At 61.0% G+C, this 41750-nt stretch carries 41 protein-coding genes; 25 read left to right on the forward strand and 16 right to left on the reverse strand.

Annotated features, from left to right (window positions below; genetic code table 11):
- Positions 1 to 1338, forward strand: a 1338-nt coding sequence (locus JNL55_RS04910) for an OPT family oligopeptide transporter (protein ID WP_293850124.1), incomplete at its 5' end; no start/stop codon positions are given.
- On the opposite strand, the gene JNL55_RS04915 is transcribed toward JNL55_RS04910, so the two are convergent.
- Positions 1339 to 1713 carry a phage holin family protein gene (locus JNL55_RS04915; protein WP_293850127.1) on the reverse strand — a complete coding sequence of 125 codons (375 nt, stop codon included), beginning with the start codon at positions 1711 to 1713 and terminating at the stop codon, positions 1339 to 1341. It abuts the gene before it with no gap.
- Positions 1714 to 1819: 106 nt separating this feature from the next.
- On the opposite strand from JNL55_RS04915, the gene JNL55_RS04920 reads away from it, so the two are divergent.
- Positions 1820 to 2218, forward strand: a complete 399-nt coding sequence (locus JNL55_RS04920) for an MAPEG family protein (protein ID WP_293850130.1) — start codon at positions 1820 to 1822, stop codon at positions 2216 to 2218.
- Between the two features lie 4 nt (positions 2219 to 2222).
- Here JNL55_RS04920 and JNL55_RS04925 read toward each other — a convergent pair whose 3' ends face one another.
- From JNL55_RS04925 to JNL55_RS04940, 4 genes are all read right to left on the reverse strand, one after another.
- Positions 2223 to 3254, reverse strand: coding sequence for a GGDEF domain-containing protein (locus tag JNL55_RS04925; RefSeq protein WP_293850133.1), 1032 nt, complete (start codon positions 3252 to 3254; stop codon positions 2223 to 2225).
- A gap of 6 nt (positions 3255 to 3260) precedes the next feature.
- Positions 3261 to 4544, reverse strand: coding sequence for a S41 family peptidase (locus tag JNL55_RS04930; RefSeq protein ID WP_293850136.1), 1284 nt, complete (start codon positions 4542 to 4544; stop codon positions 3261 to 3263).
- Between the two features lie 227 nt (positions 4545 to 4771).
- Positions 4772 to 7027 carry an EAL domain-containing protein gene (locus JNL55_RS04935; RefSeq protein WP_293850139.1) on the reverse strand — a complete coding sequence of 752 codons (2256 nt, stop codon included), beginning with the start codon at positions 7025 to 7027 and terminating at the stop codon, positions 4772 to 4774.
- Positions 7028 to 7199: 172 nt separating this feature from the next.
- Positions 7200 to 8315: a murein hydrolase activator EnvC family protein gene (locus JNL55_RS04940; RefSeq protein ID WP_293850142.1), complete on the reverse strand. Its 1116-nt coding sequence runs from the start codon at positions 8313 to 8315 to the stop codon at positions 7200 to 7202.
- A gap of 139 nt (positions 8316 to 8454) precedes the next feature.
- Here JNL55_RS04940 and JNL55_RS04945 point away from each other — a divergent pair, with 139 nt between their 5' ends.
- Genes JNL55_RS04945 through JNL55_RS04960 form a run of 4 tightly spaced genes read left to right on the forward strand, consistent with a single transcriptional unit; the run spans position 8455 to position 10750 of the window.
- Positions 8455 to 8901, forward strand: coding sequence for a rhodanese-like domain-containing protein (locus tag JNL55_RS04945; RefSeq protein WP_293850144.1), 447 nt, complete (start codon positions 8455 to 8457; stop codon positions 8899 to 8901).
- Positions 8901 to 9197 carry a glutaredoxin 3 gene (gene grxC, locus JNL55_RS04950; protein WP_293850146.1) on the forward strand — a complete coding sequence of 99 codons (297 nt, stop codon included), beginning with the start codon at positions 8901 to 8903 and terminating at the stop codon, positions 9195 to 9197. Before JNL55_RS04945 ends, grxC begins: the two co-directional genes overlap by 1 nt.
- A gap of 16 nt (positions 9198 to 9213) precedes the next feature.
- Entirely contained in the window at positions 9214 to 9714 is a 501-nt protein-coding gene (gene secB, locus JNL55_RS04955; RefSeq protein ID WP_293850148.1) for a protein-export chaperone SecB, read from the forward strand.
- A gap of 7 nt (positions 9715 to 9721) precedes the next feature.
- On the forward strand, positions 9722 to 10750 hold the full coding sequence (locus JNL55_RS04960; protein ID WP_293850150.1) for an NAD(P)H-dependent glycerol-3-phosphate dehydrogenase: 1029 nt from the start codon (positions 9722 to 9724) through the stop codon (positions 10748 to 10750).
- Here JNL55_RS04960 and JNL55_RS04965 read toward each other — a convergent pair.
- The 5 genes from JNL55_RS04965 to glnA all read right to left on the reverse strand — a co-directional run bounded on the left by JNL55_RS04965 (position 10737) and on the right by glnA (position 16083).
- On the reverse strand, positions 10737 to 11201 hold the full coding sequence (locus tag JNL55_RS04965) for a tRNA (cytidine(34)-2'-O)-methyltransferase (protein WP_293850153.1): 465 nt from the start codon (positions 11199 to 11201) through the stop codon (positions 10737 to 10739). The two genes, JNL55_RS04960 and JNL55_RS04965, sit on opposite strands and share 14 nt — an antisense overlap.
- Before the next feature lie 47 nt (positions 11202 to 11248).
- The gene (ntrC, locus tag JNL55_RS04970; RefSeq protein ID WP_293850155.1) at positions 11249 to 12646 is read right to left on the reverse strand and encodes a nitrogen regulation protein NR(I); all 1398 of its coding nucleotides are present in this window, start codon (positions 12644 to 12646) and stop codon (positions 11249 to 11251) included.
- Entirely contained in the window at positions 12633 to 13730 is a 1098-nt protein-coding gene (gene glnL / locus JNL55_RS04975; RefSeq protein WP_293850158.1) for a nitrogen regulation protein NR(II), read from the reverse strand. Before glnL ends, ntrC begins: the two co-directional genes overlap by 14 nt.
- 122 nt (positions 13731 to 13852) lie before the next feature.
- Positions 13853 to 14542 (reverse strand): DUF4124 domain-containing protein, encoded by a 690-nt coding sequence (locus tag JNL55_RS04980; protein ID WP_293850161.1) that lies wholly within the window; start codon positions 14540 to 14542, stop codon positions 13853 to 13855.
- A gap of 128 nt (positions 14543 to 14670) precedes the next feature.
- Positions 14671 to 16083, reverse strand: coding sequence for a glutamate--ammonia ligase (gene glnA, locus JNL55_RS04985; protein WP_293850163.1), 1413 nt, complete (start codon positions 16081 to 16083; stop codon positions 14671 to 14673).
- 409 nt (positions 16084 to 16492) lie between these two features.
- Between glnA and glyQ the strand changes: the two genes are divergently transcribed.
- From glyQ to JNL55_RS05000, 3 genes are read left to right on the forward strand one after another with little or no spacing between them, the layout of a single operon-like run.
- Positions 16493 to 17419, forward strand: a complete 927-nt coding sequence (glyQ, locus tag JNL55_RS04990; RefSeq protein ID WP_293850165.1) for a glycine--tRNA ligase subunit alpha — start codon at positions 16493 to 16495, stop codon at positions 17417 to 17419.
- Between the two features lie 4 nt (positions 17420 to 17423).
- Positions 17424 to 19505: a glycine--tRNA ligase subunit beta gene (glyS, locus tag JNL55_RS04995; RefSeq protein WP_293850168.1), complete on the forward strand. Its 2082-nt coding sequence runs from the start codon at positions 17424 to 17426 to the stop codon at positions 19503 to 19505.
- A gap of 15 nt (positions 19506 to 19520) precedes the next feature.
- A complete protein-coding gene (locus tag JNL55_RS05000) occupies positions 19521 to 20276 on the forward strand; it encodes a lysophospholipid acyltransferase family protein (RefSeq protein WP_293850170.1) in 756 nt (251 codons plus the stop codon).
- A gap of 67 nt (positions 20277 to 20343) precedes the next feature.
- Here JNL55_RS05000 and gyrB read toward each other — a convergent pair whose 3' ends face one another.
- The 4 genes from gyrB to dnaA all read right to left on the reverse strand — a co-directional run bounded on the left by gyrB (position 20344) and on the right by dnaA (position 26551).
- Positions 20344 to 22758 carry a DNA topoisomerase (ATP-hydrolyzing) subunit B gene (gyrB, locus tag JNL55_RS05005; RefSeq protein ID WP_293850173.1) on the reverse strand — a complete coding sequence of 805 codons (2415 nt, stop codon included), beginning with the start codon at positions 22756 to 22758 and terminating at the stop codon, positions 20344 to 20346.
- A gap of 28 nt (positions 22759 to 22786) precedes the next feature.
- Positions 22787 to 23851, reverse strand: a complete 1065-nt coding sequence (recF, locus tag JNL55_RS05010) for a DNA replication/repair protein RecF (RefSeq protein ID WP_293850176.1) — start codon at positions 23849 to 23851, stop codon at positions 22787 to 22789.
- 20 nt (positions 23852 to 23871) lie between these two features.
- Positions 23872 to 24969 (reverse strand): DNA polymerase III subunit beta, encoded by a 1098-nt coding sequence (dnaN, locus tag JNL55_RS05015; RefSeq protein ID WP_293850179.1) that lies wholly within the window; start codon positions 24967 to 24969, stop codon positions 23872 to 23874.
- A gap of 220 nt (positions 24970 to 25189) precedes the next feature.
- Complete coding sequence (gene dnaA / locus JNL55_RS05020; RefSeq protein ID WP_293850182.1) at positions 25190 to 26551, reverse strand: chromosomal replication initiator protein DnaA; 1362 nt, start codon at positions 26549 to 26551, stop codon at positions 25190 to 25192.
- Between the two features lie 259 nt (positions 26552 to 26810).
- On the opposite strand from dnaA, the gene rpmH reads away from it, so the two are divergent.
- Genes rpmH through JNL55_RS05055 form a run of 7 tightly spaced genes read left to right on the forward strand, consistent with a single transcriptional unit; the run spans position 26811 to position 32163 of the window.
- On the forward strand, positions 26811 to 26945 hold the full coding sequence (rpmH, locus tag JNL55_RS05025) for a 50S ribosomal protein L34 (protein WP_161810250.1): 135 nt from the start codon (positions 26811 to 26813) through the stop codon (positions 26943 to 26945).
- Positions 26946 to 26986: 41 nt separating this feature from the next.
- The gene (rnpA, locus tag JNL55_RS05030) at positions 26987 to 27352 is read left to right on the forward strand and encodes a ribonuclease P protein component (RefSeq protein WP_293850189.1); all 366 of its coding nucleotides are present in this window, start codon (positions 26987 to 26989) and stop codon (positions 27350 to 27352) included.
- Positions 27337 to 27579 carry a membrane protein insertion efficiency factor YidD gene (gene yidD / locus JNL55_RS05035; RefSeq protein ID WP_293850192.1) on the forward strand — a complete coding sequence of 81 codons (243 nt, stop codon included), beginning with the start codon at positions 27337 to 27339 and terminating at the stop codon, positions 27577 to 27579. The genes rnpA and yidD overlap by 16 nt, the downstream gene beginning before the upstream one ends.
- Complete coding sequence (gene yidC / locus JNL55_RS05040; RefSeq protein ID WP_293850195.1) at positions 27572 to 29266, forward strand: membrane protein insertase YidC; 1695 nt, start codon at positions 27572 to 27574, stop codon at positions 29264 to 29266. Before yidD ends, yidC begins: the two co-directional genes overlap by 8 nt.
- 7 nt (positions 29267 to 29273) lie before the next feature.
- Positions 29274 to 30635: a tRNA uridine-5-carboxymethylaminomethyl(34) synthesis GTPase MnmE gene (gene mnmE, locus JNL55_RS05045; RefSeq protein ID WP_293850196.1), complete on the forward strand. Its 1362-nt coding sequence runs from the start codon at positions 29274 to 29276 to the stop codon at positions 30633 to 30635.
- A gap of 17 nt (positions 30636 to 30652) precedes the next feature.
- Positions 30653 to 31033 carry an eCIS core domain-containing protein gene (locus JNL55_RS05050; protein ID WP_293850199.1) on the forward strand — a complete coding sequence of 127 codons (381 nt, stop codon included), beginning with the start codon at positions 30653 to 30655 and terminating at the stop codon, positions 31031 to 31033.
- A gap of 56 nt (positions 31034 to 31089) precedes the next feature.
- Positions 31090 to 32163 carry a hypothetical protein gene (locus JNL55_RS05055; protein ID WP_293850201.1) on the forward strand — a complete coding sequence of 358 codons (1074 nt, stop codon included), beginning with the start codon at positions 31090 to 31092 and terminating at the stop codon, positions 32161 to 32163.
- 10 nt (positions 32164 to 32173) lie between these two features.
- On the opposite strand, the gene JNL55_RS05060 is transcribed toward JNL55_RS05055, so the two are convergent.
- On the reverse strand, positions 32174 to 33076 hold the full coding sequence (locus JNL55_RS05060; RefSeq protein ID WP_293850203.1) for a c-type cytochrome: 903 nt from the start codon (positions 33074 to 33076) through the stop codon (positions 32174 to 32176).
- 206 nt (positions 33077 to 33282) lie between these two features.
- Here JNL55_RS05060 and ada point away from each other — a divergent pair, with 206 nt between their 5' ends.
- Positions 33283 to 34359: a bifunctional DNA-binding transcriptional regulator/O6-methylguanine-DNA methyltransferase Ada gene (gene ada, locus JNL55_RS05065; RefSeq protein WP_293850205.1), complete on the forward strand. Its 1077-nt coding sequence runs from the start codon at positions 33283 to 33285 to the stop codon at positions 34357 to 34359.
- A gap of 84 nt (positions 34360 to 34443) precedes the next feature.
- The gene (locus JNL55_RS05070) at positions 34444 to 35295 is read left to right on the forward strand and encodes a dienelactone hydrolase family protein (RefSeq protein WP_293850207.1); all 852 of its coding nucleotides are present in this window, start codon (positions 34444 to 34446) and stop codon (positions 35293 to 35295) included.
- A gap of 58 nt (positions 35296 to 35353) precedes the next feature.
- On the opposite strand, the gene JNL55_RS05075 is transcribed toward JNL55_RS05070, so the two are convergent.
- The gene (locus JNL55_RS05075; protein ID WP_293850210.1) at positions 35354 to 36643 is read right to left on the reverse strand and encodes a metal-dependent hydrolase family protein; all 1290 of its coding nucleotides are present in this window, start codon (positions 36641 to 36643) and stop codon (positions 35354 to 35356) included.
- Positions 36644 to 36798: 155 nt separating this feature from the next.
- On the opposite strand from JNL55_RS05075, the gene JNL55_RS05080 reads away from it, so the two are divergent.
- The 7 genes from JNL55_RS05080 to JNL55_RS05110 all read left to right on the forward strand — a co-directional run.
- Positions 36799 to 37065 (forward strand): Flp family type IVb pilin, encoded by a 267-nt coding sequence (locus tag JNL55_RS05080; protein ID WP_293850213.1) that lies wholly within the window; start codon positions 36799 to 36801, stop codon positions 37063 to 37065.
- Positions 37052 to 38260: a pilus assembly protein TadG-related protein gene (locus JNL55_RS05085; RefSeq protein ID WP_293850216.1), complete on the forward strand. Its 1209-nt coding sequence runs from the start codon at positions 37052 to 37054 to the stop codon at positions 38258 to 38260. Before JNL55_RS05080 ends, JNL55_RS05085 begins: the two co-directional genes overlap by 14 nt.
- Positions 38261 to 38268: 8 nt before the next feature.
- Entirely contained in the window at positions 38269 to 39081 is an 813-nt protein-coding gene (locus tag JNL55_RS05090) for a hypothetical protein (protein ID WP_293850219.1), read from the forward strand.
- 3 nt (positions 39082 to 39084) lie between these two features.
- Positions 39085 to 39795 carry a hypothetical protein gene (locus JNL55_RS05095; protein ID WP_293850221.1) on the forward strand — a complete coding sequence of 237 codons (711 nt, stop codon included), beginning with the start codon at positions 39085 to 39087 and terminating at the stop codon, positions 39793 to 39795.
- Complete coding sequence (locus JNL55_RS05100) at positions 39792 to 39938, forward strand: hypothetical protein (protein WP_293850223.1); 147 nt, start codon at positions 39792 to 39794, stop codon at positions 39936 to 39938. Before JNL55_RS05095 ends, JNL55_RS05100 begins: the two co-directional genes overlap by 4 nt.
- A gap of 23 nt (positions 39939 to 39961) precedes the next feature.
- Positions 39962 to 40759 carry a Flp pilus assembly protein CpaB gene (gene cpaB / locus JNL55_RS05105; protein ID WP_293850225.1) on the forward strand — a complete coding sequence of 266 codons (798 nt, stop codon included), beginning with the start codon at positions 39962 to 39964 and terminating at the stop codon, positions 40757 to 40759.
- A 3-nt stretch (positions 40760 to 40762) separates the two neighbouring features.
- The coding region (locus tag JNL55_RS05110; protein ID WP_293850227.1) for a type II and III secretion system protein family protein at positions 40763 to 41750 on the forward strand (988 nt) is incomplete at its 3' end.

Here is a 41750-nt window from a genome sequence, read left to right on the forward strand (position 1 = left end):
CTGCTCGGCGTCGGTTACATCGTCGGGCTCAACATCGGCATCGTGGTCATGGTCGGCGGCATCTTGTCGTGGAACATTGCCATTCCGACTTACAGCGCGTTCTTTCTCGACGGCAATCCCGCGCTCGCCGCGAAGATAGCCGGCCTCAGCGCCGAAGACGCGGCCGGCGCGATCTGGAGTTCGCAGATTCGTTATCTCGGCGTCGGCGCGATGTTGGTGGGCGGCATCTGGACGCTGATCTCGCTGCGTAAGTCGTTGCTCTCCGGCGTTCGCAGCGGCTTGGAAGCAGCGCGTGCCGGCGCCTCGAAAGTGGTCGCCGAGACCGAGCGCGATTTGCCAATGAAGGCCGTGCTGGTCGGCTTGGTCGCCTTCACGTTGCCACTCGCCGGTCTGTATTACGCCATCGTGCAGGACCTGAGCGTGTCCATCACGATGACCATCATCATGATCGTCGCCGGCTTCTTGTTCAGCTCGGTGTCGGCCTACATGGCCGGCTTGGTGGGCTCCTCCAACAATCCGGTGTCGGGCATCACTATTGGCACGATTTTGTTTGCCTCGCTGGTGTTGGCTGGGCTCATGGGCAGCAACGCACCGCTCGGTCCGGTCGCTGCCATCGTCATCGGCGCGGTCGTCTGTTGTGCGGCGGCCGTCGCCGGCGACAACCTGCAAGATTTGAAATGCGGCTACATGATCGGCGCTACGCCGTGGCGACAGCAGTTGATGTTGGCCATCGGTGCGGCATCGTGTGCGCTCGTCATGGCGCCCGTGTTGAATTTGCTAGCCAAGGCTTATGGCATTGGCGTGCCCACGGCGGATCATCCCAATCCGCTGCTGGCACCGCAGGCCACCTTGATGGCCTCGGTGGCGAAAGGTTTGTTCGGCGGCGAACTGCCTTGGGATTTGATCTGGATCGGCGTCGGCATCGGTGCCGCCATCATTGTTTGTGACGAGCTGCTGAAAAAGAGCGGCTCGAATTTCCGCACACCGGTGCTGGCCGCGGCGGTGGGCATTTATTTGCCGTTGGATCTGACTGTGCCGATCTTCATCGGCGGCCTGCTGGCGCACTTGGTTGAGCGCGCCGCCGGAGTTCATAACGATCCCGACGCGGCCGAACGCGTGCATCGCAAAGGTGTGTTGTTCTCGGCCGGCTTGATCACCGGCGAGGCGCTAATGGGCATCCTGATCGCCGTGCCGATCGTTTCCACCGGACGCTCGGATGTGCTGGCACTGCCCGGGATGTTGCAGTTCGGCGAGCTGGTCGGCCTGGCGATCTTCGCGCTGATCGGCTGGATCCTGTATCGCGTCGCCAAGCGCGGCGCGCGGGAGCCGGCCAGCTGATTACTTTTTCATCGTGATCACTTGCACGCGGCCGTTGTTGGCGATCATGCCGGAAGCCAGCCACGAGGTCAGGCTGACGATCAACGAGCCGCCGAGCGCGGTCCAGAAGCTGCTGATGTGGAAGCCGCTCAGCAGCAGCGCCACCAGGCTGAGCATGCCGGCGTTGATGACCAGCAGGAACAGGCCCAGCGACAGCAAGGTCAGCGGCAGGGTGAGGATCACGGCAATGGGCCGGACGATGGCGTTGACGATGCCGAGCAGCAGCGCGGCGGCCAGCAACGTCCCGGGACTGTCGAACACCAGCCCATCGAAAATTTGAGTGGCCAGCCACAAGCCCAGGGCGACAATGGCGGCTCGCAAGAAAAATCCGGTCATGATGGGATCCTTTGATGGGCAGGATGCTCGAATGCAGCAGGGGCATGGATGTGCAGGAGCTGCACGACAATACGACCCCATATAGGGTCAACCAGGAGGGAGCGCAATGCCTTTCGTCGCCTTAGTCACCGTCGTGGCTCTGCTGCAGTTCTTATACCTCGGCCTGCAAGTAGCCCGCGCCCGTGGGCGCTACGGAGTGGCGGCGCCGGCCACCACCGGTCACGAGGTGTTCGAGCGCCATTTCCGGGTGCAAATGAACACTCTGGAACAGCTGGTGATGTTCCTGCCGGCGCTGTGGATCTTCGCCGCTTACATCAGTCCGTTGTGGGCCGCTGCGCTGGGCGTGGTGTTCATCCTGGGCCGATCAATCTATGCGATGTCCTACGTGCGCGATCCCAGGACTCGTTCGCTGGGCTTCGGGCTCACCGCCTTTCCAACGCTGGCGCTGTTGATGGGCATCGTGATCTGGGCGATCCGAGCGATTCTGCTCGGCGCCGCCTGGTAGATAGCTACTGGGGCTGACGCCGCAGGGCGCGATCCTGCTGCATGTTCTGATCGGCCAGGATCATCAGCTCCTTGGGATACAGATGATCCTCGGGGAAGTTGGCCGTGCCCACATTGACGTTGGCACGGACCATTCGATTCGCCACCGACACCGTGCCGGCATAAACATTGTTACGAATGCGCGTGGCGATGGCGCCGCCCATGGCTGAATCGGCTTCGGTCAACAACACCACGAATTCATCGCCGCCCAGCCGGGCCGCGACATCCGAATTACGAATCGAACGAGTGATGGCTGCAGCCACTGCGCCCAACACCTGACTGCCGGCGTCATGCCCCATGGTCTCGTTGATGTTGGCCAGGTTGTCGACGTCGACCACCACCACGGTGTAAGGCCGGCCGAAGCGCTCGGCTTTGCGATGTTCCTGTTGCAGGATTTCTTCGAAGGAGCGCAGGTTCAGCAAGCCGGTGAGCGCGTCGGTCGAGGCCAGGTCGCTGATCCGTTGCACGGCGCTGTGCATCTGTTCGATCAACGCCGCGATGATCAAAGCAACCGCGGCGCCCGGCGCCAACACGCTCAACAACTGCACACCGAATTCCGGACCGGCGACATCGACCTGCGGCGTCAGCGCGCCCAGCAAGAAACCCACCGCGGCAATCACCGTCGCCAGGATCAGCACCACCCACCAGCGCCCGAACGCCAATGCTGCGCCGACCAGCGGAATCAAATACAGCGGCACGATGAAGCTGTGTGCCGAACCGGTCGCCACAGCAAACAAAGTGATACACACAACCAGTGCCGCGAGATCGACGCAGTGCTGACGCGCGATCGGCCGTTGCAAGGCCGGCACGGTGCGCGCGAACAGAATGCTGACGGTCAGTAGACCCAGAGCGGCGGCGGCCAAGATGGGCCGCTCCACCGAATAGGGAACGAATGCGAATTGCAGCGCGCCGATGGCCAGCGTCAGCAGCTCCAGACACAACAGCGCCCTAGTCGCAAATCCCTGCGTTTGGGCCGCTGCTGGCTGAGCCGAGCGCATGCAACGTTACGGCGCGCGACTCTGGCGGATGGCGCCCGACGACTTCTGTTGCAAGGTGCTGAGCGCCAACTGCAACTCGTAGTCGTCTTTCAGCACGCCGTAGGACTCGGTCACGTCCGCGCCTTCCTTGGGCTTCGGCAAGTCCTTCTCATTCACGACCACGTCGGGCTTGATGCCCTTCTCATGAATGGACGCGCCCGAGGGGGTGAAATATTTGGAGGTGGTGAGCTTGATCGCATGCCCGTCGGACAGCGGCACCACCGTCTGCACCGAACCCTTGCCATAGGTCTGACGGCCGACCAGCGTGGCACGGTGATGATCCTGCAAGGCGCCCGCGACGATTTCCGACGCCGAGGCCGAGCCGCCGTTCACCAGCACCACCATGGGAGCGCCATCGAGCGCATCGCCAGGCCGTGCATCCATTTCGAAGCGAGCATCGGCGGCACGACCGTTGGCAGTCACGATCACACCGTCGTCCAGAAACACGTCCGAGACGCCGACCGCCGCTTCCAGCACGCCGCCGGGATTGTTACGCAGGTCGAGCACCAGGCCGTTCAAGCTGCCGCCGTGTTTCTTCTTCAAATTGTTGATGGAGCGTTCCAGGTCCGGCGTGGTGGTCTCGCTGAAGTGCGAGATGCGCACATAACCGATGCCGTCGTCGAACAACTGTTCACGCACGCTGTGAACTTGCACGGCGGCGCGCGACAAGGTGAATTCCAGCGGATCTTTCTGATTGGCGCGAGCGATGCTGATCTTGACCGCGGTGCCGGCCTTGCCACGCATGCGATCGATAGTGTCGTTGAGGTTCTCGACGCTGACCGGCACATCGTCGACGGCGAGGATGGTGTCGCCAGCCATGACTCCGGCCTTCTGCGCCGGCGTGCCCTCGATCGGGTTCACGACTTTGACCACGCCGTTGTCGAGCGCGACCTCGATGCCGACGCCGGAATATTCACCGGTGGTGCTGATACGGATCTCATCGAACTCCTGCGGGTCCAGGAACGCCGAGTGCGCATCCAGGTCCGCGATCATGCCGCGGATGGCGGCTTCGATCAGTTCCTCGTCGGAGATCTTTTCGACATATTCCTTACGGACGTGCTCGAGCACTTCGGCCAGCAGCCGCGCGTCCTGCCAAGGCACGGAGCGTTCGCTGTCGCCCTTGGCAGCCGTCACCGGCGGCTCGATGTCCCGCTGGGCCTGCACCGGGCGCCCCACCGACAGGCCAAAGCCCATGACCACGCCGATCCCTAAGATCAGCGCGAAGCGAACCGGCATAACTACTCGTGACATGACCTTGCGGGAATGAGACTTCAAGTGCGGCGGCCTTTAAACATAGTACACGTCCAGGTGCCGCGACAATGCGGCTCGCGCCGCCATCAATCCTGGACGCGGTTCAAGAAATGTTCATTGAATACTAGGACCGCTCGAGCCCGTTCATCGAACTGTGACCGGCGTCAAAGCACGCCGTTGCAGACTGTCAGTCCGATACCCGCAGCGACAATGAGATGGCTGCTGAATCAGCTGACCAAACGGTTCGGACGCGCTGTGGCCGGCTGGCGCACCACGCCCGCCGAACCACGCAGCAAATCCTGCAGAACCTGTTCGACCGGTCGCGGCCGCCCGATGGCAAAGCCTTGGCCGAAGTCCACGCCGAGCTGTCCGACCGCGGCCAGGATGGCCTCGCTCTCGATACATTCGGCAGTGGTCTTTAGGTTCATGGCGCGCGCCAGCTGAACGATGGCGGTCACCATGGACTGCGCCGGTTGCTTGCCGACCAGCTCGCGTATCAAGCCGCCGTCGATTTTCAAATGCGACACCGGCAATGATTTCAGATACGTGAGCGACGACAAACCGCGCCCGAAATCGTCCAGGGCGATAGCGTAGCCCAGATCGCGTACGCGACGAATCAACTGTTCGGCTTGCACGATGTTGGCCACCGCCGCGGTCTCGGCGATTTCGAACGACAACAACTGTGGCGGCAACGCAAATTCACGCAGGCGCTGCTCCAGGAAGCGGCTGAACTCCGGGTCACCCAGCGACTGGCCGGCAATGTTGATGGAGAAGTGGGCATCCAGCCGCAACAGCGCTGGCGACGCGGAAGAAAGCACTTCCAACGCGTAGTTCACAACCCACCGATCGATATCGGTGGCCAGCTGGTAGCGCTCCGCTGCGGACAGAAATTTATCCGGTGTGATGCGTTCGCCGGAACTGTCGATCATCCGCAACAACAGCTCGAAACGATGCGGCTGAGCGCCGCTGTCGTGCAGCCGAACGATGGGTTGAGCATCCATCCGAAATCGATCGTTGACGATGGCTTCGCGCAAACTGCCGAGCAGCGCCGCGTCTTCCGCCGGACGCGAAACGTTGCGGTCAGCCTCGCGATACGCCTCGACCCGGCCTCGGCCGCGATCTTTCGCCGCCTTGCAGGCCACTTCGGCGGCGGCCAGGGCATGCGACAACGGATAGCGAACGTTGGGCACGGCCGCGACCCCGAAGCTGATCGACAGCGGGATGACTTGCTGTTCCCGGCGGAATTCCGTGCAGCGCACGGCGTCGCGTAACTTCTCGGCCAGCGGCAACACCGTGTCGCTGTGCTCGTTGGGAAAGAACAGGGCGAAGCGGTCGCCGGCGAGCCGGGACGCGCTGACATTCGCCGGCAGATTGTCGCGAATAGTCTCGGCGACGCGCACGATGACTTCGTCGCCTACATGCATGCCGTGGTTTTCGTTGACCAGGTGCAGGCGATCCACGTCGGCATAGACCACGCAGTGTTGGTCATTCGCTTCGGCGCCGGCCAACGACGCCAGCACTCGCTGTTCGAAGGCGGTACGAGTCAGCAACCCGGTCGCCGGGTCGTAAACGCTTTGTACGACGTGCGCGATGCGCCGGCTGAGCAACTCGACGATGCGCACTTGGCGCGCGTCGAACTCGGCCTGACCGACCCGTTTGAATAGAATGAGTACGCCGGCAACTTGCTCCACGCCATGCCGGATCGGACAAGCCAGGATCTTGTACGGTAACGAACCGAGCGGACTGTTCGGCGGCGTCTTGTTCAACACCAGCGCCCGGCGCTGAACCTGCACCCACGCCAGCAAATGTTTCTTGGTTTTTTCCAAGACCTCGGCGTCGGCGCTACGCACCGTGCCATCAGCGGCACAGCACAGTGCAATCTTGCGATCAGGAATCAACAGTGCGCCGACCGCGCAGTCCAGATTGCTCACACATTGCTTGAGCAGTCGTTCCAGATCGTCGTCATCGCGTTCCTGAGCCGCACCGCTGGCTTCCAGCAACAACGCGAGATCGCCGTCGCGCGATGAAAGATTCCGGCGCAGATCGCCAACGCTCTGTTGATGAGCCAGCTCACGCGCCAACACTTGCAGCGCAGGTCGTAACAAACCGTGCACGAACGCTGAGCTGCGCGCACCGTTGCTACCGTCCTGACAGGAGACCGCGAGACCGCCGAGCAGATTGGCGCCATCGCGCAGAATGAAAACGTACGCAGTGTCGCCGTCCCAGCTGCGTGAGAAGCCATGCCGATGTGCTTCGTCTTTACTCGCGCCTTCCTGGCGAGCAGCGCTCAACGACTCCTCGACCAGATGTAACAAGTCAGTGCCATCGTAGCCGTCGGACAGCCACAGCGGCGTGCTCAAACGATCGAAAATGGCGATGTACGAGGCCCGCGGCATCAACACGCGAACCAACTGGCCGTAGGGATCGAGGCTGGTCGAAAATGCGGTCGTTTCTACGGTTTCGTCATCGGCGCTGCTGCTCATGGCGACGATGATCCGGGCAGCACCGCGGCGCTTCTTTGAAGTCCGCCGCATTTTTTCCGTGCTGTGACGCCCTTAGGCTCGATTCAGGCGTTCCTGAGTGACAAGCGTCAAACGGCTCGACAGGCCGCGGACGGGCGACAGTGAGCCACGTCACAACGGCTAAGTACTAGCACTAGCGTTTGACCAGCCAACCGCCCGGATCGAGTGCTTCGCGACCTTTGCGAATTTCAAAGTACAGGCCCGGTTTGCCCAGGCCGGCCGCATCGCCGACCGCGGCCAATGGATCGCCCGGCGCGACCCGGTCGCCAACGCGGCGATACACCTGCTCATTATGACCATACAAACTCATATAGCCGCCGCCGTGATCCAGCACCACCAGCAGGCCCATGCCGGGCAGCCAATCGGCATACACCACACGACCATGGAATGGCGCTCGCACTTGAGTGCCCCGCTCGGCGCCGATCACCATCCCTTGCCATTTCAACGGACCGCCGGCGCGCAATTGCCCGAAGCGAGCCAACGTCGCGCCCTTCACCGGCCAAGGCAATTTGCCTTTCACGCGTTGGAACGGCTGATCCGACAGTTCGGGAAATTCTTCGATGGCTCGACGCAACTGTTCGACCAGTTTTTCCAGCGCCTGCGCTTCGCGCTGTAATTTGGCGAGTTCGTCGTTACGATTTTTTATTTTCGACTGCACTTGAGCCAGCGTGCGTGCGCGTTGATCGCGAGCGCCGGCCAGCGTTTTCACATCGCGCGACTGATCGTCCTCGAGCGCGCGCAGTTGTTCCGTTTCAGTGGCGATGCTTTCCGAAAGCAATTCCAGATGCGCCAGGTGCTCGCTGATTGCAGTGATGCGCTCGGCGCGTGCGCGACCGAAATATCCGTAGTAGGCCACCATGCGCCCGAGCTGCGCCGGGTCCTGCTGATTGAGCAGCAGCTTGAGCTGCTCCTGATGACCGTTCATGTACGCGACCCGCACTTCGGCGCCGAGCGCGCCGCGCTCTTCGTCGATGCGCTGATTGGTGGCCTGCTGTTCGGCTTTCAGATCGGCCAGCCGGTTCTCAGAGGCGATGCGCCGGGCGCGCACGTCGGACAGGCGCTCACGGGCGGTCTGAATCTTCAGCTCGGCTTCTTTGACCTGCCCGGCCAGGCTGTCGCGCCGCTCGGCGTCGGCCTGAATGCTCCGGCGGATGGAGTCGATCCGATTACGCACCTGCTTGAGTTCGGCTTCCTTGGCGGCAGGCGTGGCCGCGCCGGCGGCCTGGGCTTGAAAAGCCCCGGTCCCCAACCCAACTGTGCACAGCAAGGCCGCCACGGCGGCCAGTAGGACCGAGCGCGGCTGACTAGGAACTTGGCGAGCCGGCCCGACTGCTATACTTCGCGCCCTTTTGCCAGCCCCGTCCCGGGTTACTGCCCGACCTGCTGCAATGAATCGATTCTTCGAATACACCACCAACCATCCGTTCCTGGTCACCGCAGCGGCGATTCTCGCTGTTATTGCGATTGTGATCGAGCTGCGTCAACGAGCTCGTGGCAGTAATAGCATCGGCACCGCCGATGCCGTACGGCTGCAAAACACCGGCGCGCTGCTGGTGGACGTTCGTGAAGGCAAGGATTACGAGGCTGGCCACATCATCGAGGCGCGCCACATTCCTGCGGCTGAAATTGCCAGCCGCGCGGAATCCTTGAAGAAATTCAAGGAGAAGCCTGTCATCGTCTACTGCGATGGCGGCTTTACCTCAGCCGCCGCCGCACGTCAGTTGCGTGCCGCCGGCTTCAATAAGGTGGTGACCTTGAGCGGCGGCTTGAACAGCTGGCGGCAGGAAAATCTGCCGTTGGTGAAGGGCGCCGCCAAGAAGGACGGTAAGGGTTGATGAGCGCAACCGATAAAACAGCTGACGAAATCGTTATGTATTCCACTGCGTGGTGCGGCTACTGTCAGCGCGCGCGCAATCTGTTCGAGCGCAAAGGCGCGGCTTTTCGTGAGATCAAGGTCGACGAAGTGCCCGGCGAGCGCGAAGTGATGCTGCAGAAGAGCGGCGGCCGTCGTACCGTGCCGCAGATCTTCATCGGCGAACGCCACGTCGGCGGCTACGACGATCTCGCGGCTCTCGATAGAGCCGGGGAATTAGATAAACTGCTCGCCCAATTGCCCCAAGTAAGCAAGTAAACAAGGTTTCGACATCATGGTTGACGAAGTACCCGCGGCCAACGGCCAGTCCACAGATCCCAATGCGCCGCAGTTCGCGCCGCAGGCCGTGTATCTGAAGGACGTGTCTTTCGAGGCGCCGGTCGGCCCGCGCGTCAATCCGAGCACCAATCCCACCATCAACCTGAACCTCAACACCGCGGTCAATGACATCGGTGGCGACATGAAGGAAGTGGTGTTGACGGTGCGCGTCGAAGCGCAGGCCGGCGACAAGACTCTGTGGCTGGTCGAGCTGCAGCAGGCGGGCGCATTCGGCATTCGCAACGTGCCGGCCGAAGACATGCAGCGGCTGTTGGGCATCTTCTGCCCGAACTACTTGCTGCCGTATGCGCGTCAGGTGATTTCGGATCTGTTGATGAAGGGCGGCTTCCCGCCGTTCCTGTTGCCGCCGGTCAACTTCGACGCGCTGTTCGCGCAGGCTGCGGCCCGTGCTCAGGGACAGCAGCCGGACGCTCCGGGCGCCAACTCGGTCAACTGATCTAGCCATGTCTGTGCCAGAGGCTGCCAACGCGGCACCCGACGGCTCGACATGCGTGGTGCTGGGCGCCGGCTCTTGGGGCACGGCGCTCGCGATCCAATTGGCTCGCGTCGCGTTACCTACTTTGCTGTGGGGTCGCGACGCGACGCATCTCGCCGAATTGGCTCGTGATCGGCGTAACGCTCGTTACTTGCCCGATGCTCCGTTTCCCGAGCAGCTGCGCATCGAGCCCGAGCTGAAGTCGGCACTCCAGGTCAGCCGCGATGTCATCGTGGCTGTGCCTAGTCATGCCTTGCGCGGAATGCTTCAGGAGATTGCTCCTCATCTGCGTGCCGAAGCTCGCGTTGCTTGGGCGACCAAGGGATTCGAGCTGTCTACTGGCTTGCTGCCACACCAAGTCGCACGCGAAGTGCTCGGTGAAAGCGTTCCAACCGCAGTGATTTCCGGGCCGACGTTTGCCAAGGAAGTGGGCGCGGGCTTACCGACTGCGATGACCATCGCTGCGTCGGATCCAGAATACGCCGCCGAGCTGGCACAGCGTTTTTCTGGCCAGAACTTCCGCGCTTACACCTCGACCGATATCACTGGCGTCGAAGTCGGTGGCGCGATTAAAAACGTCATGGCCATCGGCGCAGGTATTTCCGATGGGCTGGGCTTTGGCGCCAACACCCGAATCGCTTTGATTGCGCGCGGCTTGGTCGAGATGACTCGACTCGGCGTGGCGCTCGGTGCGAGAAAAGAAACATTTATGGGATTAGCTGGGCTTGGCGATTTGGTGCTGACGTGCACCGACAATCAATCGCGCAATCGGCGGTTCGGTTTGGCGCTGGCCTCAGGCGAAAATGTCGCTGCCGCGCAAAAGACGATCGGGCAGGTCGTTGAAGGTGTGTTGGCTGCCAATGCGGTTCGCAGCGTCGCGCAACGCGCCGGTGTCGAGATGCCGATTTGCGAGCAGGTTTATCGCGTGGTGCACGAGGGCGTCGCGCCCAAAGACGCCGTGAAAGAATTGATGAGCCGCGCGCTCAAGCCGGAATAACGAAATCCAACTGGCGCCAGGCTTCGTAAACGATCACGGCGGCGGCGTTCGATAGATTCAAACTGCGGTTGCCGGGGCGCATGGGGATGGTCAGGCGCTGTTCGGCCGGGCAGGTTTCCAATAGCTCCTGCGGTAGACCGCGCGTTTCCGGGCCGAATAGGAATGCGTCGCCGGGCGCGTATTTCACCTGGTCGTAACGCGACTTGCCGCGCGTCGAGATGGCGAACCATCGGTTCGGCTGGATGGCGCTGAAACATTCCTCGAGCGAATCCCAGGCTCGAACATTCGCCATATCGGCGTAGTCCATGCCAGCGCGACGCACGGCTTTTTCGCTGATGTCGAAGCCCAGCGGCCGGATCAAATGCAGCGCTGAGCCGGAGTTGGCACACAGCCGAATGATGTTGCCCGTGTTCGGAGGAATCTCGGGCTGGAAAAGAACGACGTGGAACACTGCGAAACTCTGCCACCGGTGGCGGCGGCAGAGTAGCAGAGCGAAGCTTATTCGTCGTCCATCGCCAACTCTTTGAGCTTGCGGGTCAGCGTGTTGCGGCCCCAGCCGAGCAGCTTGGCGGCTTCCTGGCGCCCGCCTTCGGCTTTGCGAAGCGCGGCGCGAATCAGCGTGCGCTCGAATTCAGGCATGGCGTCGTCGAGCAGCGGCGTTTCGCCGGCAGCCAGACGCTTCTCGGCCCAGTTGGTGAGCTGACGAGTCCACTCATCCTGCAACTTGGCCGGCCCCGGCACGCCGCCCAGATCGCTCGGAATATCTTCCGCCTTGATCTCGCGACCCGGCGCAGTCACCGTCAATCGACGGCAGGCATTGACCACCTGACGCACATTGCCCGGCCAATCGAAATTGGACAGCGCCGCCGCCGCTTCCGGCGTGAGCACCTTGGGCTCGACGCCGAGCTCCACCGCAGCCTCGGTCAAATAGTGCATCAGCAACTCAGGAATATCTTCGCGACGCTGCCGCACCGGCGGCACTTCGATACGAATCACATTCAAGCGATGTAACAAGTCTTCGCGGAACAGGTTCTGTTTCACGCGACCTTCCAGATCCTGGTGAGTCGCAGCGATCACGCGCACATCGACACGCACCGGCACCTGACCACCGACGCGATAGAACTCGCCTTCCGCCAACACACGCAACAGTCGCGTCTGCAGCTGCGGCGACATATCGCCGATTTCGTCGAGGAACAACGTGCCACCGTCGGCTTGCTCGAACCGACCGCGACGCTGCGCGTCGGCACCGGTGAACGAACCTTTCTCGTGACCGAACAACTCGGACTCGAGCAAGTCGGCCGTGAACGCCGAGGTGTTCAACGCGATGAACGCCTTATTGGCGCGCGGGCTATGACGATGCAGAGCACGAGCGACCAGCTCCTTGCCGGTACCGGACTCGCCCGTGATCAACACCGTCATGCTCGAACGCGACAACCGACCGATGGCGCGAAACACTTCCTGCATGGCCGGCGCCTGGCCCAGCATTTCAGGAATGCGCCGCGCTTCGGTCGATGTTTCTTCGACACGGGTTTTCTGTTGAGCCGCACGCCGCACCAGATCGACTGCTTGATCGATATCGAACGGTTTGGGCAAATATTCGAACGCGCCGCCTTGATAAGCAGCGACCGCGCTATCGAGATCCGAGTGAGCGGTCATGACGATGACCGGCAAGTCGGGCTGATTGTCCCGAATCTCGGTGAGCAGCTCGAGGCCGCTGCGCCCGGGCATCCGAATGTCCGTGATCAACACATCGGGGCGATCCCGACGCAGCGCTGCGAGCGCCGTGTCCGCGTGATCGAAGGCCGTGGGTGCCATGCCGCCTTGGCGAAGAGCACGCTCCAAGACCCAGCGGATGGAGGCATCGTCATCGACGAGCCAGACGTTAAGAGGCTTCACCGGTGTGGTCTGTAACATGGAATGGCAACAAAATAGTAAAAGTGGTTAGACCCGGCCTGCTCTCGAATTCGATCAGGCCGTCATGACGACTCACCAGGTCTTGCGCCACTGCCAGACCCAATCCAGTACCGTCGGCTCGCCCCGTCACGAGTGGATAAAACAAAGTGTCCCGTAAATGTTCGGGGACGCCGGGGCCGTTGTCCTCGAACTGCACGCTGGCAACCAGTCGATGACGACGGGCGCCGATGTTTACATTGGTGAGCGCGCGCGTGCGCAACACCAAGCGGCCACCGCGACCGCCGTTTGAAGCAATGTTTTGAGCAATGGCCTGCATGGCGTTCTTGCCCAGATTCAACATCGCCTGAATGATCAGATTACGATCCAGATGCAGCGGCGGCAGGCTCGGATCGTAGTCGCGATCGACCACGACGCCGGCGGGCGCATCGGCCGCGAGCAAATGGCCCACGTGTTGTAACAACTCGTGAATGTTGATCGATTCCTTGCGCGGCAAATGTCCTGGACCGAGCAACGTATCGACCAAGGTCACCAAGCGATCCGCTTCGCTGATGATGACGGTCGTGTATTCACGCATCGATGCGTCATCGAGCTGACGCGCGAGCAGCTGAGCCGCGCCACGCAAACCACCGAGCGGGTTTTTAATTTCGTGCGCCAGCTGACGAATCATCAATCGACTGCCGCCGATCTGGGTCAGCAGCGCGGTTTCGCGTGTGATGCGTTGATGCTGAGTGGCGTCGACGATTTCGATCAGCACCGCACCGGGGGCCCCGCTCTCTTCATAAGGAGCGACGGTGCAATCGACGATGAGCTCGCCGTCGCCATTGCTAGGAGTCAGCGCCAACTCACGTCGTGAAAACGGTCGCGAGGTGCTGGCCGCTCGATCAATTACTGCATCGAGTACCGCCGAATCTTCCAACAACTCAGCGAGCGGCCGGCCGCGCACTTGATTGCGACTCACGCCGAACAACGTTTCGGCGGACACATTCAAATACAACAACGAACGATCGCGATCGACGATCAACACGCTGGTGCTGAGACTATCGAGAATGCGGCCCGAGTCAGCCATGACGCTTGCCATTAAGTACGAGGGCTGTGCAGCCATTGGCGTCCTTCACCGCGCCAGTGGTGGACACAGAGGAAAGGACGACGGCGCCGCTCCTCGGAGCAGCGGACTAACGCGAGCGGTTGTTAGTTTTTCGGGCCGACGGCCGCGGGCTTGGTGACGACCGGCCGATTGGTGGTCGGGTCGATGACGGCCTTGCTGCCGTTCAATGCCGAGTAACTGGGCTGAGAAGTGCGCAGCTTGTTGCCAGCCGAACGCTTCGGCTGATTGTTGCGCATGGCCGGGCCGACCGGCGGTTTGGCCGCGGATTCCTGCCGCACGTGGAACGTGACTTCGGGGGTTTCTTGAATCACACGACCCCGACTGGTGCTCACCGTTGCTTTCACGGTGTGCGTGCCACGAGTCATGTTGGTGAGTTCGTGACTCAGCGAGGTCGAATTGAAGTCTGCTACCGGCGCGCCATCCAGAAATAGCGCGACCATGTGTTCGGCATCGATCGCCGGCGAAGCTGCCAGCTGCACGCGAACCACGCCAGCGGTATTGATGAAAGCTTGATCCTGCTGCGGACTCTCGACCACGAAGCGCGAATACGCCGGGCCCTTGGAAGTCGGCTGCTGCGGTGGTGGCGCGGGAGGCGTCGGAGCCGGGGCCGGGTTGGCGGAGCGGTTCGAACTGCTCAACTCCACCTTTTTCGCACCGGGCACGGGCTGATCCGACCAGTGAGTGACGCCTTTGTCGTCCTTCCACGTGTAAACGGTCTGGCCGGCCAGGGCCGGCGCCGCCAGTACGAGGAGAACATAAAGCGCCGTACGCATATGTAATGAGCATAGCCGCTCCGCCCCGACCTGACAAAAGCGGCGACGGCGCATTTGTGATGGCCGTCACCATTAGGAAAAACTCGTCAGCGGCGTGCATCCGAAATGCAGCCGCTGACGGCGCGGAGTTACACGCTGTAATACAGCTCGAACTCCAGCGGGTGCGTGGACATACGCACCTTGGTCACTTCCTGCATCTTCAAGGCGATGTAGGCATCGATCACGTCGTCAGTGAACACCCCACCGGCCTTCAAGAAGGTGCGGTCGGCATCCAGAGCCTGCAGCGCCTGTTCCAGCGAGTAGCAGACTTCCGGAATGTTCTTGGCTTCTTCCGGCGGCAGGTCGTACAGATCCTTGTCCGCGGCTTCGCCCGGGTGGATCTTGTTCAGAATGCCGTCGAGGCCGGCCATCATCATGGCCGCGAACGCCAGGTACGGATTGGCGGTCGAGTCCGGGAAGCGCACTTCGATGCGACGACCCTTCGGGTTGGCAACCCAGGGAATACGAATGGACGCAGAGCGATTACGCGCCGAGTACGCCAGCATCACCGGCGCTTCGAAGTGCGGCACCAGGCGCTTGTAGCTGTTGGTGCTGGCATTCGTGAACGCGTTAATGGCCTTGGCGTGCTTGATGATGCCGCCGATGTAGTACAGCGCCATGTCCGACAGACCCGCGTACTTGTCGCCCGCGAAAGCCGGCTTGCCGTCTTTCTGGATCGACTGGTGCACGTGCATGCCGCTGCCGTTGTCGCCGACGATGGGTTTCGGCATGAAGGTGACGGTCTTGCCGTAAGCGTGCGCGACGTTGTGAATCGCGTACTTCAGCAACTGCACTTCGTCAGCCTTTTTCACCAGCGTATTGGCATTCACGCCGATTTCGCACTGGCCGGCGGTCGCCACTTCGTGGTGGTGCACTTCGACCTTCATGCCCAGCTCTTCCAGCGCATTACACATGGCCGAGCGGATGTCCTGGAACGAGTCGACCGGCGGCACGGGGAAGTAGCCGCCCTTGACGCCCGGACGGTGCGCCATGTTGCCGCCTTCGAACGCCTTGCCCGAGGACCAGGCGGCTTCGACCGAATTGATCTCGAAGAACGACCCCTGCATGGTGGTGCCGTACTTCACGTCGTCGAAAATGAAGAATTCGTTTTCCGGGCCGAACAGGGCCGAGTCACCGACGCCGGTGGACTTCAGGTAGGCCTCGGCGCGCTTGGCGATCGAGCGCGGATCACGCTCGTAACCCTGCATGGTCGCGGGCTCGAGCACGTCGCAGCGGATGATCAGCGTGGTCTCTTCGAAGAACGGATCGAGCACGGCGGTGCTGGGATCCGGCATGAGCACCATGTCGGACTCGTTGATGCCCTTCCAGCCGGCGATCGAGGAGCCGTCGAACATCTTGCCGTCGTCGAAGAAGCTTTGATCGACGGTGTGCGCCGGGACGGTCACGTGCTGCTCTTTGCCGCGGGTGTCCGTGAAGCGCAGATCAACGTATCTGACCTCCTTCTCTTTCAGGATGCTGAGGACTTCAGCGGGGGTCGTCATGAGTTCTCCTCCGGTAGACAGCGAGATTGAGAAGTCCCGGGTCGCTCGCCGCTACGACGCCAGGAGGTTCTAGTGGGGTTGTGGGCCATGGCTAAAGTTTTCTTCGAGCTCGGGTCCACAAATCGCAGTGGAAAATTGCAGGAACCATGCCAGCGCACCGTCATGGCGCAAACGCTTGGATTTGATGGCGCGGAGCAGAAAACCTTACAAAAGCCCGCCCTGGATTGGAGCATAGACCGCGCCGCCCGCACCATAGGGGTGCATATCCAGGCCCCAACCTGTGGCAGCCAGGCCAGCAAGGCTGTCGCCGGCCGGCCGCAACGAGACCTGTGCCGCATCGGGCCCAGTTTTGGATCAAACCCCTCACGGTATACTCGCGCGCTTTTCTCCCACGAACCGGATCTCCCAGATGGCCGCATCGAAAGCCGTGGTCCCGCCGCGGACCTTTCAGGAATTGATCTTCGCCCTGCAGTCGTACTGGTCGAAGCAGGGTTGCGTCATCCTGCAGCCCTACGACATGGAAATGGGCGCCGGCACCTTCCATACCGGCACCCTGCTCCGGGCCGTTGGCCCGGAACCGTGGAGCGCAGCCTATGTTCAGCCCTCGCGCCGTCCCACGGACGGCCGCTATGGCGAGAACCCGTTCCGCCTGCAGCACTACTACCAATTTCAAGTAGTGCTGAAGCCGTCGCCGCCGAACATCGTCGATCTGTATCTGGGCTCGCTGGCCTCCCTGGGCTTCGACCCGCTGACCCATGACATCCGCCTGGTCGAAGACAACTGGGAATCGCCGACCCTCGGTGCCTGGGGCCTGGGTTGGGAAATCTGGCTGAACGGCATGGAAGTCACCCAGTTCACTTACTTCCAGCAAGTGGGCGGCCTGGACTGCAAACCGGTGATGGGCGAGATCACTTACGGTCTGGAACGCCTCGCCATGTATCTGCAGGGCGTGCAGAGCGTTTATGACTTGTTGTGGGCCGACGGCCCGCTCGGCCGCGTGACCTACGGCGACGTTTATCACCAAAACGAAGTAGAGCAGTCGAAGTACAACTTCGAGCACGCCGATACTGCGGTGCTGTTCCGTCACTTCGACGATCACGAAGCGGCCTGCAAAAAGCTGCTCGAAAGCGGCCTGGCGCTGCCGGCCTATGAGCAAATGCTCAAGACCTCGCACACTTTCAATTTGCTCGATGCGCGCAAGGCCATCTCGGTAACTGAACGTCAGCGCTTCATCCTGCGCGTACGCGCACTCGCCAAGGAAGTCGCCGAAACTTATTACAAGAGTCGCGAGGCGTTGGGCTTCCCAATGCTGAACCGCGCGCCTGTGGAAGCTTGAGCTCATGAGCAAACGTGACTTTCTGGTCGAGATCGGCACCGAAGAATTGCCGCCGGCATCGTTGTTTACTCTGGCCGCTGCCTTCGCCGACGGTGTCATCAAAGGCATCGACACCGCCGCCATCAAACATGGCGAGGTGAAATGGTTTGCCACGCCGCGCCGGTTGGCCGTGTTCGTGGCGGGCGTCGGCGATCAACAGCCGGATCAGCAACTCAAACGTCAGGGCCCGGCCGTTGCCAATGCCTTCGGTCCCGATGGTCAGCCGACCAAGGCCGCGCTCGGTTTCGCGGCTTCGTGCGGCGTCACTGTCGATCAGCTGCTGCAGGTCGATGGACCCAAGGGCAAGGTGCTGCAATTCGAAGGCTCCAAGAAAGGTGAGGCCACTACCTCACTGTTGCCGGGCATCGTGACTGCCGCGCTCGATTCGCTGCCGATCGCACGACGCATGCGTTGGGGTGCCGGCTCGCAGGAATTCGTTCGCCCGGTTCATTGGGTGGTGATGTTATTTGGCTCGAGCGTGGTCGAGGCCGAGATCCTCGGCATTCGCGCCGGCAAGCACACGCAAGGTCATCGGTTCCACGGGCCGAAGTTGTTGGCCATCAGCAATCCAGCCAAGTACGCGGAACTGCTGTTAGAGAAAGCTCACGTCGTCGCCGATGTCGGCTCCCGTCGTGAACGCATTCGTGCCGAAGTGAATGCCATCGCTGACACCCTCGGCGGACAGGCCGTCATCGAAGACGCGTTGCTCGACGAAGTCACTGCGCTGGTGGAATGGCCGGTGCCGTTGTCCGGTCGGTTCGATGAAGCCTTCCTGCGCCTGCCGCAGGAAGTGCCCATCGCCACCATGCAAGATCATCAACGTTACTTTCCGGTGCGCTCGGCCGACGGCAAGCTGATGAACTATTTCATCACCGTGGCCAACATCGCCAGCCGCGAGCCGGAGCGGGTGCGCGACGGTAATGAACGCGTCATTCGCCCTCGCCTGGCCGACGCCGCATTCTTTTGGGATACGGATCGTAAGGAACGACTCGATGCGCGCTTTGCCGCGCTCAAGAGCGTCACCTTCCAAGCCAAGCTGGGTTCGCTGGCCGATAAGAGCAATCGCGTGGCCTCGCTGGCTCAGCGCATTGCCGAGAGCATCGGCGGCAATGCTGAACTGGCCGGTCGCGCCGCCAAGCTCAGCAAATGTGACTTGTTGTCGGCCATGGTCGGCGAGTTCCCCGAGCTGCAAGGCTTGATGGGCAAGTACTACGCCGAGCACGACGGCGAAGACGCCGAAGTCGCCACTGCTTTGGAAGAACAATATTGGCCGCGCTTCGCTGGAGACAAATTGCCGGCGACCAAGACCGGCATCTCGTTGTCGATCGCGGACAAGCTGGACACCATCGCCGGCATTTTCTGTATCGGTCAGAAACCGTCGGGCACCAAAGATCCGTACGGCTTGCGTCGCGCCGCCCTCGGCATCCTGCGCACGATCATCGAGCACAAGCTCGATCTGGATTTGCGCCGCCTGGTGGATGGTGCCGTTTCGTTGCAGCCGGCCGCGGCTCCAGAGAATATTGGCGAGGACATCTGGAATTATCTGATGGAGCGTTTGCGCTCTACTTATTTAGAAGAAGGTGGCGGCCGCACCGTGACCACGGAAATGTTCGATGCCGTGCTCGCCAGCAAAGCGCACTCCCCGGTGGACATCGACATTCGGCTGCAAGCCTTGGAAGGATTTCTGGCGTTGCCTGAAGCCGCCAGTCTGGCCGCTGCGAACAAGCGCATCGCTAACATTTTGCGTAAAGCCACTGGCGATCTGTCGGGCGCGGTGGAAACCGGCCGATTGCAGGAGCCGGCGGAACGCCAGCTATTCGATCACGTCGTTTCCATGGAACGAGCGGTCAACCCGCTGTTCTCGCGACGTGAGTACACCGGCGCACTGACTCAGCTCGCCACGCTGAAGGACGATGTGGATCGCTTTTTCGATTCGGTGATGGTCATGGCGGACGATCCGGACGTACGCGCCAATCGGTTAGGGTTGCTGGTGCGCCTGCGCGGGCTGTTCCTGCAGGTGGCCGATTTGTCGCGGTTGCCTGGCTAAGGGACGAGGCACTCAATGCAGCTGTTGAGGTCGGTTCTATTCACCACCGTGCTGTTCATCGGAACGCTGCTGTATGCGGTAGTGGTGTTGTCGTTCGGTTGGCTACCCAGCCAACGGCTATATGCCATCGCGCGCAGTTGGGGCCGGCTGAACATGTGGCTGCTGGCCAAGCTGTGCAAGCTGACATACACCGTCGAAGGCAAAGAAAACATTCCGCCCGGCGCGCACGTGTCGATGTGGAAACATTCCTCGGCCTGGGAAACCATCGCTCAGGCTGCTGTATTCCCGCCGCAGGCCTGGGTACTAAAGCGCGAGCTGATGTGGATTCCGCTGGTCGGCTGGGCCGTGAAATGTCTCAAGCCCATCGCGATCAATCGAAGCGCGGGTGCCGCGGCTGTCACTCAAGTCATCGATCAAGGTAAACAGCGCTTGCAGGAAGGGCTGTGGATTCTGATCTTCCCTGAAGGCACGCGCGTCGCAGTCGGCGAGAGCCGGAAGTATGGCGTCAGCGGCTCGCTGCTGGCCTCCAAGGCCGGCTGCAAAGTCATCCCCGTCGCTCACAACGCGGGTTACTACTGGCCCCGCCGTGGCTGGGTGAAAAAGCCGGGCAACATTCGGGTCGTCATCGGCCCGCCCATCGATGCAGCCGGTCGCGATGCTCGTGAACTCAACGAAGAGGTCAGGGCGTGGATTGAATCGACACTGACGACGCTAGTCCCGCCCACACACGCTGAAGCTGCAGACCGGTCGGCCCCTGCAACAACCAGCTAATCGTTAGATTATATTTTTCAATACGGCGACCAATCCTAATGGATTGGCCGCCTATCGTTAGATTTTATTAAATATCCAGGTTGGCCACTGACAGCGCGTTCTTCTCAATGAACTCGCGCCGCGGCTCCACTTGGTCGCCCATCAGCGTGGCGAAGATGTCATTGGCCGCCAAAGCATCCTCGATCCGCACCTGGATCAGGCGACGGGTCTGCGGATTGATGGTGGTGTCCCACAACTGCTCGGGGTTCATCTCGCCCAGCCCTTTGTAGCGCTGGATGGACTGCCCTTTGCGGCCGGACTCCATCAGCCAATTGATCGCTTCCTTGAAGCTGCCGACGTCCTGCTTGTTGTCGTTCTTGGCGATGTACGCGCCAGGCTGCAACAGACCGCGCAGCGTCGCGCCCAAATCGGCAATGCTCCGGTATTCGGCCGACTCGAAGAACTCGCGATGGATGTGCTTCTCCTGAGTCACACCATGCTCGGTCCGAGCCACCAGCAAGCGCGGCGTTCCGCCGTCGACCGCAGCCATCACCCGCACTCGATACTTGCGAGCTGCATCGTCATGGGAGTTCAGCTGGCCTTCGAAAGTACGGCCCCACTGAGTCAGCCAGTCGAGCTGATCATGGTTCGACGGAGTGACTTCGGGCATGTACAGCAACTGCTCGAGCACGCGCTGGTCATAGCGACGCGATGAGCGCCGGATGATCGCGGCCACTTCAGTCCAGCGACGAGCCATGGTTTCCAACGCCGAGCCCGTGACAGGCTGCTGTGCCGGGTCGGCGAACAGCTGCGCGTCTTCGAGAGCATGGGTCAACAGCATGGAATCGAGTTCGGCCTGGTCCTTCACATAGTGCTCGGACTTGCCCTTCTTCAATTTGAACAGCGGCGGCTGAGCGATATAGATGTGTCCGCGCTCGATCAGCTGCGGCATCTGGCGATAGAAGAAGGTCAGCAGCAGAGTGCGGATGTGCGAGCCGTCGACGTCCGCGTCGGTCATGACGATGATGCGGTGATAGCGGAGCTTGGCGACATCGAAGTCGTCCGCGCCGATGCCACAGCCGAGCGCCGTGATCAGCGTGCCGACTTCGGCCGACGACAGCATCTTGTCGAAGCGCGCCTTCTCCACGTTCAAGATCTTGCCCTTGAGCGGCAGGATGGCTTGAGTGCGCCGATCTCTACCCTGCTTCGCCGAGCCACCTGCCGAGTCACCCTCGACCAGGAACATCTCGGACAGCGCCGGATCCTTTTCTTGGCAGTCGGCCAACTTGCCGGGCAGGCCGGCCAGATCCAGAGCGCCCTTGCGGCGAGTCATTTCACGGGCCTTGCGAGCAGCTTCGCGGGCCCGAGCAGCTTCCAGCACCTTGTTGGCGACAGCCTTGGCCTGCGGCGGGTGTTCCATCAGGAACTCTTCCAGCTTGGCAGCCACGGCGGATTCGACGATGCCTTTGATCTCGGACGAAACCAGCTTGTCCTTGGTCTGCGAGGAGAACTTCGGATCCGGCATCTTCACGGACAGGATGGCGGTCAGGCCTTCGCGGGCGTCGTCGCCGCTCATGGCCACCTTGTCCTTGGCTGAGAACTCTTTATCGATGTAGGCATTGAGCGTGCGGGTCAGCGCGCTACGGAAGCCGGCCAGATGAGTGCCGCCGTCCCGCTGGGGAATGTTGTTGGTGTAGCAGGACATGGTTTCCTGGTACGAGTCATTCCACTGCAGGCCCAACTCCACCGTGATCGCATCCTGTTGGGTGCGAAACCAGATGATGGTGTCGTGGATGGACTGGGCATTGCGGTTCAAGTAGCGAACGAACTCCTTGATGCCACCTTCGTGATGGAAGGTCTCACGCCGGTCGTCGCGCTCATCGATCAGCTCGATCCGAACGCCCGAGTTCAGGAACGACAGCTCGCGAAGCCGCTTGGCCAGTACGCTGTAGTCGAACTCGATGTTGGTAAAGGTCTGGGCGCTGGGCTTGAAGCGAATCGTGGTGCCGCGCTTCTGAGTCGTCCCGATGACCGCCAAAGGCGCCTGGGGTTCGCCGAGCCGGTATTCCTGCTGATGGAGCTTGCCGTTCTGGTGGATGGTCAGCAGCAGGTATTCGGAAAGGGCATTCACTACCGACACGCCGACGCCGTGCAGACCTCCCGAAACCTTGTAGGAAGAGTCATCGAATTTGCCGCCGGCGTGCAGGACGGTCATCACGACTTCGGCCGCCGATCGACCCTCCTCCGGATGGATATCCACAGGTATTCCACGGCCGTCATCGGACACAGTGACCGACTGATCGGCATGGATAGTGACGGTCACTTGTGAGCAATGTCCCGCCAGTGCTTCGTCGACAGAGTTGTCGACCACCTCGAACACCATGTGATGCAGACCGGTGCCGTCATCGGTGTCACCAATGTACATTCCGGGGCGCTTGCGGACCGCGTCGAGGCCCTTCAAGACTTTGATTTTGCTGGAATCGTAGACGTCTTTATCTGTCATGGTCCGGCCTGAAATTAGAGCTGCGGAATTATACCATTGACCCGAAATTGCCTTGTTTCACGTGAAACCTACGGCCAATTTCGATGCCCTTCAGACCCCGCTCGTGGACTGAAGTAACGATCAACTGACTGGGGATCTCGGCGATCGCCAGAAGAAGTTTCCCCAAGTTATCCACATCCAGCTCGGCTGCCGGATCGTCCAACATCAGGGTGGTCGGCGTGGCTCCCAACGCGGTGTGACACTGCAGTTGGGACAGGATGAAAGCGGCGGCCAACATCTTCTGCTGACCTCGGGACACTCGATCCCTTGCCGGCGTGCCATCGACCAAAAAACTCAGATCTGCCCGGTGAGGACCCACATGAGTGGTCTTCAACCGCAGGTCCCTAGATATGGAGTCGTGCAAGGCTTGTCGCAAGTCGGCCTCCGCCGGCCAACCTCGCCGATACACCACTGTCGTGCCCGGCCCAACCAGCCGAGCCGCCAAAGCCTCGAAGTGCGGCCGGAGCTGATCGACATAAAAGGTCCGCAGCCGATCCACTTCCAAACCCGCCGAACAGAAATCTTGATCCCAGGCATGCAGCAGCTCTTCAGCCTGAGCCGTCCTGAGCGCGGCATTCCTTTGAGACAGAGCTCGCTGGTAGCGCCGCCAGTAACCGAGGAACTCACGTTTCACGTGAAACACTCCCCAGTCCATGAGTCGACGACGCCGGGCCGAACCCTCCTCCACTAACCGGTGCACGCCCGGATCGATGATTTGCAGCGGCAACACCTCAGCGATGTCCGCAATGCCCGAGATGCCCTGACCAGCGAGTTGACCCTGAGTACGGCCTTGAGTGTGCTCAAGCCCGGCAGTCAGGAGTCCGCGATGGGTTGCCAGTCGGCCAACCACTCGAAAGTAATTGGTGCCTTCGCGCTTCAGCTTTTCCGCCTGGGCGCTGCGAAACGATCGTCCGTGACCTAGAAAGTAAATCGCCTCCAGCAAGGAAGTCTTGCCGGAGGCGTTGTCACCAATGATGCCGGTCGAGCGCGAGTCGAAGTCCAGGCTGGCGTGTTCGATGCAACGGAAGTTATCGACCGTGATCGCAGTCAGCACCGTTGCCAGCCTGTCATCGCTTACAGCCGCATCGGCATGACGACGTATTTGGCTTGCGGAGAGGCGTCCGAGCTCAGCAGGCAGCTGTTGTTCGCGTCCGTGAGACCAAGCACGACGTCGCCGGTATCCACGGCGGCCAGCGCATCCAACAGGTAATTCACGTTGAAGCCGATTTCCAGCTCTTCACCGGCGTAATCGATCTCCAACTCCTCTTCGGCCTCTTCCTGCTCAGGGTTATGGGATTGCAGAACCAGTAGGCCAGGGCGCACCGCGAGCCGAATACCTCGGTACTTTTCGTTCGACAAAATGGCCGCACGCTGGAGCGCCGAGCGCAGCACATCGCGATTGGCATTGATCCGTTTGGTCGGATTGCTCGGGATCACGCGGCTATATTCGGGGAAACGGCCGTCAATGAGCTTCGAAGTGAAGCGAATGTCGCCGATCTGGGCGCGAACGTGGTTGGTTCCGATCGCCAGTTCGACATTGCCTTCGCCAGCCAACAGGCGCTGCAGCTCCAGCACGCCTTTACGCGGCACGATGACCTGCTGGGTCGCGCCCGCTTCATGTTCGAGCGTGGTTTCGCAATATGACAGACGATGACCGTCAGTCGCGACCGTTCGCAGTATTTTCCCGTCCGCTTCCAGCAACATGCCGTTGAGGTAGTAACGCACATCCTGCTGCGCCATCGAAAAATGGGTCTTGTCGAGCAGGCGGCGCAGGGCGGACTGCGAAATCAGCAGAGCCTTCTGAGCTCGGATGTCTTCGACGGTGGGGAAGTCGCTGGCCGGCAAAGTTGCCAGCGTGAAGCGGCTCTTTCCGGAGCGAACCGTGGCGCGCTCGCCTTCCACCGCAATGGTGACCTGAGCTTTGTCAGGCAGCGCCTTGATGATGTCGAGCAGCTTGCGACCAGGCAGCGTGATTTCGCCAGCCTGCTGGAGATTCACGGTGGCCTTGGCCACCAGCTCGACTTCCAGATCCGTAGCGGTGATGGAGAGCTGATCGTCACGACCCGTGATCAGGACGTTCGCCAGGATCGGCATGGTCTGCCGACGCTCCACAACGCCGATTACCGCCTGCAGTGGTGCGAGGATGCTTTCCCGCTCAGCACTGAACTTCATCGTGGTCACCTTACCAATCTTAATTAGGTATTAATGTTTAGATAAGAATTATGATGATTATGAAGGCACGGCTTCGCTGTGTATAACCCATTTTTTCTGTGCGTCATCAGCAGCTTGCCATCATCAAAACTCATCCGAAAAGTGCGCCCGAACTTGTCTCGAAACTGTTGGCTAGTTGTGGATAAATAAAGCCCACGCTTAGCTCACAAATTATCCACAGTCATCCAGCCAGGGTTCTCAACAGGTTTGAGTAATCCTCGCTGGTGCGAGTGTTCGACTCCCGCAACTCCTTGATTACCCTGCATGCGTGCAACACCGTCGTGTGGTCACGACCGCCAAAAGCATCGCCGATCTCCGGCAAGCTATGACTGGTCAGCTCCTTCGACAATGCCATCGCCACCTGGCGAGGTCGGGCAATCGAGCGGCTACGGCGCTTCGACAGTAAATCAGCTACGCGGATTTTGAAGTATTCCGCGACAGTCTTCTGAATGTTCTCGATGGTCACCAGGCGATCCTGCAGAGCCAGCAGGTCGCGGAGCGCTTCTTTGGCGAACTCCATGGTGATGGCGCGACCGGTGAACTGCGAGTTGGCGACCACGCGACGCAGGGCGCCCTCGAGCTCGCGAACGTTGGACCGAATGCGCTTGGCGATGAAGAACGCCACTTCATCGGGCAAATCGACGCGCGTTGCCGCGGCCTTGCTCATCAAGATGGCCACGCAGGTTTCCAGCTCCGGCGGCTCGATGGCCACCGTCAGGCCCCAGCCGAAGCGCGATTTCAGCCGCTCCTCCAGCCCGTCGACTTCCTTGGGATAACGATCGCAAGTCAGGATGATTTGCTGCTGGCCTTCGAACAATGCGTTGAAGGTGTGGAAGAACTCTTCCTGCGAACGATCCTTACCGGCGAAAAACTGAATGTCGTCGATCAGCAGCGCATCGAGCGAGCGGTACGCCGTTTTGAAATCGTTGATGGTGTTGTGCTGAAGCGCCTTCACCATGTCGCCGACGAAACGCTCCGAGTGCACATAGGCAACCCGGGCGCGGTCATTGCGAGCTTTGATCATGTTGCCGACGGCATGCATCAGGTGGGTCTTGCCCAGACCGACGCCGCCATAGATGAACAGCGGGTTGTAGGCACGGCCGGGATTCTCGGCAACCTGGAAGGCGGCCGCACGACCGAGCTGATTGCTCTTACCTTCGACGAAATTCGCAAAGGTGAAATCGGGATTGAGCCGGCTGCCCAGCACCGTCGGAATGTCGCGGATCGGGGCGGGAGCAGGCATCGCGGTACGAGCGGCGACCGGCTGATGAGTGTTGATGGTCATGGCCGGAGACATTGGCCGCGAACCCACCTCAAGTACCACCGCCGGCGTGGGCTCCTCGCCCACCGCATCGACCAGCTCGGTAATCCGGCCAGCCACGTTCTCGTTCACCCAGTCGACCACGAAACGGTTCGGTGCCAACAAGCGCAACGTGCGTCCGTCCTCGACGGCCTGTAACGGCCGAATCCACGTATTGAACTGCTGCTCCGGCAATTCGACTTCCAATTGCGCGAGACAGCGGCGCCACAACGAACCCTGCACGGATTTCGTCCCCTAATCGATCGAGAAAAAAAGAATTGTTCTGCGCCAGGTCAACGCGAGAGCCGGCGAGTCTATACCGTTGCACGCCAGGTTATCCACAGGCCAGGGGTGCGAATTTTGTGCCCGGAAAAGCCCTGGCGCGCTTGACACTACGGGGGGTGGTGCGTAGTCTTGCCGCCCCTCTACGCGCGCCAGCATGTACTTGTTTTAGCGCGATTTCTGGCCCCAGCCACCGAACAGTGTTTGTTGAGACGCACGCATGAAGCGCACTTACCAACCCAGCAAAGTCAAACGTCAACGTACCCACGGTTTCCGTGCTCGCATGGCCACCCGTGCAGGTCGCCAAGTCCTCGCACGCCGCCGCGCCAAGGGCCGCAAGCGCCTCACGGTCTGAGCGTCGTTGGCAGCGGCGCTTGCACTCGTCCGATTCTAGACTTGCCAGCTCCGCTCCGAGCCTTTCAACCGGCGCAGCGTCTCCGGCATAAATCCGAATTCGATCGCGTCTACCGGGACTCGCGCCGCTCCACCGACGGTTGTTTCGCGATCCTGACTCGTAACAGCGGCGGCACGATTCCCAGACTTGGATTATCGATTGCCGCACGCATCATCGGTAACGCCGTGCGGCGTAACCGCATCAAGCGTCTGATTCGGGAATCGTTTCGTCAGCATCAGCATGAACTGCCTGCGGTGGACATCGTCGTCAATGCGCGCTCCGGAGCTCGCGATGCGGATAACGCCGCTATCGTGCGCAGCCTGGAAAAGCATTGGCGCACGATCGTAAAACAATGCGCCGCCTCTTGACCGCAGCGATTCGCGCTTATCGCTACTTGATCAGTCCCATGCTCGGGCCCACGTGCCGCTTTTACCCGAGCTGTTCCTGCTACGCCGAAGAAGCCTTGCAACAACATGGCGCGGCTCGCGGAACTTACCTCACGGTGCGCCGCCTGATGCGGTGTCACCCCTGGAACGAAGGCGGATACGACCCGGTGCCACTTCCTCACAATACCAAGCCGGTTCCTCATGGATAACCAACGCGTCTTCATCTGGGCCGCGCTTGCGCTGGTCCTGTACCTCAACTTCATGGCCTGGCAGAAGGACTACGCTCCTCCGCCTGCTCCCGTGGCGGCCGCGGCTGCTCAGTCAGCAAACGGCACTGCTACTCCAGCCAATGAAACATTGCCGGAATTGCCGTCGGCCTCGACCGAGGCTCCGTCTGTGCCGAACGCTGGGTCGGCCACGCCTGCTGCAACTAATGAAGCAGCGCCGGCGAATGCGGCGGTCATTCGCGTGCAGACCGATGTGTTGTCGCTCGATATCAGCACACGTGGCGGCGAATTGATTCGTGCCGACCTGCTGAAGTATCCGGTCGAAAAGAATCGGCCCGATCTGTCGGTGCGTCTGTTCAATCCCACGCCGCCGTTGTACGTGGCGCGTTCGGGTTTGCGAGCCGCGGATCAGCGCGCCGAACCGACGCATCAAGCGACATATCAATCGGCAGCGAGCGAATACACGCTGGCGGCTGGTGCGCAGGAATTGGTCGTGCCGCTGACCTGGACCGATGGCAACGGCATCACCGTGGTCAAGACTTATAAGTTCAAGCCCGGCAGCTACCGCATCGATCTCAGCTACGACGTGGTGAACACCTCGGACAGCGATTACAAGGCGGCTTCGTATGTGCAGCTGGTGCGCCACTACGAACACGTCGAGCGCTCCTACTTCAAGGTCGAGACTTACGCGTATCGCGGCCCCGCCATCTATGACGGCAAGGCCTATCGCAAGCTGAACATCGAGAAAGAAGAAGATCGCGCCTTCAAATCCACCATCACCACGGGTTGGATGGCTGCGCTTCAACATCACTTCGTTGCCGCCGCCGTGCCTCCGGCCGGTGCCGCTTACGACTATCAGCTGAGCCTCGATAGCGACAACGACTTCGTGTTGGGATATCGCGGTCCGCTGGAGACCGTGCCCGCCGGCGGCAAGCACACATTTAATGAAGCGCTGTTCGTCGGTCCCAAGCTGCAGGCGCAGCTGGCGCCGACTGGACCGGAGCTGCAGCTGGTCGCCGACTACGGCAAGCTGACCATCATTGCGCAGCCCTTGTTCTGGTTGCTCGAGAAAGTGCACAGCGTGGTCGGCAACTGGGGCTGGGCCATCATCCTGGTCACCTTCCTGATCAAGCTCGCCTTCTACAAGCTGACCGCCGCGAGCGGCCGCTCGATGGCCAAAATGCGTAACCTCGGGCCGCGCATCAAGGCTATTCAGGAACGCTACAAGGACGACCGCGAACAACTCGGCCGTCAGATGATGGAGATCTACAAGCGCGAGAAGATCAATCCGCTCGCCGGCTGTTTGCCCATCCTGATTCAGATTCCGTTCTTCCTCGCCTTCTACTGGGTGTTGTTGGAGAGCGTCGAGATGCGGCAGGCGCCGTTCCTCGGTTGGATCACCGATCTGTCCTCGCGCGATCCGTTCTTCATCCTGCCGTTCCTGATGGGCGGCGCGATGTTCGCGCAGTTCAAGCTGCAACCGATGCCGAGCGCGGATCCGGTGCAAGCCAAGATCTTCATGTTCATGCCCATCATCATGTCCGTGACCATGGCCTGGTTCCCGGCCGGCCTGGTGCTGTACTGGTTGACCAACACCTTGTTGTCGATCGCTCAGCAGTACCGCATCAACAAGCTGGTGGCCGCGGAAGACAAGAAAGAAAAGAACTGAGGCGGCGATGGCAGCCCGGCCCGGCGACACTGACACCATCGCGGCCATCGCGACGCCGCCGGGTCGCGGTGGCGTCGGGATGGTGCGAGTCTCAGGCAGCCTGGCTCCGACGATTGCAACAGAAGTGCTCGGCGATTTGCCCGAGCCGCGGCACGCCGTGCTGCGAATCTTTCGTGACGCCGACGGCGAGATGCTCGACGGCGGTCTGGCGCTCTATTTTCCCGGGCCCAATTCGTTCACCGGCGAAGATGTTTTAGAGCTGCACGGCCATGGCGGCCCGATCGTCATGGATATGCTGCTCGCACGCGTGCTCGGTCTCGGCGCGCGAGTTGCCCAGCCTGGTGAATTCACTCAGCGCGCCTTTCTTAACGACAAGATCGATCTGACTCAGGCCGAAGCCATTGCCGATCTGATCGACAGCGGTTCGAGTCAGGCAGCACGCGCAGCGCTGCGTTCACTGCAAGGCGAGTTTTCGGTCGCTATTCATTCATTGACCGAAGCCGTCACCGAAACGCGGATGCATGTGGAAGCCGCCATCGACTTTCCCGAAGAGGAAGTCGACTTTCTGGCCGACACGGTGCTTCACGAACGCATCTCTTCCACTATCGATCTGTGCGAGCAAATCACTGCGAAAGCTCAGCAAGGCGCGTTGCTACGAGAAGGCATGACAGTCGTCATCGCCGGTCGGCCGAACGCCGGCAAGTCGAGCTTGCTGAACCGGCTCGCCGGATATGAAGCCGCCATCGTCACCGACATTCCCGGCACGACTCGGGACGTGCTCAGAGAACGCATTCATATCGACGGCATGCCGCTGCACATTGCGGATACCGCCGGCCTTCGCGAAGACGCCGATGTTGTCGAAGCCGAAGGTATCCGCCGTGCCCGCAACGAGATGACTCGAGCCGATCGTATTCTTTATGTGATCGACGCCACTCGGGCACTCGATGACGAAAGCATGCGCGCCGAACTGGCTAGCTTGCCGGCAGAGATCCCAGTCAGCGTGGTGCTGAACAAAATCGATCTGGCCCAGGCGCAGTCCCGTTACGAACAATCGCAACCGCCTCGCCTGCACGTGTCCGCCACCACCGGCGACGGCATCGACCTGCTGCGTGAACATTTAAAAGAATGCATGGGCTTCCAAGGCGCCGGCACCAGCACCATCTCCGCTCGCCGCCGGCATCTCGACGCGCTGAATCGTGCGTCCACTCATTTAAATGAAGCCCAACGCCAGCTCACTGAAAAGCGTGCCGGCGAACTGATGGCCGAAGAGCTGCGTCAGGCTCAACAATGCCTCGGCGAAATCACCGGCGAGTTCACGCCCGATGATTTGTTGGGACGTATCTTCACCAGTTTCTGTATCGGGAAGTAGCGGACCCGGCCGCCATCATGCTCGGCCACCGCTCTGCCATCCCCACCTCTCACGCTGCCGCGCTTCGCGAAATTTTTGGTGAACCGGTCGAGCAGGTTCGAGTCATCGAACACTCGTTCTATGCACGGCTGCATTTCGGCGCGAGAGCGACCACACGTCGCGGCCGAATCTTGCTGCGAGGAGCGGCGGCCGATTTCTGGAACGATCCTGAACTGATTCTGCACGAGTACTTCCATGTGTTGCGCCAGTGGCAACCGCGTCGACTCACGATCTGGAGATATTTAAAAGAATCGGCGCGCAACGGCTATTGGTACAACAGCTACGAAATCGAAGCGCGCGCCTTTGCGGCGTCGCACTGGCGCGCACTCAACTTGCGATTGCAAACGTGGCAGGAATGAGCGGAGGATTGCGTTAGTTACCTTCGCCGGCCCCGATTCCGGACGTGGAGGTTACGATGCAATCGCTCAGAACTCTTCCTACACGCGCCCTGCTAGCAGGCGCGATAGCCGCGATCCTCGCGAGCGCAGCGCAAGCAGATGTGACTATTCAGGAGCGCATGTCCATCAGCGGCGCCGGCTTGATGAAGATGGCGAACATGAATGGCACCACCACCACCATGATCGCCGGGCAACGCGCGCGCACCGAGAGCAATCTGCAGTTCGAATCCGGGTTGATGCGAACCTTCGCGCGCGGCGTCGGCGAATCGACCGAGATCGTGCAGCTCGATCAAGACAAGATGATCTCGGTGGACAACAAGAAGAAAACCTACACCGAGACTACTTTTGCCGAGACCCGTGCGCAGCTGCAGAAGGCCTCTCAGCAGATGCAGGAAGCACAGGCCGCGCAACAGAAGGGCACATCGGGCGTCGACGATTCGCAATGCGAGTGGTCTGAGCCGAAAGCCGATGTGCAGCGAACCGGAGAGAGAGCGAGCTTCGCGGGTTTCGAAGCTGAGCGAGTGACTGTAATCGCGACTCAGTCTTGTAAGGACAAGAGCACCGGACAGGTGTGCGATTTCGGCCTAGTGCTCGATCAGTGGGTGGCGCCAAATTTCACCGCCTCGGCGGAAGCTCAGGCTTATCAACTCGCCTTCGCGCAGAAGATGGGGCTCAACGCCGCGGCGTCCCGCGATTTCGCCGAGCGTGCGCAAACCATGTTCGGTCGCTATCAAGGGCTGTGGCAAGAAGTCGGGACCAAGATGCGCGACGTGAAGGGGTATCCCATCAAGCTCAGCTTCAATCTGGGCGTCGGCGGTCCGCAATGCCAGAGCACGCAACAGACTCAAGCGGCTGGCGGCCCGGCCTCGCCGCCTAGCATCGGCGAAGCTTTGGGCGGCGCGTTGGGTGGCATGTTCGGTAAGAAAAAAGCCGCGGCCACGCATGAACCCACTGCGATGCCGGCGCAGCTGCCCGGCGGACTGATGTCGTTGATGGGGATGAGTAGCGAGCTGGTGTCGGTGACCAACCAAGCGCTGGCTCCGCAAACCTTCGAGCCGCCGGCGGGCTACAAAAAAGTAGCCGCCGACTGAAGCCAATGAATCAACGCGTGCCGGACGCTTTGGGCTGCAGGGTCTTCAAGAATCCAAACAGCGCATCGAGTTCGGTATCGCTCATGGCGCGCAGGCCTTCGAAGGGCATCACTGCGATGGCGCTGCCGTCCGCTCGCTTGCCTGTGCGCATCATCTGACGAAACTCTTCAACCGAGGCGTAACGAGACATCGCGCCGTCCGCAGCTGAAGTCAGATTCGCCGAGGCTGGCCAAGCCGGCGGTGCGCCCGGGATTTTGCCACCGGCCAAGCCTTGACCATGGCAACCGACACAAGACTTGGAAATGTACTCGCCTTGCTGATGCGTATCGTTGGGAACGCGAACCGGCGCGGATATTGTGTGATCGATTTTCTCGGCTGCGTCCTGAGCCATGCCGAAGGCATAGAGCGCCTTCACCATCAGCGGCATGCGCAGCTCGGCCTTGCGCTCGGCCGACGGCGGCATGGAACGAATGTAAGCAACCAGCGATGCGATATCTTCATCGGCCATCTGCGCATAGTCTTCGCTGGGCATGACAAAGGCCGGCTTACGGGTCGGCTTCAAGCCGTGTCTGAGCAACGCAATCCAGTCGGTATCGCTATAGGTTGCGGCCGCTCCGCCGCCACCGCGAGTGACGTTCGGCGAGTGCACGTAGAATCCAGAGTTTGGATCCTCAAACACCACCTTGCCTTCGCCTCGCGCGCCATGACATTCCGAACAGCCCCGCGTAACGAACAAATATTCGCCCCGCTGCAGATTCGGAGTGAAGGATCCGAAATTGGCCGCTGCGACCTTCACGTCGACCACGCGATTGAGCTTTTGGTCGCTGAGCAATACAGCCGCGCCAGCGATGACACCCACGCCCGCGGCTAGCACCACCAGCGAGCCTCCAACGATTTTGATGAGCTTGTTCATGGCCGCGTATTCTGCATACCGATGCAGCCATTACAGCGTACCAATGGGCAGTCAGCACTGGCCCTGAAGAGCCATGCCCAGGACTCACTTTCGCCAGGGTCAGGCTAGACTGGGACGACCTGCCTGGCGGATTACACAGCAAGAGGCGGGAATCTTCCCCGCCGGCGGCACGCGACACTGCAACCTCGGCAATGAGGAGAGTCGCCATGTCGAAGCACGAATTGAACGACGAACAGCGGTGGGATGCAGTCCAGCGGCGCGATGCCAGTCGCGACGGCGAGTTTTTCTACGGGGTTATGACCACCGGCGTTTACTGTCGGCCGTCATGCAAATCACGGCTCGCGTTACGCAAGAATGTTCGCTTCTTCGGCACCCCCGAAGACGCCGAACGCGCCGGCCTGCGCCCCTGCAAACGCTGCCGGCCGACCAGCGGTGCGACCAATGTGCTGAATCAAGTAGTGCATGAGTTGGCGCGGCAGATCGATGCCGAGCCAGAGCGCAAGTTCAGCCTCGAACAATTGGCCAAGCGTGCGGGCTACAGCCCGTTCCATCTTCAGCGTAGTTTCAAAGCCATCATCGGCAGCAGCCCGAAGGAATATCAAACTGCTGCTCGCGTGCGCACGTTGAAAAAAGAGCTGCGCAACGAAGCGCCGGTTGCCGACGCGATTTATCAAGCAGGCTTCGGTTCGGGCAGCCGCGTCTATGAAAAAGCCGACGGCCAGCTCGGCATGACGCCCAGCGAATATCGCAGCGGTGGTAAAGGACTCACCCTTTCTTACGCCAGCGGCCAAACCCCGCTGGGACTGATGATGATCGGCGCCACCGATCGCGGCATTTGTTTTCTGCAGTTCGGCGATTCCGAACGTGCGTTGCTGGCGGAACTGAAACAGCAATTCGCCTCGGCAGCGGTGCAGGCCATGCCGGATAGCTCACGCGGCGAGTTCGAATCCTGGATAGCGGCACTCAATCGGCATCTGCGCGGTCTCGAACCGCGGCTGGATTTGCCAATGGACGTGCGAGGCACGGCCTTTCAGCTGATCGTGTGGCGCTATCTGCAACAGGTGCCGTATGGCGAAGTGCGCTCGTACTCAGAAGTCGCGGAGGCCATCGGCAAGCCGAGCGCTGCTCGAGCGGTGGCTAGAGCCTGCGCGACCAACTCGGTGGCGTTGCTGATCCCGTGTCATCGCGTGGTCCGCGGCACGGGCGAACTTGGCGGTTATCGCTGGGGCATGCAACGCAAGCGGGTGTTGCTCGATACCGAGCGCGCCGCCAGTAAACGATGAATGGGTCACACCTTCGCCGCTTGCACGCTGCGCGCTCGTGCTGATAATGAGCGCGCATGCGCTGAGCATGCTGCGGGAGGCGGTATGTGCCTGGGTTGTATCGACGAAGAGAGTGAGTCACCGCCGACGCGACGGGATTTCATTGCCACTGCTTTGCAATTGACCGCCGTGTCCGCGCTCGGCACCACTGCGGTGGCCGATGCCGCGGCCCGAGTGTGGGACATCGAAGGCCGCGGCCTCACTATAGATAATGCCGGAACCTTGTTGCCGGCCTACACCGCGGTGCCGATGGGCACAGACAACCGCACCACGGTGGTCATCATTCACGACCGGCCCGGCATTCCCAAGGAATTGCAGGAGTTGGCGCGTGACGTGGCTCGAACCGGCTACGTCTCGCTAGTCGTCGATTGCGCTCGGCGTGGCGCGGCCAAAATTTCCACCCATCCGGATGCGTTGCTCAGCGAAGCGCTCACCCGTGACGTGCAAAGCGACGTTCGCGCCGGCATCGAGAACTTGAACGGCACGCTGCCGAACGCCAATCCGGTGCTCATCATCGGCATCGGCAACGCGGGCTACACAGCGCTGCGTATGGCTTTGAACGATCCGCTCGGCATCGTCGGCGTAGTTACCGTGTCGACGCCCATCGAAGCAGCGGTCAAGTCGAGAACCGATCCGCGACCCGATTTGATTACCTTGCTGGCGCGGCTGAACGTGCCCGTGCAGTTCCACGCCGGCTCAGCGGATCCAGCCATTTCCAGGGAACAGTTGAATTGGTTGGGCCGCTTCGTCGCGGTCGAGCCCGATCGCCGCGAACTCTATATTTATGGCAGCGCCGGCCCGGGCTTTTATCTGGCCTCGGCGCCGGACTACGACAAGGGCTACCAGATGCTGGCGCGTCGGCGGTGGCAGGAATTCCTGGCCAGACGTTATAGCTGACCCGGCTCGTACCCTTTAGCCCAACCCTCCGGCGCCCGCCGGAGGGTTCACTTCTGAGTTACGGCTGTACGACCACGTGACCGTGCTTCATTACGAACACGGGCTTCTCGGTCGAGGCGATGTTGGCCAGCACGTTGCCTTTCACGGCGACGATATCCGCGAGCTTGCCTGCCTCCAGCGTCCCCACTTCGTTGCCGATGCCCAGCAACTTCGCTGACTCACGTGTGCCCGAGATCAGCGCGGCCGCCGGCTGCATGCCGATGTCCACGAGCAGCGCGAATTCCTTCGCGTTCATGCCGTGCGGAGACACACCTGAGTCGGTGCCCAACGCAATCGGCACACCCAGCTGCAACGCCTTGCGGAACACCTTCTCGTGTTCGGTCAACGTGGCGCGCGCTTTGGCGGCGATGGCCGGCGGGTACTTGTCCGCCATCTGATTCACCCAATACACAGCCAACCGCGTCGGCACCAGGTAGGTGCCTTTGGCTTTCATCAGCTTGAGCGTCTCGTCGGTCAGGAAGCTGCCGTGCTCGATGGAATCCACGCCGGCTTCGACCGCCTGCCGAGCAGCGAGATCGCCATGACTATGCGCCGCGACCTTTCTTTTCCAGGCATGGGTTTCCGAAACGATGGCGGTCAGTTCAGCCGGCGTGAGCTGCGGGACATCCACCGGATCGGCTTCCGACAGCACGCCGCCGGATGAGCAAATCTTGATCACGTCCGCGCCCCACTTCAGCTGGTAACGCACGGCCGTACGGCATTCATCCGCGCCATTGCATACACCGTCCATCACGCCGAGCGGCGCGACTCGATCCGGTGGGAACGGCCCTTGGTCGCAATGACCGCCGGTCGAACCAATCGCGTGAACCGCTGTAAGAATAGTGGGGCCGGGGGTGACGTCGACGTTCACGGCGTTACGCAAACCCACGTCCACGAACTCACCGGCACCGAGATTACGAATGGTGGTGAAGCCCGCTTCGAGCGTGCGCTTTGCATACACTGCGGCGTAGTGCGACTGCTCGGGCGCGAACCGATACATATCGGTGTGGAAGCCCTTGTAGTAGTCCGCTTGGATCTCGCTGGTGATATGAGTGTGCGCGTCGATGAAGCCGGGCAGCAGCGTCGCATCGCCGAGATCGATCACCTTCGCATTCGCCGGCACTGAGCCCGCGCCGATGGCTTTGATCTTATTGCCCTCCACCACGACCGTGCCGCCGTTGCTCAACGTGCCGGACTTGCTGTCGAACAGATAGGCCGCTTTCAACACGACCGGCTGCGAAGTCTCTGCGGCATGCACTGAACCTGCGGCCGCGATCATTGCCAACGCCAACTGCACTGCTAAACGCATTGTGTCCCTCCCGGGTGGTGGTGCGGCACCCTAGCCCAATCACACTACAAAGGAAAACTGTTCAGGCATATCTAGCAAAAAACGCATTTATTGGCCGCTTTGGGGCCGCCACGCGCCATTAACGTGTTCGCCCATCGACCCACAAGGAGAGTGCGATGAGCTTTAGAAAGATCCAACGCGGCCAAGGCATGAGCGAGTACATCATCATCACCGCATTGGTGGCGGTGGCCGGCATCGGTTTATTCGCTGCCTTCGGCGATGTGTTGCAAAACCAGATGGCCGGCATGAGTCGCGAAATGGCAGGTCAGTCCGCGACCCAAGACATCAGCGATGCCCAAGCGTCCGCCACCACGGCACAGAACCGCGCGGCGCAGGCAGACAGCCTTTCCAACTACAACCAGCAAACCAATGCTGCCCAGTAACCGTCACCGGGGGCAAATTGCTCCGGTCGCTTTATTCGGAGTCCTCATGAGCAGTGCTGTGTTAGTGGCGATGTTCAACATCGGCCAGAAAGTGACGGAGCGATCTCAGGTCGCGAATGCCGCGGATGCCGCTGCGTATAGCGGAGCGGTGTGGACAGCGCGGCATCTCAACTTCATCGCGTATTCCAACCGCGCGATGATCGCGAATCATCTCGCCGTCGGGCACTTCGTGTCGTACGTCAGTTGGGTGCGTTACATCAACGACTCGCTGGAGGCGATTGATCGCGTTACCCAATGGATTCCGTACGTCGGCCAGTACGTGGACATGGCGGAGCAAATCTCCGCGGAGGTGCGCGATGCAACCGAGCAAGCGGCCGATATCGCGGTGCCGGCCATCGACGCCTGGAATACAAATATTCGCGCCGCTCAGGCGGAAGCGCAGGCGTCGCTCGCTTTTCGCAATGTCCAAAACTTGATGGAACAGACCGGCCAAACCTACGACCGACACATTCTCATCAATAATCGCGCGGCTCTGTCGCGCTTGCCGGAAGAACTGCGAGCATTGTTGGAAGCGCAGCTGATGACCCAATCGGCGGCCGTGCCCACCTTCATTCAACGCTACGGCGCCGGCCGCGACGACAACTCGTTACAACAGTTGGTGAATGCCAGCCTCACCGGCAACGCCGACCTACGACGATGGATAGCTGGCGAGCGTGGCTGGCGGGACAACTTGCTCGCAGTCCAGCTTCGCAAACGAGGCGCGACCGCTATGAGCCAGACCGCGAACGGCGCTGACTGGCGTGCCGAGGATCAGCTGCAATTTCGTACTCGCGGCCTGCTCGGTTGGCACAACTGGCAGCGCATCGGCGACCGCGTGAGTAGCGCGACCGCGCGTGAGTTCGACTCGGATTACTCCGGCGTTGCCGCTTACTACAACGTGGCCGGCCAGCCGAGCGACGCTTCGCTGCGTATCGCGGCTATAGCGACGAAATCGCAGTCACGCGTTGCGACGGCAGATCTTCTCGGCTTGAGGTCGTCGGATCATCCGCTGGCAGTCGCTTCTGTCGCGCGTGTGGAATTCCGCCGACCGCGCGGCCCCGCGTTCGCAGCCATCGGTGAGCGCAGGCACGAGTACGCAAATCTGTTCAACCCATTCTGGGAAGCGAAGCTCGCGCCCATCGCGTGGAGCTTCTGAGCATGCGTATGAGAACGACAGTTCGTGGCAACGCTTTGCTGGAGACCATCATGGCTCTGTTGGTCCTGACCCCGTTCCTGGGCGGCATCGCTCTGCTCGGCAAACAACTGGATTTGAAGCACAAGAGTTTTGACGCGCTTCGTTATTCGGTGTGGGAACGGACTGTGTGGAGCGAGCGTGGTGCCAACGGCAAATCCGATGCTGATATCGCTACGGAGGCACTCGATCGCTCGTTCGGTCACCCGAAAGTCGGTGTGTCCAACTTGGATCTGTTGCATTCGGCGGGTGTCTCGCAGAACCCGCTGTGGCAACACCATCGGCACTCTTTGTTGCTGCCTTCGCCCAGCGGCGCCATCTCCTCGGTCTCGACTCTCGATGCTTCGCCCCTCGACACAGGTTACCTCTGGATGCCCGGACTCGCGCATGGCTCCGGCCCCGTGGGCACGCTCGCTCACGCGCTACAGATGGGCGACTTGGGACTGAACCGCCGCTCGTTTGCCGGTGCCACTGTCGAAGCAAGCATTCGGCCGCTGCTGGATCGACGCGAATCTGCGCAGCCACTGATTCAACGCGCAACCGGTGCGCTACTCAGCGACGCTTGGTCGGCTCGCGACGAGAACGAGTTCGGCCGCAGAGTCGATCGCATCACTGCCAACGAGTTCATCGAAGCTTTGGAATCACCCGGTCGCCCGCTCTCCTTACTCGCGCGAGGTAAAGGCGAACCCATTTATGGCGAAGGTCAGTACAGCTGGGATCCTCAGCTACGGCCGCGATCCAACGCTCTGCCCTCTGCCTATGTCGTCGAGCGGGAAAGGGAGTAAGCCATGCCCATGAACATTCTCACGATCACGGCGCTGGTCCTCACGACGTTGCTAGCCCCGGCGCAGGCAGAGCGCCTCGTTCGCACCACGCAAACGCTGCCGGATCTCGCCGCTCCGCCTCAAGGCACGGCACAGTGGATCGCGCGACGCATGCGAATGAACGGTCTGCCGATGACTCTGAAAGCGTTCGAGTCGCGGTTGTCTGCCGACGCTGTGCTTGCTCACTACGAATCGCAGCTCAGATCGTCCGGCAGCCATGAAACACGGCGATCGATGAGTTCACCGTGGCAGGTGCTCATGTTCCGGTCGCACGATCACTTCGTCACTGTGCATGCACGCACTGTGAGCGGAGGCAGTGAAGGCACGATTCTGGTCAGTCCGGCGCTCGATCCCGCGCGACTTCGTGTGCACTCTGATTTTCCGCGCCCGCCAGCGGCTCGTATCGTCAACTTGCAGCAGTACGACGATGCCGGCATGCAATCCGAGCACATCAGTTTTACGAGCGAACGTAGTCCCTTCGTGGAAGCGCAAGCGTTCTCTGAACTTCTGATTCGCGATGGCTGGACCAAGATCGACACGCGTCCTACCTATAAAGCTCATCGCGGCTTCGTGCTGGAAGCACAGCGGGACGCCGAACAGGCACTGCTTGTCGTGATTCCCGACGCTGCGCGCCCGACCAGGACCGCCGTCGTCGTCACTTGGAAGAAGTCATGAAACTGCAGCGAGGCTGGAGCTTCGCCGAATACCTAGCGGTGCTCGCCGGGCTGATGGTGCTGTGGCGAGGTGCGCAGGCGGCGTTGGCCCTGTTGATCGAATACCACGATGAGTTTTCCTGGACCCTGATGATTCCCTTCTGAACGCATCGCTCAAGGAACGAGCAATGAAAGGCCTCTGGATCACCACCCTCATGGTTGGCGGCGCACTTGCCGCTGGCAGTGGCGCTGCTTATCTAGCCAAGCGCTACATCAACACTGAGATGCGCTCGGAACGTGAGCAGCTCCACAAGCAGTATCAGCTGGTCAGTGTCGTGGTCGCGAAAGCTGACCTGGCGCCAGGAGCTGTGCTTTCCGGCCAAACCGTCGCACAGCGCGAAGTACCGAGCACGTTTCTCCATGCTGACGCTGCGCGCTCAGAGCAATGGGGCGACATCGCCGGCCGAGTCTTGGCGCGTGCCGTACGCAGCGGCGAGACCATCCTCAACTCACATCTAGCTCAAGCGATCGGTGCAGGATTCTCCGCACAGCTGCCCGAGGGCATGCGAGCGCTGACCTTTCCTGTCGATGAGGAGGCGTCGATATCGGGAATGCTCGCGCCGGGCGATCGCATCGATCTGCTATTCACGACGGCGGCGGCCAACGACAGCGTCACCATGCCATTGCTGCTGGCCGTACCCGTGATTGCAACGGGATTGCGAACTCAGAGTAACGAGCACTCCTTGCCTGAGAGGTTGCAGTCAGGCCCGTTCCGCACCATCACCGTGGCCGTGACGCCGACCGACGCGGCGAAAATCACACTCGCGCAAGAAGCGGGAAGAGTCACGGTTGCCCTTCGTCAGCCGAACGATCTCGCCGTGAGCCGCATTGCTCGCGTCACCAAAAGCAGTTTACTGAAAGGCGATGAGCCGGCGAGCTCAGCGAAGCCACGACTGCACGTTCAAATCATTCTCGGCGGAGTTTGAGCCATGAGCATCCTTGTTCATGCCGGCGCGTGGTTGGTCACAGCGCTAATGCTCAACACCTCGTTGCCCGAAGCGCTCAGTCAGGCGCCTGTCGCCGTGCTCTCGGTTCCGCAGGGACAAAGCTTGGTGATTCGCACGCCTGGGGTGAAGCGCGTGTCCGCAGGCGATGGCGCGACTATCGACATCAAAGTGCTCGATGACACGCAGGAGATCCTGGTGCTCGGTCGCAAGGCCGGCACGACGGATCTGCGAATCTGGTCTCGCGATGGATCTAGCGTCGCTTATCTCGTGCAAGTGTTGGGCGTCGTCGATCCTCTCGCTGCGCCGCCGGCTTCGTTGCAGGCCGAGTCGACCATTCTGATCAAAGCTCGGCTGATTGAAGTGCGGAAGTCGGCTCTGCGCGATATCGGCATCGATTGGGCGGACGTCGCTGCGGGCCCCGTTTTCAGCAGTGCCGATGGCGTGGATTTGGCCACGACGCTCGATTCAATGATTCATTTACTGATGAATCGTGGCGATGCGCGTTTGCTCGCCGAGCCGACGCTGACTTGTATCAACGGCGGTCAGGCGGACTTCGTGGTGGGCGGCGAAGTGCCGATTCCGGTGCAGAACCAGGACGGCGCGTTGAACGTGGTGTTCAAGCAGTTCGGCATCCTGCTCAACGTCGCGCCTCGCGCCAACGATGCTGGCCTGATTCGCACCAAGGTCGGCGTCGAAGTCAGCAGCGTCGACAAAGCCAATGCTGTGATGGGCATTCCCGGCTTTGCCACACGCAAGACCAACACCGAAATGAATGTGCAGTCCGGTGAGCCCATGGTGGTGGCCGGATTGTTCAGTGCCGACGATGCCAAGACCGTGACCAAGCTGCCTGCGCTCGGCTCGCTGCCGATTCTAGGTGAGCTGTTCAAGTCGCGTCAGTTTCGTCGTGGCGAGACCGAGCTGGTCGTGCTCGTCACACCTCAAATCATCGATGCAAGTTCCAATGCGGTGA

This window comes from Steroidobacter sp. (assembly GCF_016790065.1).
Classification (GTDB): Bacteria; Pseudomonadota; Gammaproteobacteria; order Steroidobacterales; family Steroidobacteraceae; genus Steroidobacter.

Coding starts and splice junctions, on each gene's coding strand:
- glyQ (WP_293850165.1), top strand. CDS start 16,493: ATGGCCGCATCGAAAGCCGTGGTCCCGCCGCGGACCTTTCAGGAATTG.
- gyrB (WP_293850173.1), bottom strand. CDS start 22,758: ATGACAGATAAAGACGTCTACGATTCCAGCAAAATCAAAGTCTTGAAG.
- JNL55_RS04980 (WP_293850161.1), bottom strand. CDS start 14,542: ATGCGTACGGCGCTTTATGTTCTCCTCGTACTGGCGGCGCCGGCCCTG.
- grxC (WP_293850146.1), top strand. CDS start 8,901: ATGAGCGCAACCGATAAAACAGCTGACGAAATCGTTATGTATTCCACT.
- JNL55_RS05070 (WP_293850207.1), top strand. CDS start 34,444: ATGTGCCTGGGTTGTATCGACGAAGAGAGTGAGTCACCGCCGACGCGA.
- JNL55_RS05050 (WP_293850199.1), top strand. CDS start 30,653: ATGCTCGGCCACCGCTCTGCCATCCCCACCTCTCACGCTGCCGCGCTT.
- JNL55_RS05080 (WP_293850213.1), top strand. CDS start 36,799: ATGAGCTTTAGAAAGATCCAACGCGGCCAAGGCATGAGCGAGTACATC.
- JNL55_RS05000 (WP_293850170.1), top strand. CDS start 19,521: ATGCAGCTGTTGAGGTCGGTTCTATTCACCACCGTGCTGTTCATCGGA.
- yidD (WP_293850192.1), top strand. CDS start 27,337: ATGCGCCGCCTCTTGACCGCAGCGATTCGCGCTTATCGCTACTTGATC.
- JNL55_RS04930 (WP_293850136.1), bottom strand. CDS start 4,544: ATGTCACGAGTAGTTATGCCGGTTCGCTTCGCGCTGATCTTAGGGATC.
- mnmE (WP_293850196.1), top strand. CDS start 29,274: ATGGCAGCCCGGCCCGGCGACACTGACACCATCGCGGCCATCGCGACG.
- glnL (WP_293850158.1), bottom strand. CDS start 13,730: ATGGCTGACTCGGGCCGCATTCTCGATAGTCTCAGCACCAGCGTGTTG.
- JNL55_RS05090 (WP_293850219.1), top strand. CDS start 38,269: ATGAGAACGACAGTTCGTGGCAACGCTTTGCTGGAGACCATCATGGCT.
- yidC (WP_293850195.1), top strand. CDS start 27,572: ATGGATAACCAACGCGTCTTCATCTGGGCCGCGCTTGCGCTGGTCCTG.
- JNL55_RS04945 (WP_293850144.1), top strand. CDS start 8,455: ATGAATCGATTCTTCGAATACACCACCAACCATCCGTTCCTGGTCACC.
- JNL55_RS04915 (WP_293850127.1), bottom strand. CDS start 1,713: ATGACCGGATTTTTCTTGCGAGCCGCCATTGTCGCCCTGGGCTTGTGG.
- ada (WP_293850205.1), top strand. CDS start 33,283: ATGTCGAAGCACGAATTGAACGACGAACAGCGGTGGGATGCAGTCCAG.
- cpaB (WP_293850225.1), top strand. CDS start 39,962: ATGAAAGGCCTCTGGATCACCACCCTCATGGTTGGCGGCGCACTTGCC.
- glyS (WP_293850168.1), top strand. CDS start 17,424: ATGAGCAAACGTGACTTTCTGGTCGAGATCGGCACCGAAGAATTGCCG.
- dnaN (WP_293850179.1), bottom strand. CDS start 24,969: ATGAAGTTCAGTGCTGAGCGGGAAAGCATCCTCGCACCACTGCAGGCG.
- rpmH (WP_161810250.1), top strand. CDS start 26,811: ATGAAGCGCACTTACCAACCCAGCAAAGTCAAACGTCAACGTACCCAC.
- JNL55_RS05060 (WP_293850203.1), bottom strand. CDS start 33,076: ATGAACAAGCTCATCAAAATCGTTGGAGGCTCGCTGGTGGTGCTAGCC.
- JNL55_RS05085 (WP_293850216.1), top strand. CDS start 37,052: ATGCTGCCCAGTAACCGTCACCGGGGGCAAATTGCTCCGGTCGCTTTA.
- JNL55_RS05095 (WP_293850221.1), top strand. CDS start 39,085: ATGCCCATGAACATTCTCACGATCACGGCGCTGGTCCTCACGACGTTG.
- JNL55_RS04935 (WP_293850139.1), bottom strand. CDS start 7,027: ATGAGCAGCAGCGCCGATGACGAAACCGTAGAAACGACCGCATTTTCG.
- glnA (WP_293850163.1), bottom strand. CDS start 16,083: ATGACGACCCCCGCTGAAGTCCTCAGCATCCTGAAAGAGAAGGAGGTC.
- JNL55_RS04925 (WP_293850133.1), bottom strand. CDS start 3,254: ATGCGCTCGGCTCAGCCAGCAGCGGCCCAAACGCAGGGATTTGCGACT.
- secB (WP_293850148.1), top strand. CDS start 9,214: ATGGTTGACGAAGTACCCGCGGCCAACGGCCAGTCCACAGATCCCAAT.
- JNL55_RS04920 (WP_293850130.1), top strand. CDS start 1,820: ATGCCTTTCGTCGCCTTAGTCACCGTCGTGGCTCTGCTGCAGTTCTTA.
- JNL55_RS05100 (WP_293850223.1), top strand. CDS start 39,792: ATGAAACTGCAGCGAGGCTGGAGCTTCGCCGAATACCTAGCGGTGCTC.
- JNL55_RS05055 (WP_293850201.1), top strand. CDS start 31,090: ATGCAATCGCTCAGAACTCTTCCTACACGCGCCCTGCTAGCAGGCGCG.
- JNL55_RS04960 (WP_293850150.1), top strand. CDS start 9,722: ATGTCTGTGCCAGAGGCTGCCAACGCGGCACCCGACGGCTCGACATGC.
- JNL55_RS05075 (WP_293850210.1), bottom strand. CDS start 36,643: ATGCGTTTAGCAGTGCAGTTGGCGTTGGCAATGATCGCGGCCGCAGGT.